The sequence below is a fragment of the Rhizobium sp. BK602 genome (assembly GCF_014195095.1).
In the GTDB taxonomy this organism is placed as follows: Bacteria; Pseudomonadota; Alphaproteobacteria; order Rhizobiales; family Rhizobiaceae; genus Rhizobium.
Map to the genome: position 1 here is coordinate 515,425 of NZ_JACIBC010000003.1, position 57,040 is coordinate 572,464.

Sequence of the window (57,040 nt, forward strand, 5' to 3'; positions counted from 1 at the left end):
CGAGCGGCTGAGCGAGCCGGTCGCCCGCCATGTCAGATAATCGGCGAGATCGAAGAAATGATCGGCGGCGGCGAAGGATTGCGGCAGGTTCCGCTTCAGCCAGAGGAGTTTCGGCGTCTCCATCTCCGGCGAGATGCGCCCGCCGACATAGCGCAGCACCTCATGATCGCCGGCATTGATCTCCGCCGCCTCGCCGGCGGCGCGATGATCCATCCATACAATGATGTTGCGGGCGGGATCGCCGGAAGGGCCGACCGCGACGGGCGAACCATCGGCCTTGACGGCAACCAGCGAGCAAGTCGCATCGAAGCCGACGCCCGCCACCTCGGAGGCACTGATGCCCGCCTCGGCAACGGCCTCGCGGACGCTGCCGCAGACCGCCTGCCATATCTGCTCGCTCGACTGCTCGACGACATGTCCGGCCTCGTGCCAGATGGTGATCGGCCGCTTTGCCGAGCCCCGCAGCCTGCCGGCACCGTCGAAGACGCCTGCCCTTGCGCTGCCGGTGCCCACATCGATGCCAACGAAATAAGCGGTCATGGTCACAAATCCGTGCTGAGCGGCAGGATGACGAGGTCGCGGATCGTGATGTTGCGCGGCCTCGAGAGCATGAAGATCACCGCCTCGGCGACCTCCGTCGCCTCCATCAATCCACCAGCCGCGATGGCTTCGTCAAGCTTTGCCTGCGGCCAGTCGCTGATGAGCGCGGTCACCACCGGCCCCGGCGCCACGGCGCCGACACGGATGCCATGCTTGGCGACCTGACGGCGCACCGTGTGGGTAAACGCCTGTATGGCATGCTTGGAAGCCGTATAGATCGGCTCCCAGACGACCGGCACCAGCCCGGCAATGGAGCTGGTCATGATGATATCTCCGGTCTTCCGCTCCACCATATGCGGCAGTACGGCCCGCACGGAACGGAAGGCGGCGTTAATGTTGAGGTTCAGCATCCGGTCCCAGGCGTCGGGATCGCCTTCGGCCACTTCCCCGCCGATATAGGCGCCGGCATTGGCATGAAAGATATCCAGCTTGCCGAACGTGTCGAGGATCTGCGGCAGCATCGTCGCCACGCTTGCCGGATTGGTGAGGTCGATAACGACAGGAAAGGCGCGCGGGCCCAGTTCCGCCGCCAGTTCCTTCAGCCTGTCCTCGGCCCTGTCGATGAGCGCGACACTCGCGCCCTCGTTCAGCAATGCCTTGGCGCATTCAAGCCCGATGCCGGAGGCGGCGCCGGTGATCGCCGCGACTTTACCGGAAAAATCCTGTCTCATGAGGGTCCTACTTTTTAGAGCAATTCCAGGAAAAGTGCGTCAGCGGTTTTCCGTCCGGAATTGCGTCAAAACAATGGGATAGAGCGGCTCAGGGCTTCCGTGAAATGCTGAGCCGCTCTGGGTATCAGGCCCGCCCGTGCGAAGCGCGGGAGCGGCGAGCGACGGAATCGACGATGACGGCGATGGCAAGGACCGCACCGGTGATCATGTAGCGAAGGGCCGACGACAGATCCAACATGGTGAGCCCGCTGGCGATCGACTGAATGACGATGATGCCGAGCAGCGAGGAATAGGCGCTGCCGCGTCCGCCGAAGAGGCTGGTCCCGCCAATCACGGCGGCGGCGATCGCATTCAGATTGACATCGCCGGTGCCGGCCTGCTGGCTTGCCGAGGCAAGGCGCGCGGCGGCCATCACGCCCCCGAGTGCCGCAAACATCGCGCAGAGAACGAAGGCGCTGGTATAGATGCGCCGGACATTGATGCCGGCGCGCCGCGCCGCCTCGCGATTGCCGCCAACGGCTGCCATCGACCGACCCCATTGGGTGCGGGTCAGCGCATAGTTCATGACGATGACGAGCACCACGAAGAGCGCGAACATCCAGGGAATGCCGCGATCCTGATTGAGGTAGAAAGCGACAAACACCAGGGCTGCGGTCAGCGCGAGCGAACGGATGACGAGGCCGCTCAGCGAGCGGGCCGACAGGTTGGCTTTCCGGCGGCGCTCGGCGGCGCGATAGCCCGTCCACAGCATCGCAATGCCCGGAAGCAGCGCGAAAAGATAGGCGAGCGGCTTGGGGATGACCAATAGCTGACCGAAGTTCACGACCGCCGAACCATAGGGCAGGTTGATGGAACCGGTAGCGCCGAGCAGATAGAGCTGCATGCCGAGCACCGCGAGCAGGCCCGCCAGCGTCGACACGAAGCTCGGCATGCCCAGCCGGTTGAAAAGCAAGGCATAGAGCGATCCGATCACGCCGCCGACGATGAGCGCCGCGAGGATGGCTGCCGCGACCGGCCAGCCCTCGTTGACCCAGAGCATGCCGACCATGGCCGAGGCGAAACCGCTGATGGAGCCGACGGAAAGATCGATTTCGCCGACCATCAGCACGCAGACGATACCGAGCGAGATCACGCCGACGGTCGAGGCGTCGAAAAGCAGGTTGGCGAGATTGTTGCTCGATAGAAAGGTCGGGTTGAGCGTGCCGAAGACGGTCCAGATGATGACCAGGCCGACGACCACCGGCAGCGATCCGAGATCGCCGGAGCGCACTTTGTCGATCGACGAGCGGATCGTCGCCGCAAGCCCGGCATCGTGATTGACACGAACATCGCTGCGGTCGAGCAGCGTCACGGCTTGTTTTGTATTGCCTGTCATATCCGACCCTCCTGCCCGCTGTCCTGCTGCGCCTGACGGCGGCTGGCGCGGCGGGAAACGGCATTTTCCGTCGCACCGGTAATGGCGCTGACGAGTTCCTGGTTCGATGCATCCGGGTAGAAGATGCCATTGTTGCGGCCAAGCCGGAGCACGACGATACGATCTGCCACAGCCCGGACATCCTCCATATTATGGCTGATCATCACCACGCCGAGGCCGCGGTCGCGCACCCGCTCGATGAGGTTCAGCACCTCGGCCGTCTGGGCGACACCGAGCGCGGCCGTCGGCTCGTCTAGCAGGATGATCTTCGGCTCGAGCAGCAGCGAACGCGCAATCGCCACCGTCTGCCGTTGTCCGCCCGACAGCGAAGCGATCGGAATGCGCACGCTCGGGATGCGGGCCGAAAGCTCGTTCAGCAGCGTCCAGGCGCGAACCTCCATCGCCGTCTCGTCAAGCTGCAGCGGGCTCAATTCGCGTCCCAGAAAGATGTTGGCGACCACATCGAGATTCTCGCAAAGGGCAAGGTCCTGGAAGACGGTCGCGATCCCGAGAGACAGCGCGGCGCTTGGATCGCCGAGCGTCACCTTGTCGCCACGGAAGGTAATGGTTCCCGAGCTCGGCTGATGCACCCCGGCCAGAACCTTGACGAGCGTCGACTTGCCGGCGCCGTTGTCGCCGACGAGTGCCACGACTTCGCCGGCATGCACGTCGAGATCGATATCGGTGAGCGCCGAGACGGCACCGAAATGTTTGGAAATGCCCTTGAGGCTGAGGATGAGCTCGCCTGTCGGGCTTGGGTGGTCGCTGGCGCCGGTCATGTGTCGCGAGCCTTTCGTTGATTTGGCCTGTTTCCCTGGCGATCTCCCGGCCGCCGCGCTGGACGGCCGGGATTTGGTCTGGGAGGTATTACTTGATGATGCCGAGCGTCTTGCAGCCTTCGGCATAGCGGTCACCGCACAGTTGCTCCGCAGTCTGGATCGGCTTGCCGTTGACCTGCTTGTCGATGATCTCGGCCTTAAGGTTTTCCGCCGTCACCAGCGCCGGCGTGAAGAGTTGCGTCGGCGTGTCAAAGAGCTTGGTATCGGCCTTCGGCGTTTCGCCCGACAGCAATTGAATGGCAACATTCGCCGCTGCTGCCGCCACGATCTCGCTCGGCTTGGAGATGGTGTTGTACTGATCGCCGGCGATGATGAGCTGCAGGCCGGCAATCGTCGCGTCGTTGCCGGTCACGGGCGGAACCGGGTCCACACCGGCCGCCTTGAAGGCCGCGACGGCGGCACCGCCCGTGCCGTCATTGGCCGCGACGACACCGACGATCTTCTTGCCGAAGCGGGTGATCTGGCCGCTTGCCCATTGCTGCGCCTTCGGCGGCGCCCATTCCGGCGTGTCGAATTCGGCCAGCACCGGATAGCCGCCGTCGGCAAGACCGGCATGGATGCCCTTCTTGATGAGACCGGCGGCCGCATCGGTCGGAGAACCGTTGATTTCGAGAAGACCGCCATCACCGGCCTTCACGCCTTTCGCCTTCAAATGATCGACAAGCGACTTGGCGATCGCCTTGCCGATTTCCTCGTTGTTGAAGGAAACATAATAGTCCGCGGCGGCGGAGGGGATCGGCCGGTCATAGGCGATGACCTTGACGCCCTGGCTCTGGGCAAGCTTGACGAGCGATGCCGCCGCCGTCGAATCGACCGGATCGAGCACGATTGCCTTGGCACCCTGCGAGATCGCCGAATTGAACTGCTGCTGCTGGCGCGAGGCATCGCCATTGGCATTCTGATAGATCACCTTGCAGCCAGCGCAGAGCTTCTTCATCTCTGCCTGGAAGCCCGGATAATCATGCTCTTCATAGCGGGTCGAGCTCTGGTCGGGCATGAGGAAGGCAACGGTCGCATCCGTCACCTTCGCCGACTGCGCGAAGGCGGATGCTCCGCTCAGAAGACCCGCGGCAAGCGCTGCCGCACCCGCCAGTTTCCATGCAAATTTGCTCATTGGAATTTCTCCGTTCCAAATGTAAAGGTTTCGATCAGGTTCCCGGTTCGTCGCTCGAGCCCGGGTCCCCGCATGAGCCTGGCCTCGGCGGGCTTTCCAGCCTTCGCCAGCCGGCTTTTTCGAGACAAGACATCCCCTCGTGCGGCCGTCAGCCGCCCGTTTCGCCTTGCCCAAATTGTTGTCCGTTCCTCCCTGTCCTCCCCTTCTTAGGCGGCCTCCACCGCTCCCATGTTTTGCGCCAGCAACGCCCTGAACCGCGAGGGCGCCATGCCCTTCTGCTCCAGAAAACGGCGATTGAAATTCGAGATATTGTTGAAGCCCGTCGCAAAGCAGATGTCGGTGATCGACATGTCCGACTGGCTCATCAGCAGATGGCAGGCAAAGTTGACGCGCAGACGATTGACATATTGTACCAACGCCATGCCGGTATGCCGACGAAAACTGCGGGAAAACGAGCTGGGGCTCTGCCCGGTGAGCGCTGCCAGATCCCCTTCGCTGAACGGCTCGGTCAGATGCGCATTGATATAGGCAAGCGCCTTGTTGACGCCGGCCGACATGAAGCCGGAGGGATCGGGATGATAGAGCGCGCTCGCAAGCGTGCGCGTGCCCTGCGCCGAACTCAGCGCATTCAGCACATTCATGAAGAGCTCGATACGGCGGATACCCTGCGCCTCCACGAGTTCGCCCAGGATCGGCCCGACGATCGCGGCGGTCTCGGGCGTGAAGAGCGCGCCGCGCCGGCTCATTTCCAGGATACCGGCGCAGGCGGAAAGTTCTGGAAATATCTTGGTAGCGTCCGCAAGGAAGAATTCGGAAAACTGCAACACGCGGCAGCGCAGCGGCAGGCAGGTGCCCGGCGGCACGTCGCTGACCCAGTTGTGCGGCAGGTTCGGTCCCGTCAGGATCAGATTTCCCGGCTCGAATTCGCCGATGAAATCACCGACGAAATATTGGCCCGTCGTGGCGACCACATGATGGATCTCGTATTCGGGATGAAAATGCCAGCGAACCGTGCGGTAGGGATAACCATGCTCCCAGGCCTTGAAGGACTCGCCGCTGCCAATGGCAACCACTTCCAAATCGGGGCTCATCCTGCATACCTCCCTTCGCCTTCGATCATTGTCTCGTCGCACCTCCTCCCAGAGACACGGAACGATCCGATAAAGCGACGTTACGCGCGGATGTCGTCAGCCGCTACTACGCCATGCACCAAGAACTGATACTTTTTTGACATCCGGCAAGAGCTTCCAATACTCGAAGGGCCTTCGACGGACATTCGTCGGCCGATGGAAATCCGGCCTCGCGCGTCATTTCGGCGACTGACATTGCTGCCATCGCTTATGGGCGGGAATCTCTCATCGTGAAAGGAGGAACGGCGGGCCGAGCGCCAGGATAGCGTCTCGAGGAAATCCCGCCCATCGAAGTTGGGGTGTCGACGGGCGGGAGTCGTTGTTGTCCGTACCGATCGATACCAGGCAACAGCAACCGCTGCGAGACTGTCCTATAGCCCATTGAACTTCAATGCGGGATGACGATCGGCAGGGGACGGCGATCCGCTTTCCTGCGTATTCGGTATAAACTTTGCGCGCCTTGAACAAAGTACGGCATCCGGCATCGATGCCTGCCAACCGCCTCTACAGGCTGTCGCCTCTCCCCATTTTGGCCGTGTTCGACGGCATCTCGCCAAACGATTGGTGATAGAGCGCCGCAAAACGGCCCATATGGGAAAATCCCCAACTTCGCGCCACGTCGGCAACCGACTGACAGCACTTCGGGTCCGTCAGGGCTTTGCGGGCACCTTCCAGGCGGATCGCCCGGAGGTAGTTCAGTGGCGTGGTGTTCTTGAACTGCTGAAAGGCGGCCTGCAGCGCTCTCACGCTCGTACCAGCTTCCTGCGCGATATCGGCAATTCCCATCGGCGAGGAAACATTGGCGTGCATATATTCGATCGCCCGCTTCAGGCGCTTTGGAATCGCCGGAGAAACCGGTCTTTCCAGCCGCGCCGAATAGTTGTTGGGAACGCTCTCGAGCAACGCGATCATCATCGCCTGCATCAACCGCTCGACAAAGGCCGATGAGGGCCGATCCGCCTCCGCGACATTCAGAGAATTCCAAACGAGATGGCCGAGTGCCGCTATCCGCGCGCCGGATACCGTTGCCAGGTCGATCGCATGGTCGAAATCGATACGGCCAACGACGGGTGCGTCCAGCAATTCGCTCAACTGCTGGATCATGGCGGATTTCTCGAAGGCCATGCCGATATGGCTGCGATCCTCATGAAGCGTCAACCGCTCGAAGCGGGACATATCGGCGAGAAGCGCCGTTGCCGGCTTCGAAACGAGTTGCTTGCGGCCCGTATCCACTTCCATCACTCCGGACGACGGCAGGTAAAGCGCGTAGGCGTCCGGCGCCCGCGAAAGCGTCACCTTCATTCCGGAATGACATTTCCCATTCCAGACATCGCAGCGCCCGACGGCGAAATGACGATCCTCCACGGAGATCAAGGCATCCGGCTGCAATGGCTCCACGAGCGCGGGCGACAGGGTCTTGGCATAATGCTCCGACATCGCATCGGGGCTGGCCTGCACAATCTTGAAATCAGATTGAGTGACGTACCTCATTTACGCTCCTGAACAGGCGATCTCCGAAAGCACGCATGGTGCGCCTTCAGCCTCTAAAAAGCAGATCCGCGATTGCTATAATCCCACCAACGATATCAGCACGCATACCGCATGCAACACGCCGCAACGTATTTTCTATCCAAGACACAATAGTATTGTCCACAATAAGGCGCGATCTTCCAAAATTCCCTCGGCCATACTTTAGTAAAAAGAAGAATGAAGCTTCAATCATTCTCCGTGACATTCGAAAAAGCGGTGAAATGACATCATATTCATTCATAATATGAAAGTATTACCTATTTGAAGCATAAAGTTACTTTAAGTTGTGCGTATATCCACGCACCAAAACCAGCAGCATTGGCTGGGCACCGTATTGACGAACCGATAGCCAGATACTCCGAAGAGGCGCGCTCCTCCTCGCGATCCCTTTGACAAGGCGCCTGCTCGACAGAGCCTCTTGACGGAATGTTATCGATAACATAGCCTCACCTCATCGAAGCTTTGGGAGGAGCGAGATGGACGACGGGAAGCTGCTCGAATTTTGCGATATCACCAAGGAATTCGGTGGAACGCGTGCCCTGTCGAACGTCTCGCTGGATCTCAAATCCGGAGAGATCCTGGCGCTGCTCGGCGAGAACGGCGCGGGAAAATCGACGCTCATCAAGACGCTCGCGGGCATCTATCGGCCGGATGGCGGCCAGATCCTGTTTCGCGGCAAGCCCTATCATCACCGCCCGCCACAGCCGAACCAGCGCCAGCCGGTCGCCTTCATCCATCAGGATCTCGGGCTGATCGAATGGATGACCGTCGGTGAAAATGTGGGCCTGGCGCAGGGCTATTCGCTGCGCGGCCGCCTGATCGACTGGCGGGCGACCGAGCGGCGCACCGCCGAGGCCCTGAAACTGGTCGGCTGCGATTTCGATCCGTCGACCCGCGTACAGGAGTTGACTCGCACCGAAAAATCCCTGGTGGCGATCGCCCGCGCGCTGGCCGTGGAGGCCGATGTGCTCGTGCTTGACGAGCCTACGGCAAGCTTGCCCGCCGATGAAGTCGAGAAGCTGTTCGCCGCCATCCGCCCGCTGAAGGAGCGCGGCGTCGCGATGATCTACGTCTCGCATCGCCTGGACGAAATCTTCCGGATCGCCGACCGCGTCGCGGTGCTGCGCGACGGACAGCTCGTCGGTCAGAAGCCGGTTTCCGACACCACATCCGACGAACTTATCCGCATGATCGTCGGTCGCAAGGCCGACCAGCTTTTCGTCAAGGCCGAGCGTAGCGCCGGTCCGGCCATCGTTTCGGTCAAGGAGCTGTCCTGCCGCGGTGCCGGTCCCGTCTCCTTCGACATCCGCCAAGGGGAGCTTCTCGGCCTCGTCGGCCTGCGGGGCGCCGGCCAGGAGCTGATCGGACGGGCGCTCTTCGGCTGCGAGCCATCGAGCGGCTCGGTCCGGCTGAACGGTGCCGAGCCGGATCTTTCCAGTCCCGTCGCCGCCATGGCGTCCGGCATCGGCCTCATCGCCAGGGACCGGACGGAGGAGTCGGTCGCCATGTCGCTGAGCCTCAGGGAAAACACATTCCTCAATCCCGGCGCATCCGGCCGCAACCTGCTCTCGTTTCTATCGCCGAAGCGCGAGGCCGAGATGGCCTATGCACTGGGCGGCCGCGTCGGCCTCAGGCCCAATGACCAGGCACTGGCGATCGAGGCCCTGTCGGGCGGCAACCAACAGAAGGTGGTCGTCGGCCGCTGGCTGACAACGGGTCGCAAACTGCTGATCGCCGAAGATCCCACCGCCGGCGTCGATGTCGGCGCCAAGGCGGACATCTACCGGCTGATCGCCGAGGCGGTGGAAGGAGGGCTCGCTGTCCTCGTCGTGTCCACCGACTTCGAGGAGATCGCCCATATCTGCCATCGTGCCCTGGTGTTCTCGCGCGGCCGGATCGTGCGGGAACTGAGTGGCGCCGCACTGACGACACCGGCGGTCATCGCCGCCGCGTCCGCATCCGAAGCCGCCTAAATCGGAGAAGAACCCCCATGCAATCGATCGAATCCAATGCGCTCGAACCCACCCGATCCGAGCTGGCGGGAATGAGCTTCGGCCAGAAGATCCAGCGGCTTCTGCCGGTCTACGGGCTCGTCATCCTGACCGCCCTGCTGATCCTCTTATTTTCCATCCTGCTACCGCAGACCTTCCCGACGCTGCTCAATCTGCGTTCGATCGTCTCGGACAAGACGATCATCGCCATCCTGTCGCTGGCGGCGATGATCCCGATGGCCGCCGGGCGCATCGACCTGACGATCGGCTACGGGATCGTGCTCTGGCACGTGCTGGCCATCAGCCTGCAGACCATGTTCGGCCTGCCCTGGCCGGTCGCCGTTCTGATCGTGCTGCTGCTCGGCGCGCTTACCGGCTTCCTGAACGGGCTGCTGGTCGAAATCGCCAAGATCGACAGCTTCATCGCCACCCTCGGCACCGGCACCGTGCTTTACGCCATAGCACTCTGGCATACCGGCGGCCGGCAGGTAGTCGGCATGCTGCCGCAGGGCTTCTATGCCCTCAACGGAACCATGGTCTTCGGCCTGCCGATCACCGGGCTCTATGTCCTGGCCCTGGCCTTCGTGATGTGGGTCATCCTCGAATACACGCCGATCGGCCGCTACATCTATGCCATCGGCGCCAATCCGAAGGCCGCCGCCCTGAACGGCATCCCGGTGCGCCGTTTCGTCATCGGTGCTTTCGTGACCTCGGGCACGCTTGCCGCCGTCGCCGGCGTCCTGCTCGCCTCGAAGCTGCGCATCGGCCAGGCGAGCGTCGGCCTGGAATATCTTCTGCCGGCGCTCGTCGGCGCCTTCCTCGGCTCCACCACCATCAAGCCCGGCCGCGTCAATGTCTGGGGCACGATGATCGGTGTCATCATCCTGGCGGTCGGCATTGCCGGCATCCAGCAGATCGGCGGTTCGTTCTACGTGGAGCCGCTGTTCAACGGCGTCACCCTGCTGGTGGCCATCGGCATCGCCGGCTACGCCCAGCGCCGCCGCAGCCACACCGGGAGGATGGCACCGGCGCAGAAGCCGCAACTACCCGCCAAGACCACAGAATAACTGAAGATCATATTGCTTTGATTTCCAAAGGGAGGAGACAGACAATGAAACGCAGATATTTCCTGCAGGCAACCACCGGCTTGCTGATGCTATGCACCACCCAGGCCTTCGCCGATCCGCTGGCCGACGCCAAGGCCGTCGTCGACAAATATGCCTCGGCGGTCAAGCAATGGGACGGCCCGACCACCGGTCCCAAGGCACAGGCGGGCAAGACCATCGTGGTTCTCGCCGGCGATCTCAAGAACGGCGGCATTCTCGGCGTCAGCAACGGCGTCGAGGAAGCGGCCAAGGCGATCGGCTGGCAAGTCAAGGTGCTCGATGGCGCCGGTTCGATCGGGGGAAGAACCGCGGCCTTCGGCCAGGCGATCGCGCTCAAGCCGGACGGCATCATCATCGATGGCTTCGACGCGGTCGAACAGGCACCCGCCCTGGAACAGGCGAAGGAGGCAAAGATCCCGCTGGTCGCCTGGCACGCCGGCCCGGTCATCGGCCCGGACGACAAGAGCGGCCTGTTCGCAAATGTCAGCACCGATGCGATGGAAGTGTCGAAGGCCGCGGCCGACTGGGCCTTTGTCGACGCCAAGGGCAAGCCGGGTGTCATCATCTTCACGGATTCGACCTATGCCATCGCCATCGCCAAGGCCGACAAGATGAAGGCCGAGATCGAGCGGCTTGGCGGCAAGGTGCTCGAATATGTCGATACGCCCATCGCCGAGACATCGCAGCGCATGCCGCAGCTCACCACGTCGCTCCTGCAGAAATACGGCGATAGCTGGACGCATTCGCTTGCCATCAACGACCTCTATTTCGACTTCATGGGCCCGTCTCTCGCGTCGGCCGGCAAGGGCGGCACCGACGCGCCGATCAACGTCGCCGCCGGCGACGGCTCGCAATCCGCCTATGAGCGCATTCGCGCCGGCCAATTCCAGAAGGTCACGGTCGCCGAACCGCTGAACCTGCAGGGCTGGCAGCTCGTGGACGAGCTCAACCGCGCCTTTGCGGGCGAAAAATGGTCGGGCTATCTGTCGCCGCTGCATGTGGTGACGGCCGACAATGTCGAATTCGACGGCGGTCCGCAGAACACCTTCGATCCCGGCAACGGCTATAAGGATCAGTACAAGAAGATTTGGGGCAAGTGACCCCCGGTCTCATGGAAAAGAAAGAAGCGCGGCCCATGGGCCGCGCTTTGCTTTTGACGGCAATCATCGATCAGCGACTGCTGTCGCGAACAATCAGCTCCGGCGATATCCGGACGTTTTCCGCAGCCTGATTGTCGAGAATATCCAGGATCAGCCGCGCCGTCTTCTCCCCGATCTCGCGAGCGAAGGCGTTGATCGTCGTCAGCGTCGGCACGCAGACCTCACCGATCTCGTAATTGCCAAAGCCGCCGATCGCGAACCGCTCCGGCACCGCGACACCGAGCCGGCGACATTCCGTCAGCGCGCCGTAGGCGGCGAGATCGGAGACGCAGACGATGGCTTCCGTATCCGGATAATTCTCGATCAATCGCGCCATCGCATTGGCGCCCTCGCGCATCGAAATCGGCGGCGCGCCGGCGGCAATCAGGCGGGATGCGTCCAGCCCATGCGCCTGCATCGCGGCAATGAAGCCTAAACGCCGTTCGCTGCCGCGCGTGTCGCGCCCGACATCGCCACCGATGAAGGCGATACGGCGATGGCCCGCGCCGACGAAATGGTCCACCATCTGGCGCACGGCATCCGCGTTGGAGAACCCCACGTAATGGTCGATCGGCTCGCCGGGAATATCCCAGGTTTCGATCACCGGTATATTGACCGTTTCCAGCAGGCGCCGGGCGCGCGGCGTATGCCTGCCGCCGGTGACGACGATCGCCTGCGGCTTGCGGCGCAGAAGCTGCTCGATGAGCCGCTCCTCCTCCTCGATGTTATAGTTGGTATAGCCCAACAGAATCTGCATGTTGCGCGCGGCAAGCGTATCGGTAAGCCCGCCGACGGTATCCGCGAAATTGGCGTTGTTGATCGACGGGATCGTAACGGCGACAAAATCGGATTTCTGCGAGCGCAGGTTGGATGCCGTGCTGTCGAAGACATAACCGAGATCCTCGGCGGCCTTGAGAATGGCCTCCCTGGTATCGGCACTGACCAGGCTGTCGGCCTTGAACGCGCGCGACACCGTCATCGGGGAAACTCCCATGACGCGGGCAATGTCAGCCATGGTCGGCGGCTTGCGGATATTGCTCATCGACAGCCTATGTTATCGTTACCACGAAACTAATATGCGTCGCCTCCGGATGGCAAGTGCATGCCCTTCGCTTATCTTGGGACGAGACGGCGAGCCTGGCCCAATCGGATAGCGGTCGCGGCAAGCGGCTTAAAGCGTGAATTCATTCGCGAGCGTCACATGATGATGGATACGCCCTTCGAAGAAGCGGGACAGCACGGCTTCCGTCGCGGCACGGGCCTCGGCACGCGCGGGGCTCGCGAGTGCCGCCTCGACGGCCGCAAGATCGGGGTAGTTGATGGCGAGGATCATGGGATATTCCGGAGCGCCCTCGTCCCGGCTCTCCGCGAAAGACACGCGGACGTCGAGGGCGCCTGGAAACTGCTTCCACTTCGGCAGGATCGTCTGCATCACGGCAGCGCGGAATGCCTCGGTCTCGCCATCCCTCACCTTCCCCTCGAACAAGGCATAGCGTGTTATCATCCGGCGATCTCCTTGTCCGGTCCCTTGAAAAACTCCATCAGCGCCGCCTGATCCTCGCCGCCGAGGCCGGCCGCCGTCAGCATGCGATGGACCTCCGCACAAACCGCCGTCAGCGGCATGGCAGTGTTGGTGCGCCGGGCAAGATCCTGCGCGCCATTCAGATCCTTGACCATGTTGTCGATCCGGCCGGTGCGGCGATAATCCTTGGCCACGTAGCGCGGCATGTATTCCTGCAAGAGCGCGCTGTCGGCACGCCCGCCCTTCAGCGCCTGCGGGATCTTGGCGGCATCCACACCGGCATCGAGCGCCAGTTGCGTCGCTTCCGCCACGGCGAGGAAATTCAGCGCGCACAGCACCTGGTTGATCAGCTTCGTGGTCTGTCCCGCGCCTGACGGCCCCATATGCGTATAGTTCGAGGCGACATGCTTCAGCACCTGATGCGCATCGGCGACATCCTGTTCGCGGCCGCCGGCCATCAGCGTCAATTGGCCGATCAGCGCCTTGGGCGCGCCTCCGGACAGCGGGCTATCCACCCAGCGCAAGCCCTTTTCCGCCGCATCGGCGGCGAGCGCCTTCGTCGCATCCGGGTCGATGGAGGACATGTCGATGATCAGCGCTCCGGCCCTGGCGCCCTCAGCGACACCACCGGCGTTGAACACGGCGGCACGGACGATCTGCGGAGAATTCAGGCTGAGAATGACATAGTCCGACACGGACGCTGCCTGCGCCGCGCTGGCGGCGGCAGTCGCGCCTTTTTCCACCAGCACCGCCACCTTTTCCTTGTCGAGGTCGAAGACCGTCAGATGGTTGCCGGTCTCCACCAGCCGTGCGCCGATGGCGCCGCCCATGGCGCCGGCGCCGATCAGTGCCACTTTGTTGCTCATGGCTCATCCTCCTCCCAGTTGAGCATCGATTGATCGGCCGATCGATATCGGCCGCCGTGCACGCCTTAAAGCGACGCGGTGATGCCTCCGTCGACATAAAGCACATGACCGTTGACGAAGGAGGATGCATCGGAGGCCAGGAAGATGCAGGCACCGACCAGTTCCTCGACACGTCCCCAGCGCCCGGCCGGCGTACGCTTTTCCAGCCATGCCGAGAAATCGGCGTCGGCGACGAGCGCCGCGTTCAGCGGCGTATCGAAATAGCCCGGCGCAATGGCGTTGCACTGCAGCCCGTACTTGGCCCAATCCGTTGCCATGCCCTTGGTGAGATTGCCGACGGCCCCCTTGGTCGCGGTATAGGGCGCGATCGAGGGCCGCGCCAATGCGGTCTGGACGCTGGCGATGTTGATGATCTTGCCGGCGCCGCGCTTGATCATATGGCGGGCGGCGGCCTGTCCGACGTTGAACACGCTGGATATGTTGGTCCGAAGCAGCCGCTCGAAAGCATCGGCGGGGAACTCCTCCAGCGGCGAGCGGAACTGCATGCCGGCATTGTTGACCAGGACATCGATGGCGCCGGTCTCGGCTTCGAACGTGTCTATCGCCTTTCGAGCCGCCTCATGATCCGTCGCATCGAAGGGCAGGACATGAACCTTACCGGCAAAGGAAGCCGCAGCCTTGGAAAGCTTTTCGGCATCGCGGCCATTGAGCACCAGCTCGGCGCCCGCATCCGCCAATCCCTTGGCAAGCGCAAGCCCGATGCCCTGGGACGAACCCGTCACGAGGGCGCGCCGCCCTTTCAGATCGAAGAGGCCAAGAGACATCGTTTCCTCCGTTTTTTATCTCGACAAGCATTGTTCTCCCTGTTTATGTTATCGATAACATTCGATGTCAAGGGAGCAGACAAAAAGATGGACAAGCCCATAATCCTTCAGATCGGACCCTATCCGCAATGGGATCAGGAACCTCTGGACGCGGCATTCCACGTTCACCGCTATTTCGAATCGACGGACAAGACGGCGCTTCTGGCCGATGTCGGCCCATCGGTGCGGGCGATCGCCACGCGCGGCGAGCTTGGCGCTAATCGCGCCATGATCGAGGCCTGCCCCAAGCTGGAGGTGATCTCGGTCTATGGCGTCGGTTTCGACGCGGTCGATCTCGCAGCCTGCCGCGAACGCGGTATCCGCGTGACGAACACGCCCGACGTGCTCACCAATGATGTCGCCGATCTCGGCATCGCCATGATGCTCTGCCAGTCGCGCGGCATGCTCGGCGCCGAAACATGGGTGCGCGACGGAAGCTGGGCGAGCAAGGGCCTCTATCCGCTGAAGCGCCGCGTCTGGGGACGTCGCGCCGGCGTGCTCGGCCTCGGACGCATCGGCTTCGAGGTCGCCAAGCGCCTGAAGGGCTTCGACATGCAGATCGCCTATTCCGACGTCGAGGCGAAGAGCTACGCGACGGACATGGAATTCGTGGCCGATCCGGTGAAGCTGGCGGAGCAGTCCGATTTCCTGTTCGTGACGCTGGCAGCCTCGGCCGCGACCCGTCACATCGTCGGAAAAGAAGTGATCGAAGCGCTCGGACCGGAAGGCATGCTGATCAACATATCCCGCGCCTCCAACATCGACGAAGACGCGCTGCTGGATGCGTTGGAAACAGGCAAGCTCGGCTCGGCGGCGCTCGACGTCTTCGAAGGCGAGCCGAAACTCAACGAGCGCTTTCTGACGCTGGACAATGTTCTTTTGCAGCCCCACCACGCCTCGGGTACTATCGAGACCCGCAAGGCCATGGGACAGCTCGTCCGTGACAATCTCGCCGCCCATTTTGCCGGCCAGCCGTTGCTGACACCCGTTCTTTAGAGCGTATCCGCGCTTCACGGAACCGCTGAAACGCTCTAACCTGTTGTTTTTACGCAAATCTGGACGGGAAACCGCTGCACACTTTTCCTGGATTTGCTCTAAGGAGAAAGACATGAAAGCCATCGTCGCTCACGCCGCCAAGGACTTGCGGATCGAGGACTATCCGGAGGAGGAGCCGGGTGCGGGAGAGGTCAAGCTGAAGCTCGCCACCGGCGGCGTCTGCGGCAGCGACCTGCATTACTACAACCACGGCGGCTTCGGCGCCGTCCGCCTGAAGCAGCCGATGATCCTCGGCCATGAGGTCAGCGCAACGGTTACGGCACTTGGCCCTGGCGTCGAAGGGCTCGAGATCGGCCAGCTCGTCGCCGTTTCCCCCTCGCGTCCCTGCCGGACCTGCCGCTACTGCCAGCAGGGCCTGCACAATCAGTGCCTGAACATGCGCTTCTACGGCAGCGCCATGCCCTTCCCGCATATTCAGGGCGCATTCCGCGAAACGCTGGTGGCCGATGCGATCCAGTGCGTTCCCGCCGACGGCCTGACGGCCGGCGAAGCGGCCATGGCCGAACCGCTGGCCGTCACCCTGCACGCGACGAAACGCGCCGGCGAGCTGCTCGGCAAGCGCGTCCTCGTGACCGGCTGCGGACCGATCGGCGTGCTGTCTATTCTCGCCGCGCGCCGCGCCGGGGCCGTGGAAATCGTCGCGACCGATCTGTCGGATTTCACGCTTTCCCTTGCAAAACAGGCTGGCGCGGACAGGGTTATCAATACGAAGGAAGACCCGGAGGCGCTCGCCGCCTATTCGGCCGACAAGGGCACTTTCGACGTCCTCTATGAATGCTCGGGCGCCGCTCCTGCCCTCGTCGGCGGCATCGCCGCGCTGCGGCCGCGCGGCATCATCGTGCAGCTGGGTATCGGTGGCGACATGACACTGCCCATGCTGGCCATCACCGCCAAGGAACTGGACCTGCGCGGCTCGTTCCGCTTCCATGAGGAATTCGCCTTCGGCGTCGACCTGATGCGCAAGAGCCTGATCGACGTAAAGCCGCTGATCACCCATTCCGTGCCGCTGAATGACGCCATCAGTGCCTTCGAGATTGCCTCGGATCGCAGCCGGGCGATGAAGGCGCAGATCGTCTTCGCCTGACGCACCAAATAAAAGGGCCTGCCGGCAAGGATGATCTGCCGGCAGGCCCTACTCGCGAATGACCAGGCTTTTCAGTCCAGATCCGCGCCGATCGCCTTCAGCGCGACAAGAGCAACCGCCTCGTCCTGCTCTCCCGAGCCGGACCCGACGCCGATTGCGCCGACAAGCACGCCGGAGATGCGGATGGGAAGCCCGCCTCGCAGCCCCGTCGCCTCGCCTTGGGTGGCGGCCGCCAGCAGAAGCTTGGCATGCTCGGGAACGGAATGGCTCGGCGCGCCGATGGATGCCGCCGTGCGCGCCTTGGCAAGCGCGCTTTTCAGCGACAGGAAGCGTGATCCGCGCATGCGGAAAGACGCCAGCGTTACGCCGCTCGCATCGACAATGACGATGCATTGCGGCTGCCCCATAGCGGTGGCCTCGCCGATCGCCGCGTTCAGCAGCGTCATCACGCCCTCGTCGCTCAAGACACTCGACGCCACAACATGGCTCATGCATTATCCTCCCGCTTGCGGACGCATCCGATTATGTTATCGATAACAGAATGCAACATTATGGGAGGTAATGTCAAAATGTCGTTCTTCGAAATCGTGGACCCGGCTTTCGGTCGGTTCGTCCTCGGCAACGCTCCCGTAAAGCAGATCGCCACCGGCTTCGACTGGGTGGAAGGACCTGTCTGGTTCGGCGATCAGAACTGCCTGCTGTTTTCCGATATCCCCAACAACCGCATCATGCGCTGGATACCCGGCCTAGGCACCAGCATCTTCCGCGAGCCGTCGAATTTCTCCAACGGTCACACACGCGACCGGCAGGGCCGCCTCATAAGCTGCGAACATGGCGGACGGCGCGTCACGCGCACGGAATATGACGGCACCATCACCGTCATCGCCGACAGCTATCAGGGCAAGCGGCTGAATTCGCCCAACGACGTCATCGTCGCCTCGGATGGCGCCATCTGGTTCACCGACCCGCATTACGGCATTGCTACCGACTATGAAGGCCATAGGAGCGAGCAGGAACTGCCCTGCAACGTCTATCGGGTCGATCCCACCGGCTCGATCTCGGCCGTTCTCACCGATTTCAACTGCCCGAACGGGCTCGCCTTTAGCCCGGACGAAAAGAAGCTCTATGTCGCCGATACCGGCCGCATGCACAGCAGCGATCCGCAGCACATCCGCGTCTTCAATGTCGGCGAAAACTGGCGGCTGACTGGCGGCGAGGTCTTTCATGTGATCTCGCCGGGCTGCGCCGACGGAATGCGGCTCGACAGCGACGGCAATCTCTGGTCCTCGGCGCGCGACGGCGTCCATTGCATCGCGCCGGACGGCCATCTGATGGGCAAGCTGCTAGTTCCCGAAACCGTATCCAACCTCTGCTTCGGCGGACGCGGCAAGCACAAGCTTTTCATCACCGCGACCACGAGCGTCTACGCGATCTCGCTCAACAGAAGCGGCGCACTTTGAGGCTTGGCCGGTCGGACCGGCCTTGCCTCATCGCACCACATGGAAAATCTCAGACGCAGCAATAGCGGCCCGACAGAGCGTGAATATGATCCACGCCGATGCCGCAGCAGCCGCCGATGATGCTGGCGCCGGAGGCGGCCCAGCGGCCGGCCCACTGGCCGTAGCTGTCGGGATCGAGATCGTTGCGGATTTCGGTCAGCGTCGCGTTCGCCTCTTCGTCGTCCTGCTGCGAGGGGAAAGCATTGGCATAGACGCCGACCTGAATATTCGCGCCCAGGGCAGAGAAAGTCGCGCGCGCCGTCTCGATGGCCGCTTCCATGACTTCCGGCATGCTGCAATTGAAAAGCATGGCCTCGGCGCCGAAGGAGGCGACCAGCTCAGCGGCGGCCTTGACCGTCTCGTTCGAGCGCAGCAGCGGCTCCGGCATGTCCGAAGGGGCGAGATCGTCACGCAGGGTGAAGGAGACCCAGAGAGGCTTGCCGGTCGAAAGCGTCGCCTCGCGGGCGGCCCGCGCTTCGGCAAGGCTGCTCTGGGTTTCGGCCAGCCACAGATCCACGTAAGGCGCCATGCCGCTAACCAGCGTGTCGAGATAGTGCCCTGCCCGCTTGGGGTCGAAAAGATCCGGCTGATACGAGCCGAACACCGGCGGCAGCGAGCCGGCAACCAAAATCGTGCGGTCCTTGGAAGCATCGGCGGCTTCGCGGGCGATGCGCCCGGCGCGCGCCGCCAGCATGGCGCCATCGGCCTCGAAGCGCTCGTCGCCGATATGGAACGGCACCACGGCATAGCTGTTGGTGGTGATGACGTCGGCGCCGGCCTCGATATAATTGTCATGCACCTGACGAACGAATTCGGGAGCCTCCATCAAAGCCAGGGCCGACCATTCCGGCTGCCGGAAAGGCGCGCCGATCCGTTCGAGCTCGCGGCCCGTGCCGCCGTCGAGAATAAGTCCGCGCTTTGTCATTGCCTCACTCCTTGGATTTCCATGTTTCTTGTTGCCGGCTGCATTCAAAGCGCCGGGTTGTCTAACCTGCGCCTGGCAATCGCCGCGTCCAGCCAACCCGGACGCATCTCGGGCACGGAGGCGATCAGCTTTTCCGTATAGGGATCGAAAGGCGGCGCCAGAACTTCGCTTTTGCGGCCATAGCGCACTAAATTGCCGTCCAGCATGACGGCGACCGTATCGGCGATGGCACGCACAATGGCGAGATCATGCGTGATGAAGAGATAGGACGTGCCGCTTTCCTGCTGCAGCCGCGTCAGCAGCCCGAGAATGCCCTCGGCCACCAGCGGATCGAGTGCCGAGGTCGGCTCGTCACAGATGATCAATTTGGGCTCTGCCGCAAGAGCGCGCGCAATGCAGATGCGCTGCTTCTGGCCGCCGGACAGTTCCGAGGGATAGCGGCCGCGCATGGTCTTGGCGAGTTCGACATGGTCGAGCAGCGCCGTCACACGCCTGTCGAGCTCAGGCCCGCGTAAGCCGAAATAGAAAGCCAGAGGTCGGGCCAGGATCGCCTCGACCGTCTGGCGCGGATTGAGCGCCAGATCGGGGATCTGGTTGACGATCTGGATGTCGCGCAGGATCTCCCGCGAACGGGAGCCAAGATCACCCGGCAGTACCTGCCCATCGAAATGCAGGCTGCCCTTGGCGGCCGGCAGCAGGCCCGTGACGACCCGCGCCAGCGTCGATTTACCCGAGCCGGATTCACCGACGACCGCCAATGTCTCGCCGCGGCCGATCTCAAGGGTGATACCCTTGAGCACAGTCGTGCCGGCCGTATAGCCGGCCTCGACATCGGTGATGCTCAGCAGCGGCTCAGCAGCGATTGGCGACGCCTCGGCCGGCTTTTCGGACTGCCGCATCGACACGAGCTGCCGCGTATAATCCTGCTGCGGGGCGTTGAAGATGCGGTCGACAGAGCCGTGTTCCACCATCCGGCCGTGCCGCAGCACCAGAATCTCGTCGGCCACCTGCGCCACGACGGCCAAGTCATGCGAAATATAGAGCGCCGACGTTCCCGTCTTCTCGATCGCCTGCTTGATGGCGGCGAGAACCTCGATCTGTGTGGTTACGTCGAGCGCGGTCGTCGGCTCGTCGAAGACGATCAATTCCGGATGCGGGCACAGCGCCATGGCCGTCATCGCCCGCTGCAACTGGCCGCCCGATGCCTGATGCGGATAGCGGTCGCCGAAATTCTGCGGATCGGGCAACCCAAGCAGGGCAAACAGCTCCTTAGCCCGCGCCACCGCATCGCGGCGGCTCATCAGGCCATGCCAGAGCGTGGCCTCGATCACCTGGTCGATCAGCGGATGGGCCGGGTTGAAGGCCGCCGCCGCCGACTGGGCGACATAGGTGACGGCGGCGCCGCGCAGGCGTCGGGAGTCGCTGCCGCGCAACGCCAATATGTCGATGCCGTTGAGCTCGGCGCGGCCGCCGGTGATACGCAGGCCGTCGCGGCTATAGCCGAGCGAGGCAAGGCCGATCGTGGATTTGCCCGCACCGGATTCGCCGATCAGCCCGAGAACCCGCCCCTTTTGCAGCGTCAACGATACCTTCTCGACGATGGTCTGTTCGCCGGCCTTGATTTCCAGATCGGTGATCTTGAGAAGCGTCTCAGCCATCGCGCCGCATGCCTTTCAGGCTGGTCGTCTTCTGGAGCATCCAGTCCACCACGAGATTGACCGAGATGACGAGAATGGCGATCGCCGCACCGGGGATAAGGGCGGCGAAAACACCGAACACCAGTCCATCCTTGTTCTCCTTGACGAGACTGCCCCAATCGGCGATCGGCGGCTGCACGCCGAGGCCAAGGAAAGAAAGCGTCGACAGGAAGAGAATGGCGAAAGCGAAGCGCAGGCCGAATTCGGCAAGCAATGGCGACAGCGCATTCGGCAGGATTTCCCGGAAGATAATCCATCCCCATCCCTCGCCGCGAAGCCGCGCTACCTCGACATAATCCAGGGTGACGAGATCGCTGGCAAGCGCCCGGCTGACGCGGAAAACCCGCGTCGCATCGAGCATGGCCATTACCAGGACGAGCACGATCATGGTTTTCGGCAAAACGGCAAGCACGACCAGCGCCAGGATCAAGGTCGGGATCGCCATGGCCAAATCGTTGAGGCGCGACAGCACCTGATCGACGAAACCGCGGCGCACGGCGGCGTAGAATCCGAGCGAGACCCCGATGACGAAGGCAAGGAGGGTCGCAAGGGCGGCGATGACGAAGGTAATGCGCGCGCCCCAGAGCAGGCGCGAGAACAGATCGCGGCCGATATTGTCCGTGCCGAGGAAGGCGCCGGCGGACGGCGTATCCCAGACGCCGCCGACCACTTGCGAGACCGGATGCGGCGCGATCCATGGCGCCAGCAGCGCCAGGACGAGAAAGATCACGACGCCGGCAAAACCGAATACGGCAAGAGGCGTCAGGCGCGGCAGATTTCTCATCGCGGATGCCTCAGTCTGGGATTGGCAAGGATGGAAACCATGTCGGCGACGATGTTCAGCAGGATATAGACGGCCGCGAAGATCAGGCCGGCGGCCTGCACAACCGGCACGTCACGCTTGGCGACGTGATCGACGAGATATTGTCCCATGCCGGGATAGACGAAGATCACCTCGACCACGACGACGCCGACGATGAGATAGGCGAGATTGAGCGCCACCACGTTGACGATCGGCGACAGCGCATTCGGCAGCGCATGCTTCCAGACGATGCGCCAGCCGGGCAGACCCTTCAGGAAGGCCGTTTCGATATAGGGAGAGGCCATGACGTTCAGAAGCGCCGCGCGCGTCATGCGCATCATATGACCGACAACCGCGAGAACGAGCGTCAGGCAGGGAAGCAGCATGGTGATGAGGCGTTGCCCCAACGGCATGGCATCGGAGACGGTGGCGCTGCTCGGAAGCCAGAAATGACTGACCGAGAAATAGGCGATCAGCAGATAGCCGGCGAAGAATTCGGGCAGCGATATGGCACTGAGCGTGACGATGCCGATCGTCCTGTCGATCCAGGTCCCGGCATAAAGCACGCACAGAATGCCGAGCAGGATAGACAGGGGCACGGCAACGACCGCGGCCATCGCTGCCAGATAAAGCGTGTTCTTCAGTCGCGGTGCGATGCTCTTGGCAATATCCTGGCGATTGCTGTAGCTGCGCCCGAAATCACCATGCAGAGCCCCGCCCAGCCATTCGACATAGCGTTGCGGCGCGGGCTTCTCGAGGCCGAGCTCCTTGCGGATGCTGGCAACGGCTTCGGGCGTAGCCTGCTGGCCGAGCATGGCGGTCGCGACATCGCCGGGCAGGATCTGCGTGCCGGCGAAGATGACGAGCGAAACCGCCCATAAGAGCACGAGACCGAGCGCCAGACGCTTGACGAGCAGGCGCAGCAGATAGGCGCCGGCGGATTTGCGCGCCGACGCTTTCGAGGCTTGCGCATCAAGCTGGATTTCCTCAGCCAGAGGCTGGTTGCTCATCTGTCCATCCCGAAACATTCCACGCATGGCCGCTATCGCGAATGAGCGGCAGGCGCAACGCTTTAGCGGCCTTCACCTGAAAAAAGAGCCCCCGGATGACGATCCGGGGACATTAACTTTGCCTGGCAGGATGGTTATGCCTTGAGCCATGCGCGCTCGGCGATGCGGTAACCACTGAGATCGCCGCCGCCCGGCACCGGAACATAGCCGCCGACCTTGTCGCTGGCGGCCGCCAGATTGTCGACGAAAAGCGGGATGATCTCGCCGCCCTCGTCCACCAGCTTCAGCTGCAGGTCGTGATAGATCTGCTTGCGCTTGGTCTCGTCCAGCTCGACGCGGGCCGCCGCCAGCAGCTTGTCGAAGGCTTCGTCACGCCAGGCAGTCTCGTTCCATGGTGCATCCGACTGGAGAATGAGCGACAGCATGGCGTCTGCCGTCGGGCGCACCGACCAGTTGGAGGCGACGAACGGCTTCTTCAGCCATACCTCGTCCCAATATCCGTCGGAGGGAACGCGGTCGACATCGATGGTGATGCCGGCCTTGGCGGCGGAAGCCTGATAAAGCTGCGCCGCGTCGACCGAGCCGGGGAAGCCGTTGTCGGAAGCGCTGAGCTGGATGCCGCCGGGCGAACCCGCCTTCTTGAAGTGGAAGGCCGCCTTTTCGGGGTCGTAGGGCCGCTGCGGAATATCCTTGGCGAAATAGGGGTTCCAGGAGGCGATCGGATTGTCGTTGCCGATGGCGCCGGTACCGACGAGCAGGCTCTTCTGCAACTCCTCGCGGTCGATCGCATATTTCAGCGCCAGCCGCAGGTCGAGATTGTTGTAAGGAGCCGTGTCGACGCGCATCGGGAAGCAGAACATCGTGTTTTCCTGCGAGCGCAGGATCTGCACGCCCGGACGAGCGGTCAGGCGGCTGACGGCACGCGGCTCGACGCGGTTGATGATGTGCACCTGGCCACTCAGCAGCGCCGCCATGCGGGCCGTGGCGTCGCTCATGGCGATGGTTTCGACGGAATCGACGAAGGCACGGTCCGAAGCCCAGTAATTCGGATTGCGCTTGGTGAGCGCACGAACGCCCGGCTGGAAGTCTTCGAGGATGAAGGCGCCGGTGCCGACGCCCTTGTCGAAATCGCTGCCGTCGGGACCGATGCCGAGATGATAATCGACCAGAGCGGCCGGAAAATCGGCGTTACCGGCGCTCAACGTGACCGTGACCTCATGCGTATCGGTCGCCTTGATGTCGGTAACCGCCAAAAGCTGGCCCTTGCCGCCGGAATTGCTCTTTTCGCCGCGATGATGATTGAGCGAATAGACGACGTCCTGCGCGGTCAGTTCCTTGCCGTTGTGGAACTGGATGCCCTTCTTCAGCTTGAAGACCCACTTGCTGCCGTCAGGCGTCGCCGGTTCCCAGCTTTCGGCAAGCGCGCCGATCAGCTTGCCATCCGGGCCGAGCTCGACGACGGTGTTGAAGAGCTGGAATCCGACCGTGTACATATAGGCTTCGGTGTAGAAGGCTGGATCGAGCCGGTCCGAGCTGGAGGCCGTATCGAGACCGAGTACGAGATGCCCGCCCCTGACCGGCGTTTCCGCCTGCGCCGCGGCGCTGCCGGGAAGCAGAAGCCCGCCGGCCGAAAGCGTCGCCGACAGGGCGCCCGCGGTTTGCAGGAACCGGCGCCGTGTCGGCTGCAGGATGTTCGAAATCGTCTTTTCTCCCGGCATTACAATCTGTTCCTCTTCATCTTGTGGCTTCCGGCGTCGCATTGGGCGGCCGCGCGGCACATGTCCTATGGTATCGGCTCATATCAGGCGCGCAAATTCTTGCCAAAAATCAACGTCACGGGGAAAAACAAAATACAGAACCGCTCCCCTGCCGCGACAGATGGCAATACGCGTCATGCAAGAAGCTTCACGGCCGCCAGCGACAGCGCAACGACACCGTTTGCGATGCAGCGCTCGTCGGGCTGGTAGTCGGAATTGTGGACCCGGTCGTTGCGGCCTTCCTGGGAGGAGCCGACGCCGAACTGGAAGGCCGGAACCTTCGCGCCCACCAGGGCGAAATCTTCCGCGCCGAGACCCGCCTCACGCTCCAGGACGACATCGCCATAGTGCTCGCGGATCGCCGCCATGGTGGTCGTCAGAAGATGCTCGTCATTGATCAGCGAGGGTACGCCGCGCACATAGTTGATCTCGCAGCGAACGCGCATGGATGCCTCCAGCCCTTCGCAGACCCGCCGCATCGCCGCCTCGATCACATCGCGCGATTCCGCATCCTGGCACCGAACCGTCCCCATGATGGCAACGGAGTCGGGAATGATATTGTGGGTATTGCCGCCATGGATGGAACCGACGGTCAGCACCGCCGGGCGCATGGGGTCGACCTCGCGCGAAACGATCGCCTGCAACTGGGTGATCAGATGCGCCGTGGCGACGACGGGGTCGATCGCCGCATGCGGGCGCGCTGCATGGCCGGATTTGGCATGGATCGTGATGTCGAACTCGTCGGAGGAGCCGTTCGATATGCCCCGGATGAAGCTGAACGTCCCGACCGGCTCGTCCGGATAGTTGTGGAAACCGAGCGCATAGTCGACCCCCTCGAGCACGCCGTCGGCGATCATGGCCGCCGCGCCGCTTTCCTGGGTTTCCTCGGCCGGCTGGAACATCAGTTTCACATTGCCGCTGAGGCGCGGAGCAATCTCCTTCAGGATCGCGCCGACACCGATCAGCGTTGCCGTGTGCAAATCGTGGCCGCAGGCGTGCATCTTGCCTTCGATGCGGCTGGCGAACGGCAGGCCGGTCTGCTCCTGCATCGGCAAGGCATCCATGTCGGCCCGAATGAGCAAGGTCGGCCCCGGACGACCACCCTTGATGAAGCCGACGACGCCGGTGCGGCCGATGCCGGTCTGATGCTCGATGCCGAGACCGGCGAGCTCGCGAGCGACCACGCCGCTCGTCCTGATAACATCGAAACCTGTTTCGGGATGGGCGTGGATGTCACGGCGGACCTCGATCAAATGCTGCTCTTGCCGCGATGACAGCTCCTGGACGAGAGCGTTGAGATCATTGACGTGCGAATTCATCTGACTTGTGTCCCCGTAAATCCTAAGGAGAAGAACGCTTCGGCCGATAGGCGCCTCGAGCAATCTGCGGAAATTGGCCCTTGCGACGATTGGCGCCGGGCGACCGGCAGATGAAGGTCTTCACCTGGGGAGGCAATCAAATCTCGTCGGGGGAAATAGCAAGGCCAAGATGCGCAAATACCGGCCCCCTCCCCATTTTTTTCTGAGTTTGCCGGAGAAAATAATCAAAGATATTGTCGGTCGCCGGCGGCAAGCCAGGCGCTGGGGGTGATCCTCGGTCCATGGGATGGAGCGAGAGCGGTCGCCACAAAGGCTCTGCGCACCTGCTGGTGCGGGAATCCCGCTTGTCGCACGCCGAAGCACGCGACAAGCATCTGGACGCTAGGCTTCAGCGAAAGCGGCCATCAGCGGCCGCATGATTGATATCGCAGCCCGTCGTCACGGACGGCAGCCATGTCGTAGCAGGCCCGGCGCATGGCGGCTGGGCGAAAGCCCGCAACCGTGGCCGCGTTCGAACCTGCCTGCAAGCCGATGTTCATCTCGGGCGCGTTGCGCGATCCCGCGGTCGTCTTCAGCTTGCGCGCCGCCTCCTGCAGCAGGGCGGCCATGCCGGCATGGGAGATGCGATCGGCGCGCATCAGCTGGCGGATCAATGGATCATTGAGAACGTCGGCAATCGTCAATTCTTTATGGGTCATGGCTATCTCCTTGTTCATGCCCCATGCAATACCCCCTCTCCATAGCGGCGCGATGTCAAAAGCCTGACAAAAACAAGGCAATCGGTTCGTTTTTGTTACAGTTTATCGCAAACGGCCCGATCGGCGATACATTCCCCCCATCGCGCGAACCTATGACGCGGAACGAACCCGCCCCTCACCCCGAGCAACATAATTTAACAAAACAGAACAAAACCAGACAACCGCTGCGCGTAGTATCGGAGTTCCCGGAGGTCCTATCTGGGTCAATCATATTCGTCCTCAACAGCCGATCAGTCGATGTATTCAGACCCCGCAACAGATGACCAGCGCATTGCATACCATGCCGATCTCCTGAGCCAACTTGCCCACCCGCGTCGGCTGCAAGCCTGTACATTGCTGTTGGCCGGGGAAGAGGACGTCAACAACCTCGCCAGAAGGATCGGCATATCGCAGCCGGCCCTCAGCCGGCACCTGACGCGTCTTCATCTAGCGGGAATGGTCAAGTTTCGCCGTCACGCACAGTTCAGATACTATTCGTGCGATCATCCCGGCGTGATCGAAATCCTGAAAGTCCTGACGGAAATCTACGATCTCGATCCGATAGAACCCGCTGCCCAAACCGCGGCAGGGCTCGGCGATTGACCCCGCCAGTCACCTGACTGGAAAAGGCCGCGTGCAATCGATGCACGCGGCCTTTTCCGTTTTCCGACCTGCGCGGCCGCGGGATCTATTGCATATCCGCGAGCAGGGCATCGGCGCCCTTGCGGATGCCAACCTTCGAACCTTCCAGCCGCGAGAAGGTCGCGCCGACATTCATCGCATTGGGATATTGCTTGGTGACATAGGCCGCCAGCAGGCGATTGCTCGGCGCATCGTAGATTTCAACTGCGTAGCTCACCGAGCCCGCCATCGTACCTTCGCGGCCGCGAACCGCCTGAACGGCGTTGATCGCGCCGCCGCCAACATCGATATGCGAGAACGGCCCAAGCACCGGAGTTGTATCCTTGGCGCCCGTCAAGGTCAGGTGCAGTCTGAGCGTGCCTGGGCTCGGAGCGTTGACGATCGCGAAGCGCGTTCTCAGCTTCTGCGTGAACTGGTCCTGCATATAGGCGGCCAGCAGGGATTTGTCGTCATCCGCGATCTTCACGAACTGGTTGTCCGAACCACTATAGACGGTGACGGGGTCAACGATGATCTTGTTGTACTGCCGCCAGTCTACATGTCCCTTATAGCGATAGGGTGTGCGGCCGGTCTCATCCTGCGTGTTCGGCTGCAGCTGCGGTGCCGACGCCAGGCCGGAATAGACGGTGGGGTCCGCGGTCGTGCAACCGGCAACGGACGAGCATAGGGCGATCAGCGCGACGCTGACGATAGATGTTCTTGGCAAGAATCTGGCTCCTGGAAAAATGCGGCGGGGTGCTGCGGCCAGTTCTATTGAAACGCCGTATTGCGGTGTTTTCTTTCATGTTCGGAAATGTTCGCGCCTGTGACAGCTTATGAAAAGCGCGCGCCGAGGCCCCGGCAATCGCTTCATTGCCGGGACGCGGGACTTGCCAATGGAACGAAGGATCAGCCTGCCGAGGGCGACGTCTTCGGCGCGCCGGAAAGATGCCCCGTCGCCTCATCCTGCACCGGCGGCAAGGTGATCTCGACGACCAGGCCATGCGGCTCGCGATCCAGCAGCCTGAGCGTGCCGTTATGCCCCTTGCGAACGATGCCCTCGGCCGTGGGAAGGCCGAGACCGAAACCGCCGCCCGCCCCCGTGGTCCGGGCCTTGTCGGCCTTGAAGAAGGGTTCGAGAACCCGCACCTTGAGCTTGTCGGACAGACCGGGACCATTGTCGCTGACCCTGATCAGGACGCCGGCATCGCTGGTGCTTTGCAGCTCGATCTCGATACGCGTCGCGTAGCGGGAAGCATTCTCGACAACGTTGGTCACCGCGCGCGTGAGAGCCTGGGGCTTGCACATGCAGATCAGCCGACGAGGCCCGGAAAAGCTGACATCGATGCCGGTGTCGGAAAAATCGCTCGCTATGGTTTGCAGCAGGCTCGAAATATCCACCTTGCGGGACGGCACGCGGTGGGAGGCATTGGTGAGGAAAGCCAGGCTCTCGTCGATCATCGAGCTCAGCGTGGTGATATCGGCCAGCATCTGGCGCTGCAGTTCCGGCTGTTCGCAGCGCTCCGCGCGCATCCGAAGCCGTGTCAACGGCGTCCTGAGATCGTGGCTAATGGAACTCAGCATTCTTGTGCGGCTGTCGACCATTTCGAGGATGCGGCTTCGCATGACGTTCAGCGAGGCGGCAAGGCTGCGCATTTCCCATGCACCATCGGCAACGAAAGGCTTCTCCAGGCTGTCGTCCATGCTCGCCCGCTCTGCGGCCAGGGCAAAGCGCGTCACCGGCCTGGTGATCAGCCAGCTGCTGAAATAGGCGAGCAGCGCCAACGGAATGACGATCTTCAATATGCCGCTCGCCACCGCCGGGAAAAGCCACAGGGTACGCGAGAACACGGGCATGTGAAAAACGAGTGCCCGCTCCGCATCGACCCTCAGCACCAGAAAATCCGGAGGCGACCCACTCTCAAAAAATTGTTGGAGCGTTTGAGCAAAGCTGCTTTCAAGCCGTGCCCGCACGGCTTTCAAAACATCGTCGGCGGCGCTCGGATCGATCGCACCCTGCGCCGGCATCTGGGCGGCGGACGCTCGCTCCACCGAAATTCCGAGCTTCGCGGCAGTTTTCAGCACGGCGTCCTCCTCCTCGGAAGAGCGGGCGCGCCGATACTCATCCAGAATCATCTCGACACGCCCGGCAAACAGGCCGATCTGAAGACCCTTGTCATGCCGCCCATAGATGAACGGCTCGGACAGCGTCGCGACCACCGAGACGAGAATGATCAGAAAGGTCGCCAACACGAGTATCTGCGTGCGGATCGAGGCGGTGCGCAGGCTTGTCACGTCTCTCGCTCCACCTTGGAGGCGAACAAATACCCTCCCAGGCGCACGGTCTTGATGAAGCTCGGCTCCTTGAGATTTGGCTCGATCTTCTGCCGGACGCGGCTGATATGGGCATCGATGCTGCGCTCGACCGGTCCCGCCGAGCCCGCATGCGTCATGGACAAAAGCTGTTCGCGGGTCAGCACCTTGTTCGGATTACAGCAAAAGGCGAGCAGAAGGTCGAACTCCGCCGTCGTCATGGAAACTTCGGCACCATCGGCGTCGAAGAGCTGCCGGCTCTTCGGATCGATGCGCCACCCGGCAAAGGTCATCGGCGCAAGGCTCTCATCCGGCTGCTGGGATAAGGAGGCCCGCCGCAGGATGCTCTTGATGCGAGCGAGCAGTTCGCGAGAATTGAAAGGCTTGGTGACATAATCGTCCGCCCCCAGCTCCAGGCCGAGAATGCGGTCGAGATCTTCCCTGAGCGCCGTCAGCATCAGGATGGGGATCGAACGCGACGCCCGAAGCCGACGGCAAATGCTGAAGCCATCTTCACCGGGCAGCATCGCGTCCAGAATGATAAGATCGAACTTGTGGCGCATCAGCAGGCGATCCATTTCACCACCGCTTGCGGCCGACATGGCCTCGAAGCCGTTGCTCTTCACCAGTTCGACCAGCATATGCGCTATGTCGGCATCGTCCTCGACGATCAGAATATGGGATTGGTCGAACATTGCCATTTCGCAGGCCACTGCCTTCGTTTGAGTACCCGTCGCACGATCCATCGCGCGCGACATTATCTCATCTGGGTGCCTATATGTCACGCGACGGCTTCCGAGCATTACGCAGCACGCAAGCTTCCAGATCGATGATGGGCAGGCCGCACAGGGTCAAGAGCCTGGCATTGGTTGGATGTGACACGATCGTAATCCGAAGATTGAGGTCCCCCGGAATATCAAAGATGCGTGTAACGCTGTGTTCGATAATGTTGAGATATGTTGCGGCATACAGCCATCGCCGCGAGCCCGATGGCACGCTGACGATAGCAGCCTCTCGCACCGACCTAGATGAAACTCGCCTCGAACAGCTCGCGCGTATAGGCGTCATGCGTGACGCCGGCCTGCAGGTCTGCCTTGGTCAGCTCGTCCACGAAAATACCGCCCTTCATGATCAGGACGCGGTCGCACATATGGGCGATGACGGCCAGATCATGGCTGACGAGAACATAGGTCAGCGAACGTTCGTCGCGCTGGTCAGCCAAAAGGTTGAGAATCTCAGCCTGGACCGAAACGTCGAGCGCCGAGGTCGGCTCGTCGAGCAGCAGGATCGGCGGTTCCAGGATCAGGGCGCGGGCGATGGCCACGCGCTGCCGCTGGCCGCCGGAAAGCTCGTGCGGGTAACGGTTGGCGAAAGCCGGCGGCAGGCCGACCTGGCGCAAGGCTTTTTCGACCTTTGTCCAGACATCGCCATGTCCCATGGCCCGCAATGGCTCGGCAAGCGCCGTGCCGATGCGGTGACGCGGATGCAGCGATCCATAAGGGTCCTGAAACACCATCTGGGCCTGGCGCAATTCATCGCGCGTGCGGACCTTGCCGACAGCTTTGCCAGCGAGGCCAATGTCGCCGGACCAGCCCTTCTCCATGCCGGCTAGGCAGCGCAACACAGTCGACTTGCCACATCCGGACTCGCCGACAATGCCCAGGGTCTCGCCCTTGCCAACATCGAAGCTGACACGCCGGACGACATGGTTTTCCGTCTTGCCGGAGGTGAAGACGACATCAAGATCACGAACGCTAATCATCGGCTGGTCTCCAGATCGAGCTTGGCCCTGTCGAGCACCGTCAGGCGGCGCACCGGCTTATGCGGATCGGGAAGCGCGGACATCAGGCCGCGCGTATAGGGATGCTGGGCATCTTCCAGACGCGTCAGGGTCTCGACGATACGGCCGGAATACATGACGATGATGCGTTCGCAGAAGGCCGCGACCATGCGGATATCGTGGCTGATCAGCAGCAGGCCTGAATCGTTTTCACGCACCAGCTCGTCGAGCAGGGTGAGGACATCCTTGCGAACGCTGACGTCGAGCGCCGAGGTCGGCTCGTCGGCAATCACAAGCTTCGGCTTCGCAAGAAGCATCATCGCGATCATGACGCGCTGGCCCATGCCGCCCGAGATCTGGTGCGGATAGAGCGTCATGACGCGCTCCGGATCGTTGATGCGGACGCGCTCGAGCATGGCGCGCGCCGCATCCCTCGCCTTGCTGCCGCGCAGGCCCAGATGCAGCCGCGCCGCCTCGGCGATCTGCTTGCCGACGGTCAGGACCGGATTGAGGGAATAGCGCGGGTCCTGCATGATCAGCGCGATGTCCTTGCCGCGCAGGCCGCCCATCTGCCGCTCTGACTTGTCGAGCAGGGAAGTCCCACTCAGGTCGAGCCGCTCGGCGGTAACGCTCGCGCTCGGCGGCAGCAGGCGCATGATCGCGCGCCCAGTGGTGGACTTGCCGGAGCCGGACTCGCCGACGATGCCGACGCGCTCGCGCCCGACATCGAAGCTGACATTCGAAACCGCTGCGACCGAATTGCGGCCGAAGCGGACATTCAGCCCCTTTACGGAAAGGACGGGATGGAGATCACGATCTTGCATGGCGAGGGTCCAGAATATCGCGCAGCGCATCGCCGGCAATGTTGAAGGCGAGGCTTGCCAGGAGGATAGCAATGCCGGGCATGACGGCGACCCACCAGAAATCCAACATGTATTTGCGTCCGTTGGAGATCATTGCGCCCCATTCCGGCGCCGGCGGCTGGGCACCAAGGCCGAGAAAGCCGAGCGAGGCGGCCGTCAGGATGATGCCCGCCATATTGAGCGTCAGGCGCACGATGACGGAAGGAACGCACATGGGCGCGATATAGAAGAACAGGATGCGCAATTTCGATGCGCCGTAGAGCCGGGCGGCCGCGACATAATCGGTATTGCGCACCACGAGCGCTTCGGCGCGTGCCAGCCGCGCGATCGGCGGCCAGGCCGTCAGCGAAATGGCAATGATTGCCGTCGTGAGGCCGGCGCCGAGTGCTGCGGCAAAGGCCAGCGCCAGGATCAGCGACGGGAAGGACAGCACGATGTCGGTGGCGCGCATCAGAACGGCATCGATGCGGCCGCCGAAGAAGCCGGCGACCACGCCGATGACGAGCCCGATCGGCCCGACGATCACCGAAATCGACAGCACCGTCTGGATGGTGATGCGCGTGCCGAAGATCAGCCGGCTCAGGATATCGCGGCCGAATTCATCGGTGCCGGCCAGATGCGCGAGGCTCGGCGGCTTCAGCGCGTCGGAAAGCACCTGGACGTTCGGATCGTAGGGCGCAAGCACCGGCGCGAAGATCGCGATCAGGCACAGCAGACCGAGGATGACGAAGCCCGTCAGGCCAAGCGGCTCTTGGGCGAGCTTGCCGCCGGCGCGCTTCAGCGACGTCGCGACGCGGCTGATCAGGTTCGGCGGGCGGACCGCCATTTCCGCATGGATCGCATCGCTCATCGGGCGGCCTCCCTGGTGCGCGGATCGAAGACGGCATAGGCGATATCCGCCAGGAAATTCAGGAGCATGAAGAAGAATCCAACGATGATGGTCGCGGCGAGGATGGCATTCATGTCGCCGATCATCAGGGCATTCGTCATGTACTGGCCGATACCCGGCCAGGAAAAGACGATTTCGGTCACCACAGCACCTTCGAGCAGCCCGCCATAGGAAATGGCGAGAATGGTGATCAGCTGCACCGCGATGTTGGGAAGGACGTGGCCGATGATGGTGCGCGCCGGGCTGACGCCCTTGGCGCGCGCCGCGATCACATAATCCTGGCTGAGCTGCTCCAGCGTGAAGCTGCGGGTCATGCGCGTGATATAGGCGACCGCCGCATAGGCGAGAATGAAGGCGGGCAGGATGATGTGGCCGAGCGCGTTCCAGAAGATGTCCGTCTCGCCCTGCAGAAGGCTGTCCACCAGCAGCAGGCCGGTCTGCGGCGTGACGATGCCTTCATAATAGACATCGACCCGGCCGGGGCCGCCAACCCAGTTCAGGCCGGCATAGAAAACGACGAGACCGACGATCCCGAACCAGAAGACCGGGATGGAGTGGCCGACGAGGGCGATGATGCGGGCGATCTTGTCGATAAGACTGTCGCGAAACAGCGCCGCGACGAGCCCCAGCGGCACGCCGACGAAGGTCGAGATGATGACAGCGAACGTCGCGAGCTCGAAGGTCGCGGGAAAGGCCTGGGCGAGGTCGGCGGAGACGGGGTTTCCCGTCAGGATCGCCGTGCCGAAATCACCATGCGCCAAGCCCTTCAGATAGATGAAGAACTGTTCGTAAACGGGAAGATCCAATCCGAGCCGCTGGCGCATCGCCGCATAGGCGGCGGGATCGGCCAGCTCACCGACGATCGCCCCCACCGGATCGGCCGGCAGAACGCGGCCGATCACGAAGGTGACACATAGGAGAATGAACAGGCTGACGATCAGATGCACGATGCGTCTGCCCAGTTCGGCTGCGGATAGTTCCTTCATGATCGGCTGCTTTCGATTGCTTATTCGGCCTCAGCCTTGGTCACGTTTTCAAGCCGGGTCATCTGGTTGGGATGCCCGAAGTAGCCCTTGACCCTGCCGGAGAGAACGAGGGGCTCGAAGCGTTCGAACAGCGGCAGAAGCGCCGGCTTCAGATCGACGAACTTCTGCTGCATCTGGGCATAGAGTTCCGCCCGCTTCTTGGCATCGGGCTCCACCGCGGTCTTTTCCGACAAAGCGGTCAGCTCGGGGATATCCCAGGCCGAGCGCCATGCGAAATTGCCGGCATTGTTGGCCTCGAGCCGGTTGTCCGGATTGTTGGCGAAATCGTCCATCGAGCCGAGCACGTTCGGCATCAGCGAACTCGTCTGCGGCAGCAGAAGATCGAAGTTGCGCGCACGGTGGGCGGCGATGATTTCGGAGCCGTTGCCTTGCTGGATCTCGACCTTGATGCCGATCTGACCGAGCGAGGCCTGGATGGCGGTGGCCAGATCGATGCGCGGTGTCTGCGAAATCGTCTTCAGCGTCAGCGAAAAGCCGTCCTTATATCCCGCTTCGGCCAGCAACTGCTTTGCCTTGTCGACGTCGAGGTGCCAGTCCGGGTTCGGGATGGCATAGTCGAAGTTCTCCGGAACGGGAATATTCCTTGCCCGGCCATAGGGACCCATGATGGTCTTTTCGATGCCCTTGTAGTCGATGCCGTAGGCGATGGCTTCGCGGACCTTCGGATTGGAAAGATATTGGTTGCCGGCATTCATGGCGAGCACGTAGAAACCGCCCGTTGGCACGCGCTGGATGACGAAGTTGCTCTTGGTCTCGAACGTCTCGAGATCGGACTTGGACAGCGCATTGCCGATGTCGATATCGCCGCGGTCGAGCATCAGCCGCTCGACCTGGCTTTCGGGAACATGGCGAACGATGACGCGGCGCATTTTCGGTGCGCCGCCGACATAGGCCTTGTTGGCATCCAGGATGACGATCTCGTTCGGGGTCCACTTGTTCAAGGTGAAAGGACCCGAACCGGCCGAATGGGTGCGCAGCCAGGCATTGCCGGAATCGCCGTCGACAATGTGCTTCTGCACCTCGACGCTGTCGACGATGCTCGAAACGCCGAGCGCAAGCCGATAGAGCAGCCCCTCGGCCGTCACCTTGTCCGTCAGGTCGATGCGCACTGTCTTGGCGTCGACCGCATGCAGCTGATTGGCGATCGTGTCGGTGGAATAGCCGATGCGCTTGAAATAGGATGAGCCGGACTGATTGAGCTTCAGCAACCGCGTAATGGAGAAGACCACGTCGTTGGCCGTGACCGGATTGCCCGAGACGAAGGCGGCATCCCGCAATTTCAGCGTCAGCGACTTGCCGTCATCCGTCCAGCTCTCGGCAAGCTGCGGCACGATCTTGCCGTCCGCCGTCGTTGCAACAAGACGATCGTAAAGGTTTGCGAGGATTTCGAGCGCCTTGGGCTCGGTGGCCTGCTGCGGGTCCAGAGACAACACCTGCGCAAGCGACGTGCCGATCACCAATTGATCCTTAGGCGTGGCGGCCTGAAGCTGCGGCGCCGTCCATGTCAGCATGCCGATCGCAACGCCAACGAACATAGCCTTCGAAAAGTGCTTCATTATGGCTCCTCCCTGGATTACTATAGAATACGTATGATGTCGTCCGTATGTCGTATTATGATTTATCGGAGATCGACATGCTTGGCAAGACCTGGGTAAGTGGCTCGATATAAATGGGCTGGGGGACAAAAGAATGACAACCGTCAATCGGGGCAGACAAAGACTCGCGCAACAAGTCATCGACCAATTGCGCGGCCAGATCGAAACCGGCAAGCTGCGCACCGGCGACCAGCTGCCCACCGAACCCCAGCTCGAGGCCACCTTCGGCGTCAGCCGCACCGTCGTGCGCGAGGCGATCGCCGACCTTAGGGCTGCCGGCCTCGTCAAACCGATCCAGGGCAAGGGCGTGTTTGTCGCCGACCTGACGGAACGCCCCGGCCTATCGCTGACGCCGGTGGAAATCAAAAGCATCCCGGAAACGCTGGAATTGCTGGAGTTCCGAATGGCCGCCGAAGGCGAAGCCGCAGCAATCGCCGCCTATCGCCGCACCGCCGAGCAGGAAGCCGCCATCCGCGCCGCCAACCGGAAAATGGCCGCGCTGATCGAGCTCGGCCAGTCCACGGTCGATGCCGATTACGAATTCCACATGGCAATCGCCGCCGCCACAAACAATCGATTCTATGTCGACGTCCTCCGGCATTTCGGGGCGCGCACTATACCGCGCGGCCAGTTTCCGAATCTGCCCGAAGCCAACGACCCCGCCTATCTCGCCAAGGTCCATGCCGAGCACGGGGAGATCCTGGCGGCCATCGCCGATCAGGATCCCGAACGCGCCCGCCAGGCGATGCGGGCGCACATGCTTGCCAGCCAAAGGCGCTATCGCATGCTCGCCGAGCAGCAATAGCTCTCGACACGTCATGAAATTCATATTATGTCATATGACATCTATCAATCTCATGGGAGAGACCCTCGGTGTATGCAGGAACACAGGTCGGCGCGCGGGACGACGACGATTACCGCGTCTTCGCGCAATTGGGGCTGAAGCGCATTTGCGCTGACCCGCCCGGAAAGCCCGAAAGCTGGACACTGTCCGATCTTCAGCGCTTTCGCGACAAGGTCGAGAGCTTTGGCCTCATCCTGGACATGATCCAGCTCCCCCTGCCTTCCAATCCGATCGAGCAGGCTTCCTATCCCGACATTCTGCTCGCCGGTCCCGATCGCGACCGGCAGATCGATGCCGTCTGCAAGCTGATCGAGGATGTTGCCGCAGCCGGCATTCCGGCCGCAAAATACAATCTCAACCTGATCGGCATTCCCCGCACTCCCGATGAACTGGGTCGCGGCGGTTCGCTGAATGCAAGCTTCCGCTGGGACAAGGCGGACCATGACGCCGCACCCGGCCTGGCGGGCGTCTTGTCCGAGGACGAGAACTGGGAACGGATCGACTATTTCCTCGAACGTGTCGTTCCCGTGGCCGAGAGCAACCGTGTCCGCCTCGCCTGCCATCCGCACGACCCCTACACGCCGCCGGGCTATCGCGGCGTCACCCGCGTCCTCGGCTCGGTCGAGGGCCTGAAGAAATTCGTGCTGATGCGCGAAAGCCCCTATCACGGCCTCAATTTCTGCCAGGGCTCGATCGGCGAGATGCTCGACAATCCGCGCGAGGAAATCGACGATATCATCCGCTGGTTCGGCACGCGCGGCAAAATCTTCAATGTCCACTTCCGCAACATCCGTGGCGGCAAGCTTTCCTTCATGGAAACCTTCCCGGACGAAGGCGACATGGACATGGTTCGATCCGCCAGGATCTACAAGGAAGTCGGCTATCAATACATGCTGATGCCCGATCATGTGCCGACCATCAGCGGCCGCGATCCGACCGGCGTCGCCTTCGCCTTCTGCTACGGCTACATCGCCGCTCTCGTTCAGTCGCTTGAAAACGCCTGAGAACCATTGCCCATACCGATCGATAACAGGATTCCAAGATGAACCCGATTGAACTCAAAAAGGCTGTTGGCAGCGGTCTGCTGTCCTTTCCCGTCACCCATTTCGACAGCGAATTGAAATTCGACGAGGCGAAATATCGCCGCCACGTCGAATGGCTGGCCGGCTATGATGCGGCGGCCCTCTTCGCCGCCGGCGGCACTGGCGAATTCTTCTCGCTCAACCCGGCCGAAGTCCCACAGGTCGTGCGCGCCGCCAAGGCATCGGCCGGCAATACGCCGATCATCTCCGGCACCGGCTACGGCACCTCCATCGCCGTCGAGATCGCCAAGGCGGCCGAAAAGGCCGGCGCCGACGGCCTGCTGCTGCTGCCGCCCTATCTGATGTTTGCCGAACAGGAGGGCTTGATCGCCCATGTGAAGGCAGTCTGCCAGTCCGTCGGCATCGGCGTCATCGTCTATAACCGCGACAACGCGGTCCTGAACGCCGACAGCATCGCGCGGCTTGCCGACGAATGCCCGAACCTCATCGGCTTCAAGGACGGTGTCGGCGATGTCGACAAGGTGATCGAGATCACCACCAAGCTCCAGGACCGCCTGGTCTATGTCGGCGGCATGCCGACGCACGAAGTCTACGCCCAGGCTTACTTCGCCGCCGGCGTCACCACCTATTCCTCCGCCGTCTTCAACTTCATACCGGCGCTCGCGCAGCGCTTCTACGGCGCGCTGCGGACCGGCGATCAGGCAACCGTCGACGAAATCCTCAAGGGCTTCTTCTTCCCCTTCGTTGCGCTACGCAATCGCAAGAAGGGTTATGCCGTCTCGATCATCAAGGCCGGCCTGCAGGTGCTCGGACAAGATCCGGGGCCTGTGCGCCCGCCGCTGACCGACCTGACAACGGAGGAGCTGGCTGCGCTCGAAAAGATCATCAAGGCAGCCAAGGCCGCATAAATTACAATCGAATGGACATATGATCGCCGGCAAAACCGGCGATCAATCTTTTCAGGAGGGGAATATTCATGGCCAGACTATCATTTGGAATTTTTGCCTCGATGGTCGCCGCCTCGGCGATGCTGATGGCGACCGACAGCGCGCTTGCCAGGACCTTCGTCTATGTTTCGGCGGCGACGGACGGAAAGATCGACAGCTTCAACATGGATGAGAAGGCCGGCACGCTGACGCCGGTCGCGACCTTCGATGCCGGCAAGATGGTCATGCCGATGACCGTCAGCCCGGACAAGAAGCATCTCTATGCCGTCATCCGCTCCCAGCCCTATCGGGTGCTGACGCTGGCCATCGACCCCGAGACCGGAAAGCTCTCGCAAGAAGCGGTCGCGGCGCTGCCCGACAGCATGCCCTATGTCTCCACCGATCTGACGGGCCGTCTCCTCTTCACCTCGTCCTACGGCGGCAACAAGATCGCCGTGCTGCCCATCGGCGCGGACGGTCTCGTAAAGGATGGCGCGCGCCAGGTGATCCTCACCGGCCGAAATGCGCATTCGATCGTCGGCGACCGGAGCGGCAAATTCGTCTTCGCCACCAATCTCGGCTCTGACGCGGTGCTGCAGTTCGTCCTCAATCCTCAAACGGGCATGCTGGAGGCGAACGACCCGCCGCAGGTCGCCACCAAGCCGGGCTTCGGGCCTCGCCACATCATCGTCTCTCCGGACAACAAATCGGTCTACGTGCTGACCGAGCTGACCGGGCATGTGATCCACTATGCTCTCGACCCTGCCAAGGGCACGCTGAGCGAGATCGAAAGCGTCGCGTCGGTTCCGGGTGACGCCGGGCTTTCTCCGGGCATCGCGCCGCCCCCGCCCCCACCGTTCAACGCCACCGCGCCGGTCGCAGCCCCCGCGGATGACGGCAAGCCCAAGGTCTGGGCGGCCGATATCGGCATCACCCCGAACGGCAAGTTCCTCTATACGACCGAACGCACGACCAGCAAGATCGCCCTTTTCCAGGTGGAAGACGGGACCGGCAAGCTGAGCTACGTGACCAATTATTCGACCGAGAAGCAGCCCCGCGGCATCCGCATCGATCCGTCGGGCCATTTCCTCGTCGCTTCCGGCGAAAAATCCGACAAGATCGCCGTCTATGCCATCGACCAGGTAAACGGCGCGCTGACGCCGATCGAACGCTATCCGGTCGATGCCGGCGCCAACTGGGTGGAGATCGTCACCCTGCCGTAACGGCGAGACGGACGGTCTATAGCATGTAACAAAACCAGCCACTCCGTCTCCTCGCAGGACGGAGCGGCTTTCTTGCGAAACGGCGGAGGCGAGACGATGAAAATCTCGTCTCGGCCAGTATTCCCTAACAGAAGACGTGGGCAGCATCCGGATCGAATTCGAGATGAACGCTGTCGCCGCGGCTCAACCCGGAAATTGCCTCGTGCCCAAACGGCAAGCGCACCGAAAGCGCCTCGCCGGCCGCCGTCTGTGTTGCCACATGCACATTGTTGCCGAGGAAAGTGATGTCGCTGACCGTCGCACTCAGGCCGTTGCCCACGCCATTGCTACGTCCCAGCCGAATGCGCTCCGGCCGCAGCATCAGCGCCGCCTTGCCGCCAGAGGCCGCCCGACCATGCACGGGAATCTGCTCGAACACCGAGTTGCCACCGAGCGAGATCGTCGCCTGGCCATTGTCCGACGACAACAGATCGCAGGAGATGAAATCGCTGTCGCCGATGAACTCGGCAACGAAGCGCGTGCGCGGATTGGCGTAAAGTTCCGGGCCGGTGCCGATCTGATCGATGACGCCCTTGGAGAAGACGGCGATGCGATCCGACAGGCGCAGCGCCTCTTCCTGATCGTGGGTCACATAGAGGATCGTCACTTCCGTCTGCTGATGGATGCGCCTGATCTCGTGCTGGATTTCCTCACGCAATTTCTTGTCGAGCGCCGACAGCGGCTCGTCCATCAGAAGCACCGGCGGATCGTAGGCCAGCGCCCTGGCAAGCGCGACGCGCTGCTGCTGGCCGCCCGACATCTGCGCCGGCTTGCGATCCTCGAAACCTTCAAGGCGGACAAGCCGGAGCATGTCCTTGACCTTGGCGTCAACCTCGGCCTTCGACTTGCGCCGCACCTTGAGCGGAAAGGCAATGTTCTCGCCGACGGTCAGATGCGGGAACAGGGTGTAGCGCTGGAAGACCATGCCGATATTGCGCTTGTGCGAAGGCGTCGACAGCAGGGTCTGGCCGTCGAGCGTGATGTCGCCCCTGGTTGGATTTTCGAAGCCTGCCAAAATATAGAGCGTCGTGCTCTTGCCCGAACCGGAGGGGCCGAGAAAGGTCAGGAATTCGCCGCGTCGAACCTCGAGATTGACATCGTGAACGGCGACCACCGGGCCATATTCCTTGCGGATACCTTTGATCTTCAGGAAGGGTTCGCTCATGATTTCAGTACCTTGCGTGCGATTGCGACGAGCGCCATCAAAATGATCGTCAAGAGGATGAGAAGCGACGAGGCCGCGGCAACGACCGGGGTCAGGTCTTGCCGCAGCGTCGCCCATACTTTCACCGGCAATGTCTGCAGCGTCGGGCTCGCCATGAAGATCGCCACCACCACCTCGTCCCAGGAGGTCAGGAACGAAAAGACGGCGGCGGAAAACAGGCCGTGGCTGATTGCCGGCAGCGTCACCCGGATCTTGGCTTCAAGCGGCGAGGCGCCGCACAGCACAGCGGCATCCTCGATGGACTTGTCGAAGCCTTCCAGCGCATTGGAGATCGACAGAATGGAGAACGGCAGCGCCAGAACGAGATGGGAGATGACGAAGCCGACCGTGGTTCCGCCGAGCCCGATCCGCAGAAAGAAGGCATAGAGCGCAACGGCGAGCACAACGACCGGCAGGATCATCGGCGTCAGGAACAAGGCCTTCAGCGCGTCCCGGAACATGAAGGTGCCGCGCACCAGCCCGAATGAGGTCACCAGGCCGAGCAGCACCGAAAGAACCGTGACGATCGAGGCGATCCGGAAGCTCGTCCAGGCAGAGGCGAGCCACTGCGGATCGGCGAAAAGCTCGGCGTACCATTTCAGCGTCCAGCCCGGCGGCGGGAAGATCAGCCATTGCGACGACCCGAAGGACAGCGCCGCGATGAAGAGAATGGGCAGCAGCAGGAAGGCCGCGGTCAGGAGCGTGATCGCCAGAAGCACATATTTCCACCAGCCGAGACGGTCGAAATTGAGCAGCATATCAACGCCCTCCCGTGTTCTGCACGCCGAACAGCCGCAACTGAAGGGCATAGAGGGAGAGCGTCACGACAAGGAGAACCAGGGCTGCGGCTCCGCCCATGCCCCAATTGACGAGCGACTGCACGAATTGCGCCACCAGTTCGGCGAGCATCATGTTCGCTGTGCCGCCGAGAAGCGACGGGGTGACATAATAGCCAAGGGACATCACGAAGACCATCAGCGCGCCGGCCGCCATGCCCGGCGCGGCAAGCGGCAGCAGGACGCGGGTCAGGCACTGCCAGCGGTTCGCTCCACAAAGCGCGGCCGCCTGCAGGACCGCCGGGTCGATCTTCCGGATCACGCCGTAGAGCGGCAGGATGATGAAGGGTAGCATGATATAGGTCATGCCGATGGTGACGCCGGTCAGATTATTGACCAGCGGCAGCGGCCGGTCGATCAGCCCCACGGCCATCAGCATCTTGTTGATGACGCCGGTGCGCTGCAGCAGCACCATCCAGGCATAGGTGCGCGCCAGCAGATTGGTCCACATCGACAGCAGCAGGATCGCAAAGATCACAGAGGCGAGGCGCGTCGGCATGATCGCGAGCGTCCAGGCAACGGGAAAGCCGATCAGAAGCGAGATGACGGTGACGACCCCGGAAACGATGAAGGTATTGGCGAAGATTCTGAGATAGGTCGCCGACCCCAGCAACTCGGCGTAGTTGCCAAGTCCTGGAGCTGGCTCCATGACACTGCGCAACAGGAGAGCCACGACGGGAACGACGAAGAAGATCCCGACAAAGATCAGGGCCGGCATGACGCCGCCAAAACCGTTGGGCCCGGCGGCCCGCGACGCGGGCGCCGCTTCGCCGGCTGCATCCATAAATGTCGACATGGCACTCCTTTCCCGCCATCGGCGCGGATGAATGGCCGTCCCCCTCGCGGGCGCCGGCCCTCCCCTGCCGTTCCGCGGACGATCAGCCCGCGGAACGCCTTAGGATATCCCTAGGCCTATTCGGCCTGCCAGGCATACCACCGCTTGCCGATGGCATCACGGTTTTCCGCCCAGTAGTTCATGTCGGCATTGACCTGGCTGGCAGTCTGCTGGTCTGGCAAGGTCTTCGCGGTAGCCGGGTCCATCAGCTTGACGGAGTCGACATTGATCGGCGCATAACCGGTCGCCTTCGCCATATCGGCCTGCGGCTGGGCGGAGGTTGCCAGCGCGATGAACTTCATCGCCGCCTCCAGATTGGGCGCGCCCTTGGGCACGACGAGAGTATCGGCTGCCGTGATGTTCTGGCTCCAGGAGGTCTCCGTCTTGACGCCGCTCGCGGCAAGCGCCGTCATACGGCCGTTCCACAGGCTTCCGAACGGCGCTTCGGCCGATGCAAGAAGCTGCTGCGACTGCGCGCCGCCCGACCACCAGATGATATCCGACTTGATGGTGTTGAGCTTCTTGAAGGCGCGGTCCAGATCGAGCGGGTAGAGCTTGTCGGCCGGAACGCCGTCGGCCAGCAGCGCCGCCTCGATCACGCCCGGCGCCGACCATTTATAGAAGGTGCGCTTGCCGGGGAATTTCGCGGTGTCGAACAAATCGGCCCAGGTCTTCGGGCAGGCGCCGACGGCATCGGCATTACAGCCGATCACGAAGGAATAATAGAAGCTGCCGACCGAATAGTCCGTCACGAAACGAGGATCGAGCTTGGACTTGTCGATGACGGAGAAGTCCAGTTTTTCCAACAGGCCGCTCTTGCCCGCCTGGGCGGCATAGTCGCCCTCGACGTCGACGACGTCCCAGGTCACCTGACCCGCCTCGACCATGGCCTTCAGCTTGCCGTAATCGGTGGGGCCGTCCTGCGCGACGGCGATGCCGGTCTTCTCGGTAAACGGGTTTACCCAGGCGGCTTTCTGCGCATCCTGCGTCGTTCCTCCCCAGCTGGTAAAGACGATCGTCTCGGCCCTGGCGGCCCCGGACACTGCCATTAGCGCGGCAAAGGCCGCGAGTGCAATTCTTGCTTTCATGTTCCCTTGTCCTTGTTTTTAATGTCTTACAGGCATGCCTTATGCGGCGGGCGGACTGATCCCCCGAGGAGAGAAGCTCGCCGGCTTCATAATCTTGTTCTCGGCCACCTCGATCAGGTCGCGGATTTTCGGCAGGAAGGCCTGCCATTGCGGATCGGCGGCCAGCCTCTGGCGCCGCGCCTCGCGATCGTCGAGGCTCGCAAAGGCCCATATGTGGACGATCTCGTTGATGGTCCCGATCTCGGAAAAGAAATAGCCGATCAGATTGCCGAGATGGGCTTTCTGGATGGCGATGCCCTCTTCCTCGACGACCTTCAGATATTGCGGGATCGTGCCGTTCTTCAGTCGATAGGTGCGGATCTCGTAGAACATCGGCCTCACCTCATCACGAAGGGATCGGGGATCGGGTCATCCGATGTCCTGAGCCAGATGGTCTTGGTGCGGGTATAATCGAGCGCCGCCGCCAGACCGCCTTCCCTGCCGTGGCCGGACAGGCCGAAACCGCCAAAAGGCGCGATCGGCGATACGGCGCGGTAGGTGTTGACCCAGACGATACCGGCCCGGATACCCTTCATCAGGCGGTGGGCGCGCGTCAGGTTCTGGGTGAAGACGCCGGAGGCAAGGCCGTAACGGGTATCATTGGCAAGCGCCAGCGCTTCGGCCTCAGTCTCGAACGAGACGACCGACAGAACCGGACCGAAGAATTCCTCGGCAAGCGAGGGCGAGGCGGCATCGTCGCAATCGAGGATCGTCGGCAGGAAGTAATAGCCCTCTCCATCCGGCCTGCTGCCGCCGGTTACCAGGCGGGCGCCGCTCTGAACGGATCGTTCGACCAATGCCGCGACATGATCCTGCTGGCGTTTCGTCGCCAGCGGTCCGACTTCGGTCGCCATGTCCAGCGGCGAGCCGATGCGGATCGCCTCAGCCTTCGTCTTCAGCAGCGCCAGGAACTTGTCCTTCACGCTCCGCTCGACGATCAGCCGCGAGCCGGCGACGCAGCTCTGTCCAGTCGCAGCAAAGATACCGGCCACCTGCGCATTGGCGGCACTGTCGAGATCGGCATCGGCAAAGACGATGAAGGGCGACTTGCCGCCGAGCTCGAGCGAAGTGGAGGCCAGATTTTCGGCCGAATTGCGTACCACATGGCGCGCCGTTTCCGGCCCGCCGGTAAAGGCGATATGGGCAACCTTCGGATGCCGGCTGAGGGCAGAGCCGCAAGCCGGGCCGAAACCGGTGATGATATTGACGACGCCGGCCGGAAAGCCGGCCTCGTGCACAAGGCGGGCAAATTCCAGAAGTGGTGCCGGACCATCCTCGGACGCCTTGACGACCATGGTGCAGCCGGCCGCCAGAGCCGGGCCGATCTTGACGGCGGAGAGAAACAACTGGCTGTTCCAGGGCACGACCATGGCGACGACGCCGATCGGTTCGCGCCGTAGCCAGACATCCATGTCCGGCTTGTCGATCGGGAGATAGGCCCCTTCGATCTTGTCGGCGAGGCCGGCATAATAGCGATAATAATCGGCGACATAGGCGATCTGCGCCGAGGTCTCACGGATGATCTTGCCGGTGTCGCGGGTCTCAAGCTCCGCCAGTTTCTGCGCATTGGCCGCGACCAGATCCGCAAGCCTGTAGAGGAGCTTGCCGCGCTGGGTAGCCGTCAGCTTCGCCCATGGGCCGTCATAAAGCGCCCTCTCCGCCGCCTCGACGGCGCGATCGACATCCCTCTCGCGCGCTTCCGGCATCTCGGCCCAGACCTTGCCGGTCGCCGGATCGACGCTCGCAAACCGGGCCTCTCCGTCTACGAATTCACCGTCGATATAGGACTGGAAGCGTTGCATGGGGTTTACTCCGCAAATGCCGGCATGACCTCGGCGATAAAGCGCTCGAGCGACGCCTTCTTGCGCTCGAAGGACATGCCGGTGTCGATCCAGAAGGAATATTCGTCATAGCCCATGGCTTCATAGGTCTTGAGGCGCGAAATAACGGTCTCGGCATTGCCGACGACGTTGTTGCTGCGCATGACCGCGTCGGAGAGCATGGGGTTTGCCCGGATCTCCTCCTCCGGTATCCGCTCGATCAGACCCTGCTTGACGGGCTTCTCGTTCTTGAACCAGGCAAAGAAGTAATTGTAATAGACGCTCAGCTCGTGCGCGGCCTGCGCGATATCGTCTTCCGACGAGCCGACATAGGTATGGCGCAGCAGCATGATCTTCGGCCGGTCGATCTGCGGGTTCTTGGCACAGGCATCATTGAAGCGGCCCATCAGTGCCTCGACCTCGTCATCGCCCTGCCAGAGCGGCGTCACCTGGACATTGCAGCCGTTGGCGACGGCGAATTCATGCGAATTCGGATCGCGCGCGGCCACCCAGATCGGCGGGTTCGGCTGCTGCAGCGGCTTCGGCGCCGAGGTGGTGACCGGGAACTTGAAGAACTCACCGTCATGGGCGTAATCGCCCTTCCATATGCCCTTGACCGCGGGGATCAGCTCGCGCATCCGCTGGCCGGCACCCCAGGCATCGAGGCCCGGCAGCAGGCGTTCATATTCGAAGGAATAGGCGCCGCGCGCGATGCCGATATCGAGCCTGCCGTCGCAGATGATATCGGTCATGGCTGCTTCACCGGCAAGCTTGATCGGATGCCAGAAGGGCGCGATCACCGTCCCCGTCCCGAGCCTTGCCCGCGAGGTGCGGCGCGCGAGATCGGCGATCGTCACGAAGGGATTGGGCGCGATGGTGAAGTCCATGCCATGATGCTCGCCCGTCCAGATCGCATGCATGCCGCCCTTGTCGGCGATCTCGCACAGCGCGACGAACTCGTCATAGAGGCTCTTGTGGCTCTGGCTCGCGTCGAGGCGCTCCATGTGGACGAAAAGAGAGAATTTCATGTGCGTGCCACCTTCGCTGGAACCGAGCGGACGGTGCCGACCGTCTCGTCACCGAAATAAACGCCGAAATTGCCGAGCTGGCTCTCGGCCGCGAAACGCGCGACGATATCGGCCGTCGAACTCGTCTTGAAGCGTGCCTTGGACAGCGCGTCGGGCTTCAGGAAGCGCCCGTTGCGGGGTTCGCCATCCGAAGCGAAGGCGCGATAGACGATATGCTGCTTGCCGTCGCTCTTGCCTTCATAGACGGAGTAGAGGAAGCCGATGGTCACCGAAAGGCCGGTCAGCTGCTCCAGATAATCGCAGAGAATATCGGTCGGGCTGCCCTCCCTGCCGTCGCAATCCGGCAGGGCCAGCACCTCGTCGCCGAGCAGCAGGATCTCGCCGTCGCGCTCGAGCACGGCGCCCAGCTCGATATTGCCTTCCGCCGCAGCCGAAACCGCCTTGCTGGCGAGGATCGGCGTGAAGTAACCGCCGCGCGCATAGCCGAGCCCATTGAGGCCGCTATTGCCGAACGAGGTGATGCGCCCCATCAGGATCACATGGTCGCCGGCTTCGATGACCTGCTCCATGGCGCATTCGAACCAGGCGGCGACCTCGGAAAATATCGGACTGCCGGCCTCGCCCGGCTCCCATTTGACCGCGGAAAACCGGTCCTCGACCGGCCGCGCGAAGGTATTGGAGACATCCTTCTGCGTTTCCGACAGCACGTTGATCGCAAAGGAAGCGGCGCCCGTCATCGTCGCGAAGTTGCGCGACGTCTTCGCCAGGCAGACCAGCAGCAAAGGCGGATCGAGCGACACGGAGGTAAAGGAGTTCGCGGTGAAACCGATCGGCGCGCCGGCCTGATCCCGTGCCGTCACGACCGTCACGCCGGTTGGAAACGCGCCGAAAGCATCGCGCAATGCCCGCGCGTCCGCAGTCTGTGTCGTCATCTTGCGTCCTCCCCGCACGATAGCCACTCGGCCAGCAATTCGTTGACGACGGCAGGCGCCGTCAGATTGACCATATGACGATGACCCTCGACGATCCTGGCCCAGCCCTTGGGCGTAATCGCGGCCATCTGCCGCGCCATCTGCGGTGTCGAGTTGGGATCGTCCGATCCGGTCAGGAACAGGGCCGGCACACGAACATCCGGCCATCGGTCGGCATAGGTCTCGTCACCGCCGGCAAAGGCTGCGTAAGCCGTCGCATAGCCCTGCTGGTCCACAAGGCTCAGCCAGTTGCGCGTCAACTCGCGCGCGACGGCGCTTTGCGCATCATCGCCAAACCATCTGAGAAGCGGCCCTTCCTTGTCGACGCCGGTCAGCGGGATCGCTGCCGCGCGAGCCAGGACCGCCGCCTTGGCGTCGGGATCGCGGCGATAGACACCGTTCAGATAGGCGACGCGCCGGATACGCGCACCGAAGGTAGCCGCGGCACCTCCCGCCACAAGCGCACCCATGGAATGACCGGCGACATTTACCTTATCGAGGTTCATTTCCTCCAGAAAGCCACCAAACCACGCGACAAAAGCCTCAAGACCGCTGCCGGCGGGCAATGCCCTGCTTTCGCCGTGGCCAGGCATGTCGACGGCGATGACCCGATGGGCCGGCGCGAAGGCCGCGATTTGCGGTGCCCAGGCCTCCAGCCGCATGCCGACACCATGGATGAGCACCAGCGGCTCGCCGCTGCCGGTTTCATGATAGGCCGTGCCGGCCGCCGTCCGCTTGCGGGGCAATCCCCCACCCGCGGCCTTGTCGACATTAACCTCTACGATGGTGTCCACATTCGACATCCCGGCACCCAACCTCTTCAGACGCCCGCCGGATTGGAGACGTCCTGCCCCAGGTCCTTGAGATCCTGATAGCGATCGCCGATCCGATGATGCGGCCTGCCGCCGACGGAGGCGCCGAGCGCCACGACGATTTCGTCAGCGGCGGGAGCATCCGGAATAGCCGTCTGGATCGTCAGGTAATGCGAACGGCGCCCCTCGTCATTCTTATCCATCAGCGGGATCAGGATCGGCGCATTGGCCGGACCGCGCGTGTTGCTGAAGGCCAGATAGGACTTGGCACCGACCGCATGGCGATAATGATTGCCGAAACGGAGCGTGTGGATGAGCGCGGAGGCATGCTCGATCTCGCCGTCGAGACCGACGACCGCCGCCTTGCCATAGGCCTCCACCGCCTCACCGGAACCGACCGCCTCGATGATCATCTTGGTCAGCAGTTCGCCCAGAACCGGCGCGACCGCATGGATTTCCGGCTTCAGGTTCTCGACGAAGCCGCGGCCCGCCCAGGGATTTCTAACGATCGCCAATGCGGAGAACAGCTTCAGCGGAACCGGAGCCGCCTTCCCCCCTTCGATCAGCGTCGTTTCGATCTGCAACAGGGTCTTTCGGATGTGAAGGGTCATCGATCAGCTCGCTTTTAAGATTATGTATGATGGTATGCCATAATATTAAGCTGTCAAGCCGCTTTCTGCGGATCACGAAAACTCCTCGGACTACCGCACTAAATACTTGTTATAACAAAAGGTTATCGCCCCAACGGCGATTACGACCCAGATCAGGCACGGCCATGCCGCTCGCTCGCATTCATCAGGAATGCGGTCGTCAAATCCGACGCTCGGTACATAGACCGGCAAAGCCACGCACGAGTGAACATATGAATGCGAATGAATAGACATCATCGACGATCATGGAATACCCCATATTATATTATTTATTATGGCATACCATCACATCGAAGGGAGTGGGGTGTCAAGCTTGCGTGATCCCCCACATCCCGTGGCATCGGCCGCGAAAAGCATCGCGGTCGGCGACCTCAATCGATATTGTCGCAACAAAAAGCCGACCGGAGAGCCTTCTCCGGTCGGCTGACGATGGCATTGATGCAGGCTGGTCTAGTCGCGTCTCCGCAGCACGCCGTAGACGATATTGCGGTTCTTCCCGAAGAACACGCTGGCCTCGTAGTCCTGCCCCTCGGTGCTGGCGTGGATGATGTTCCACATGTCGGCCTCGGAACGAAGCAGCAGCGCCCAGTTCATGAAGGTTTCGATGTAGCCGTCGACCAGGATGGGATAGGAATAGTTGGCAAACAGGAAGACGCCACCCGGCTTCAGCATTTCCAGGCAACGCTGCGTCAGCTTGATGGCGACCTTGTCGACCAGGTAGTCATACAGGCCCGAGGCGTAGACGAGATCGAACTGGCCGGGGCGCGAACGCCGGGTCAGCAGATCGCGGACGGAACCGTTGATGGCTTCGACCGCCGTTCCCTGGAAGTCGCGGGCAATCGTCCCGATGCTGATCGGATCCTGATCGAGAGCAACCCAGCGCTTGAGCGCCTTTTCGCGCAGCGCCACCGAATGGGCCGCCTCGCGCAGATGCCCGGCCGCCACGCTCAGGACTTCCGTTTCCGGTCCCCGCGCCGCCGCCACTTCGTCCACATGGCGCGCCAGAATGTCCCGGCGGTCCCAGTTGGCGAGCGAGGACGGCGCCGTGCTGGTATATTCGAACAGCGCCCGACCGCGTTCGGAAGCCTTCGCCACGTCGCCGAGGATGCTTTCGTGCCGATAGATGAAGTCGAGCAACGTCGCGTCGCCCGAATAGCCTCTCGGCTTGTCGACGGACCACTTGGTCAGCGGGTCTTCCTGGAAAAACGCGGAAACAGGATGGTTCTGCACGATCGGCACCAGTTCCTGCCACACGCGTGGGTGTAGCGAATGGCGGGTTTCATGCAGCGAACGCGTCACCCGGTCGATGATCTCGGTCGGGTTGTAGTCCTTTTCGAATTGCTGGCGGGCGAGTTCGAGCAACAGGGCGATCTGCCCCTTGCCGACGATCAGCTGCTCTTCAAAACCATCGCTCTTGGGTAGCTCCAGTTCGTTCGCGATTGCCGCCGGGGTAATCAGGCTATGGCCATCGAAATCCATCTTTCGTTGGTTCATGCTAGTTATCCTCTACTTAATATGAGTAAATTATAAGATACCGTTTATCGGAAGCGAGCACATCTGCAACAGCTCGTCATTCCAATGATTTCTATCATAATCTGAAACTTTTGATTAACCATAGAATTTCTTTAACATGCTTAACGGCGGGCATTTTCGACTTGATTTTAACAGGATTTAAAATGCCCCCGCCTATGGTCGCGGAAAAATCGCCGGTCGTACCGCATCTTCTCAGTTCAGGGATGGGTCAGCGACCGCACAAGTGTATCAATACAGTCCACAGGGAAGATGCAGCTGAACTTTCTCGCGGGGCGTAGTACGATCGGATGGAACAGTGCATGAAGCGCATGTTTGCCAATACGGTGGAGTTCGATTTCGATAGAAAGTTGCAGAGGCCCTCACCGGCCGAGCTTCGCGATCTCTATCGAAACGATGACGAGGCCGCCCGGGTGGAAGCGACACGGCGCGGGCTGTGGATCGCTGTCATCGTCTATGTATTGTATTCGGCGACCGACCTTTTGCTGATCCCGGACGTTGCGGCCTATACGATCATGGCCCGATTGACGGTGGGTATCGTTGCGCTCGCCGTGTTCGAGACACAATTGCATCTGGATACGGGCATCAAATGGCTCGACCGTACCAGCGCCATGGCGCTGATCTCGGGATATGCTGTCTGGATCTTTCCGGCGCTCAGGACGGTCCATACGGAAAGCCTGTCCTATTACATGATATTCGGCGCCATTTTCATGATGGGCGCCAATCTGTTCTTCAGCTTCCGGTTCGTTCTGTCGGTGATCTCGTCCAGCGTGATCCTCGCCACCTTCCTGCTGTCCCTGTTCGCTTTCTGGCCGACCGATATCTACGCGCTTGCCTTCAGCGCATTCTACGTCTCCTGTTTCGTCTTCACATCCTATGTGAACTGGAAGCTGAACCGCGAGCGCTACCATGTCTTCCTCAATGCGCTTGAAGCGCAGATTCAGCAGCGCGAAGCCACGGAGCGGGGCGAAGCCCTGCTGAGAATGTCCAACACCGATTACCTCACCGGCCTGGAAAATCGCCGCGCCGTCGATCAGCGGCTGCGGAATTACTGGAAGGAATGGCAGGTCAACGGCCGGGGCTTTGCCGCCATCCTGGTCGATGTCGACTTCTTCAAGAAGTACAATGACTTTTACGGCCACCAGGAAGGCGACCGCTGCCTGATCCATATAGCCACGACGATCAAGGAAGCGATCGAACCGCTTGGCGGCTCGATCGGCCGTTATGGCGGTGAGGAATTCATTGTGCTGGCGCAGTTCGACATGAAGGAGCGTGTCGCCTTCCTGGCCGAACGCATCCGCAGCACCGTCGAACAGCTAAGCCTGCTGCATGAGGAGCGCCGGGATGGCACGTCGATCGTGACGGTCAGTGTCGGCGCGGCCTTCACCCGCGAACAAAGTGGCGCAAAACTCGAAAAGATCATCCACGAGGCCGATCGCGCCCTATACGGCGCCAAGGCAAGCGGCCGCAATTGCACGCGCCTGTTCGACCCCAACGATCCCAATAGCAGCGATGAAAGCGAAAACATCGCGGCGCTATTGAAGATCGCCATCAACCAGAATCTCGTCTCGCTGGTCTACCAGCCGATCGAGGAGATGACATCGAAGCGGCGCGACGCGGTCGAAGCATTGATGCGCCTGCGGACGCTCGATGGCAGCGTGATCCCGCCGAGCCTCTTCATTCCGATCGCCGAGCGCACCGGCATGATCATCGAACTCGGCCGCTGGGTGATACGCACCACCTGCCACGACCTGCTGGCGGACAACCATGTCCAGAGCGCCAGCATCAATGTCTCGCCGATCCAGCTCAAAATGCCGGGCTTTGCGGCGAGCGTGGCGGCGATCCTTTACGAGACGGGCGTCTCCGGCAGCCGGCTGGCCTTCGAGATCACCGAGGGCCTGGAAATGGAGATGCATTCCGACGTCTTGAGATGCATCAACGACCTGAAAACGCTCGGGATCAGGATCTGGCTCGATGATTTCGGCACAGGCTTTGCCGGCCTGTCCTGGCTGCGCCTCATCGATTTCGACATGGTGAAGATCGATCGCTCCTTCCTGCACGGCAGCTCGACCCCGCGCGGCAAGGCCATGCTGCAGGATATTGTCGGCCTCATCCGCAACCGTGGCCCGAAGATCCTCGTCGAGGGCGTCGAGACAGAAAAGCAACTCGCGCTGCTGCGCGAATTCAACATCGACTATGCGCAAGGCTACCACGTCGGACGCCCGTCATCGGCCCAGACCTACCGCGACGCCACAAACATCGCCCGCCCCTCGGCCGCGCCGACACCGTCGGCATGACGAAATGTCCGCGGCCTCAGGCAGCGGGCGGATTTCTCTCTCGTCCGGCCTGTCGAACGACGATCAGAACTTGACGCTTGCCGTCAGGACCGCGCTGAAGGGTTCGCCAATCTGGTTGCCGAGATTGGTCGTGCCGATCGACGAGGTGTAATAGGTCTTGTTGAAGATGTTCTTGAGATTGAGCTGCAGCGTCAGCGGCCGTTCCATCTGGAATGTATAGGCCGCAAAGGCATCCGCCACGACATAGCCCGGCAGAAAATAAGCATTGTTGTTCATGCCGGCGCGCTTGCCGGCGCCGCGCAGACCCGCCCCCACCTTCAGCGTGTTGCCGTTGCCGCCGAGCTCACCGAAATCATAGGTGAAGAACAGCGAACCGGTATGGCGGGCAACATTGACGAGTTGTTTGCCGGCATAGTCCGGATCGTCAAGGACCTTGGCATCCGTGAAGCCATAGCTGGCAATCATGCTGAGTTCGTCGGTGATCTCTCCGGCGATGTCCACCTCGATACCGCGGGCCCGCACCAGGCCGGCGGTTTTGACATAGGTGTCGCCATCGATCACTTCCGAATAGGCAACATTCTTCTTGTCGCTGGTATAGAGCGCGATATTGGCGGTCAGGCCATCGGTGATCTCGAACTTGCTGCCGATCTCATAGGAGACGCCCTCTTCCGGCGGAAGATTACCATAATAGCTGGCGATCGACGATTGCGGCCGGAAGGTCTTGGCGACATTGGCATAGAAGGAGACATCAGGCGTCAGCTTGTAGACGATGCCGCCGCGCGGCACCCATTTGCCGCCATTGCTGTCGGTATTGGTAATAAACGGACGCCCCTTGCCGGCCGTCAGATCGTAATATTGATAGCGCGCACCGCCGACCAGAATCCATTGGTCGGTGAGATAGAGCGAATCCTGCACATAGGCGGACGCAGTGGAGAGGATCTCCTTCTGGTCGCTGTCGGCCTTCGAGACCGTCGTGCAGGCCGGCATGTTGCCGTAGACCGGATTGTAGATGTTGAAATTAACCGATTGCCCACAGCGGATCAGATCGGTTCGCAGCGTATTGGCGTAATCATAGGACGCGCCGAACAGCAATTCATTGCGCAGACCGCCGATCTCGACATCGCCGGTCAGGTCGGCGCGGACGGCGTGATTGTAGATCGTCGAGTCCTGCGTCGCGTCGGCGCGGCGCGTCAGATTGCCGGTCTTGGCATTGTAGGCCATGACGCGCGCCTGATTGTCGGAATATTCGTTGTAGCTGTAGCTGTAGCCGAAATTGAGCGTCCAGTCCTCATTGAACTCGTGCTTGATATTCACCGAGGCCATGTCCGAGCTGCCCTTGGAAATATTGTAGGGCTCATCGAAACGGATCTTCGGATCGACATTGACGGCATGGCCGGTATTCAGATCGAAGATCGTGCCGCGATCGAAGGGAACGCTATAATCCTCGTGCATATAGGACAGGGTGACCTCGGTATCCTCGCCGGTCCAGGAGAGCGAGGGCGAAATGATCCAGTCCTTCGTCTTGCCGAAATTGCGCCAGTAATCGACATTCTTGTATTCGCCGATCATGCGGTAGGCGAAATCCGTGCCTTCGATCGGGCCGGTAAAATCGATACCCGTCGAGCCGCCGCCGAAGCTGGACGCCGTGCCGTAGATCTCGCCGCTGAAGACCTGCTGCGGCTTCTTGGTGACGACATTGATCATGCCGCCGGGATCGAGAATGCCATAGAGCGTCGACGCCGGTCCCTTCAGCACCTCCACCCGCTCGGTGGTGGCGTTGAAGCTTCTCGGCAGCGCCGTCTTCAGGCCGTCGGTCAGAATGGAGCCGTCGCGATTGTCGCCGAAGCCGCGGCGGATGATGGAATCCTGCGTGCCGCCGAGCGTATTCGTCTGGCTGATGCCGCTGATATTGGACAGCGCATCGTCGAGCAATTGCGCCTTCTGATCCTTCAGCACGTCCTGGCTGACGACATTGACGGCCTGCGGAATGTCGAGCAGCGGCGTGTCGCTGCGCGTCGCCGTCGTCGTGGAAATGGGCTGGTATCCGCGGGTCGCCCCGTCCTGGCCGCCGCTCTTGACCGTGATGGGCTTCAGCACCGTACCATTGGCTGCAGGATCGGCGGTCTCGTTCGCGGCTGCCTCCGCCTCCTTCGGCTTTACCGCCGCGTCCTGCGCCATGGCCGGATAGGCTGCACAGGCGCTCAATATCAGGATGGCCGTCCGCACATGATGGATCGCCGCGCCAGCGACCGCCGTTTTGCCCTGCTTCATTCTGCCCCCATATCCTCGCGGATATCATTCAATTTTAATGTCCGATGCGAAATCCCGCTGGGTTGCGGGTTGGGCGGCTTATGGTTTTCATGAATGTAGTAGTCAACTTTTAATCAACCAATTTCTGCCGTTCATGCCGCCCCAATGCCTTTGAAAGGGGAAAAGAGCATTGCCGACCACCCCGGCACTCCCGCCAGAAATACAGATTTTTCAACGTGATAAAGCACCATCTACATTATCGGCCCCATGCACCGGTCTGCTCCCGTCCTCCATTTCCAAGATAGGCGGGCAAACAATCCGGGAATTTACAACAGGGAAAATTTGACTACTACACTCAGGAATATTCTTGCTCAAAACGGAAGATCCACGCGAAAAAGCTGATGCGCATAGGACGGAAAGACAGACCGGAGCCACAGGGGGCCACCACGGCCACCCCGCTATCCGTCGAGGACATCGCCGCCGGTTATGGCCGCCGGCTGATCCTCGACGGCATCTCGCTTTCCGTTCCCGAGGCAAGCATGACCGCTCTCCTGGGGCCGAACGGCTCCGGCAAGTCGACGTTGCTTTCCGTCATGGCGCGGCTGCTGACGCCGGCCGGTGGGACGGTCAGCCTGGACGGCAAGGCGCTCCAGGCCATGCCGACGCGGGACGTCGCGCGGAAACTGGGCCTTCTGCCGCAAAGCCCGCTGCTGCCGGAGGGACTGAGCGTCTACGATCTCGTCTCGCGCGGGCGTTACCCGCATCAGGGCTTTCTCCGGCAATGGACCGAGGCCGACGAAGCGGCGGTCGAGCACGCGCTGACGGTGACCGATACGCTCCAATTCGCCACCCTGCCCGTCGATAGTCTTTCCGGCGGCCAGCGCCAGCGCTGCTGGATCGCCATGGCGCTGGCGCAGGAAACGCCGATCATCCTGCTCGACGAGCCCACCACCTTTCTCGACCTGCATTATCAGGTGGAAGTGCTCGACCTGCTGCGGCAGCTCACCCGCGACCATGGCCGCACCATCGTCACCGTGCTGCACGATCTCAATTTCGCCTTGCAATATGCCGACCGCCTGATCTTCCTGAAGGACGGCGCGATTGCCGGCGTCGCCGAGCATCCCGGCGATTGCAGCGCCGAACTCATCCGCGAGGTCTTCGATACGGAGGTCGTCCGGCTGGCTCACCCCGAAACCGGCATGCCGCTTTTCCTTCCCTCGACGAAGCGCGGCAAGAGGCAGGGATGAGCGCGGTTCAACTTTCGGGCCAGGCCGCGCCATGGCGGGCGCGCCCCGCGCGCAGTCTTTTCGCCATGGCGCTGTTGATGGCCGCCATTCTGGTGCTGGCCTCGATCCATGCCGGCATCGGCGCGCGTCCGGTGGCGCCGGCAACGCTCATCAAGGCTGTCTTTGCCTTCGACAGCCACAATTTCGAGCACCAGATCCTGATCAAGCTGCGGCTTGCCCGTCTGGCGGCGGCGCTTCTGGTCGGCTCGGCGCTCGGCGTTGCCGGGCTGCTGCTGCAATCGCTGCTGCGCAACCCGCTGGGAGAGCCGCATATCCTCGGCCTCAATGCCGGTGCCAGCCTCGCCGCGGTGCTGACCAGCGGCCTGCCCTTTCTCGCCGGCGGCCTTGCCCGTCCGCTGGTCGCGGCCCTCGGCGCCGGCCTGCTCTTCGCCCTCGTCATGGCGCTGGCCTCGGCCGGCCGATCCGGGCTCACCATGCTCAAGGTCACATTCTGCGGCATAGCGCTTTCGGCGCTTGCGTCTTCCCTGACCTCCGCGATCCTGATCCTCGATGAAGAGACGCTGCAGGAGATGCGGCTATG

The 57,040-nt window shown here is 62.0% G+C and carries 53 protein-coding genes (2 of these 53 running past the window's edge); 14 read left to right on the forward strand and 39 right to left on the reverse strand.

The genetic code is table 11. From position 1 onward, the window contains the following. The 7 genes from FHX11_RS12750 to FHX11_RS12780 form a co-directional block, all read right to left on the reverse strand. Nucleotides 1-540, reverse strand: the 5' portion of a protein-coding gene (locus tag FHX11_RS12750; RefSeq protein ID WP_184357992.1) for an FGGY-family carbohydrate kinase. Its footprint begins 1,092 nt before the window's first position; 540 of the gene's 1,632 nt are visible here — the first part of the coding sequence; the start codon lies at nt 538-540; the stop codon falls past the left edge of the window. 2 nt (nt 541-542) lie between these two features. After that, complete coding sequence (locus tag FHX11_RS12755) at nt 543-1,271, reverse strand: SDR family oxidoreductase (protein WP_184357993.1); 729 nt, start codon at nt 1,269-1,271, stop codon at nt 543-545. 124 nt (nt 1,272-1,395) lie between these two features. Then, the gene (locus tag FHX11_RS12760) at nt 1,396-2,646 is read right to left on the reverse strand and encodes a sugar ABC transporter permease (protein WP_184357994.1); all 1,251 of its coding nucleotides are present in this window, start codon (nt 2,644-2,646) and stop codon (nt 1,396-1,398) included. Continuing rightward, on the reverse strand, nt 2,643-3,464 hold the full coding sequence (locus FHX11_RS12765; RefSeq protein ID WP_184357995.1) for an ATP-binding cassette domain-containing protein: 822 nt from the start codon (nt 3,462-3,464) through the stop codon (nt 2,643-2,645). Before FHX11_RS12765 ends, FHX11_RS12760 begins: the two co-directional genes overlap by 4 nt. 88 nt (nt 3,465-3,552) lie before the next feature. After that, a complete protein-coding gene (locus tag FHX11_RS12770) occupies nt 3,553-4,638 on the reverse strand; it encodes a sugar ABC transporter substrate-binding protein (protein ID WP_184357996.1) in 1,086 nt (361 codons plus the stop codon). 206 nt (nt 4,639-4,844) lie between these two features. Next, complete coding sequence (locus tag FHX11_RS12775) at nt 4,845-5,729, reverse strand: AraC family transcriptional regulator (RefSeq protein WP_184357997.1); 885 nt, start codon at nt 5,727-5,729, stop codon at nt 4,845-4,847. A gap of 543 nt (nt 5,730-6,272) precedes the next feature. Then, the gene (locus tag FHX11_RS12780) at nt 6,273-7,259 is read right to left on the reverse strand and encodes an AraC family transcriptional regulator (protein ID WP_184357998.1); all 987 of its coding nucleotides are present in this window, start codon (nt 7,257-7,259) and stop codon (nt 6,273-6,275) included. Between the two features lie 515 nt (nt 7,260-7,774). Here FHX11_RS12780 and FHX11_RS12785 point away from each other — a divergent pair. From FHX11_RS12785 to FHX11_RS12795, 3 genes are read left to right on the forward strand one after another with little or no spacing between them, the layout of a single operon-like run. Then, nucleotides 7,775-9,271: a sugar ABC transporter ATP-binding protein gene (locus tag FHX11_RS12785; RefSeq protein WP_184357999.1), complete on the forward strand. Its 1,497-nt coding sequence runs from the start codon at nt 7,775-7,777 to the stop codon at nt 9,269-9,271. A gap of 17 nt (nt 9,272-9,288) precedes the next feature. Continuing rightward, nucleotides 9,289-10,356 (forward strand): ABC transporter permease, encoded by a 1,068-nt coding sequence (locus tag FHX11_RS12790; RefSeq protein ID WP_184358000.1) that lies wholly within the window; start codon nt 9,289-9,291, stop codon nt 10,354-10,356. A gap of 44 nt (nt 10,357-10,400) precedes the next feature. Next, nucleotides 10,401-11,495, forward strand: coding sequence for a substrate-binding domain-containing protein (locus FHX11_RS12795; protein WP_184358001.1), 1,095 nt, complete (start codon nt 10,401-10,403; stop codon nt 11,493-11,495). 70 nt (nt 11,496-11,565) lie between these two features. Here FHX11_RS12795 and FHX11_RS12800 read toward each other — a convergent pair whose 3' ends face one another. From FHX11_RS12800 to FHX11_RS12815, 4 genes are all read right to left on the reverse strand, one after another. After that, entirely contained in the window at nt 11,566-12,576 is a 1,011-nt protein-coding gene (locus tag FHX11_RS12800) for a LacI family DNA-binding transcriptional regulator (RefSeq protein ID WP_184358002.1), read from the reverse strand. A 129-nt stretch (nt 12,577-12,705) separates the two neighbouring features. After that, nucleotides 12,706-13,038, reverse strand: coding sequence for a hypothetical protein (locus tag FHX11_RS12805; RefSeq protein WP_184358003.1), 333 nt, complete (start codon nt 13,036-13,038; stop codon nt 12,706-12,708). Then, nucleotides 13,035-13,922, reverse strand: a complete 888-nt coding sequence (locus FHX11_RS12810) for an NAD(P)-dependent oxidoreductase (protein ID WP_184358004.1) — start codon at nt 13,920-13,922, stop codon at nt 13,035-13,037. The genes FHX11_RS12805 and FHX11_RS12810 overlap by 4 nt, the downstream gene beginning before the upstream one ends. A 65-nt stretch (nt 13,923-13,987) precedes the next feature. Next, entirely contained in the window at nt 13,988-14,746 is a 759-nt protein-coding gene (locus tag FHX11_RS12815) for an SDR family oxidoreductase (RefSeq protein WP_184358005.1), read from the reverse strand. 87 nt (nt 14,747-14,833) lie between these two features. Here FHX11_RS12815 and FHX11_RS12820 point away from each other — a divergent pair, with 87 nt between their 5' ends. After that, nucleotides 14,834-15,781, forward strand: a complete 948-nt coding sequence (locus FHX11_RS12820; protein WP_184358006.1) for a 2-hydroxyacid dehydrogenase — start codon at nt 14,834-14,836, stop codon at nt 15,779-15,781. 112 nt (nt 15,782-15,893) lie between these two features. Continuing rightward, complete coding sequence (locus FHX11_RS12825; protein WP_184358007.1) at nt 15,894-16,925, forward strand: L-idonate 5-dehydrogenase; 1,032 nt, start codon at nt 15,894-15,896, stop codon at nt 16,923-16,925. Between the two features lie 71 nt (nt 16,926-16,996). Here the strand turns inward: FHX11_RS12825 and FHX11_RS12830 are convergent, their stop codons facing one another. Then, nucleotides 16,997-17,416, reverse strand: coding sequence for a heme-binding protein (locus FHX11_RS12830; protein WP_184358008.1), 420 nt, complete (start codon nt 17,414-17,416; stop codon nt 16,997-16,999). Nucleotides 17,417-17,494: 78 nt separating this feature from the next. On the opposite strand from FHX11_RS12830, the gene FHX11_RS12835 reads away from it, so the two are divergent. After that, on the forward strand, nt 17,495-18,385 hold the full coding sequence (locus FHX11_RS12835) for an SMP-30/gluconolactonase/LRE family protein (protein WP_184358009.1): 891 nt from the start codon (nt 17,495-17,497) through the stop codon (nt 18,383-18,385). A 49-nt stretch (nt 18,386-18,434) separates the two neighbouring features. Here the strand turns inward: FHX11_RS12835 and FHX11_RS12840 are convergent, their stop codons facing one another. From FHX11_RS12840 to FHX11_RS12870, 7 genes are all read right to left on the reverse strand, one after another. Beyond that, nucleotides 18,435-19,349: a homocysteine S-methyltransferase family protein gene (locus FHX11_RS12840; RefSeq protein ID WP_184358010.1), complete on the reverse strand. Its 915-nt coding sequence runs from the start codon at nt 19,347-19,349 to the stop codon at nt 18,435-18,437. 44 nt (nt 19,350-19,393) lie between these two features. Further along, complete coding sequence (locus tag FHX11_RS12845; protein ID WP_184358011.1) at nt 19,394-21,007, reverse strand: ABC transporter ATP-binding protein; 1,614 nt, start codon at nt 21,005-21,007, stop codon at nt 19,394-19,396. Next, nucleotides 21,000-21,830, reverse strand: a complete 831-nt coding sequence (locus FHX11_RS12850; protein ID WP_184358012.1) for an ABC transporter permease — start codon at nt 21,828-21,830, stop codon at nt 21,000-21,002. The genes FHX11_RS12845 and FHX11_RS12850 overlap by 8 nt, the downstream gene beginning before the upstream one ends. Continuing rightward, nucleotides 21,827-22,858, reverse strand: a complete 1,032-nt coding sequence (locus tag FHX11_RS12855; RefSeq protein WP_184358013.1) for an ABC transporter permease — start codon at nt 22,856-22,858, stop codon at nt 21,827-21,829. The genes FHX11_RS12850 and FHX11_RS12855 overlap by 4 nt, the downstream gene beginning before the upstream one ends. 134 nt (nt 22,859-22,992) lie before the next feature. Beyond that, nucleotides 22,993-24,576, reverse strand: a complete 1,584-nt coding sequence (locus tag FHX11_RS12860) for an ABC transporter substrate-binding protein (RefSeq protein ID WP_184358014.1) — start codon at nt 24,574-24,576, stop codon at nt 22,993-22,995. Between the two features lie 173 nt (nt 24,577-24,749). Then, entirely contained in the window at nt 24,750-25,934 is a 1,185-nt protein-coding gene (locus FHX11_RS12865) for a M20 family metallopeptidase (RefSeq protein WP_184358015.1), read from the reverse strand. Nucleotides 25,935-26,338: 404 nt separating this feature from the next. Further along, the gene (locus FHX11_RS12870) at nt 26,339-26,632 is read right to left on the reverse strand and encodes a hypothetical protein (RefSeq protein ID WP_184358220.1); all 294 of its coding nucleotides are present in this window, start codon (nt 26,630-26,632) and stop codon (nt 26,339-26,341) included. A 297-nt stretch (nt 26,633-26,929) separates the two neighbouring features. Here FHX11_RS12870 and FHX11_RS12875 point away from each other — a divergent pair, with 297 nt between their 5' ends. Next, complete coding sequence (locus tag FHX11_RS12875) at nt 26,930-27,274, forward strand: metalloregulator ArsR/SmtB family transcription factor (RefSeq protein WP_184358016.1); 345 nt, start codon at nt 26,930-26,932, stop codon at nt 27,272-27,274. Nucleotides 27,275-27,359: 85 nt separating this feature from the next. On the opposite strand, the gene FHX11_RS12880 is transcribed toward FHX11_RS12875, so the two are convergent. The 8 genes from FHX11_RS12880 to FHX11_RS12915 form a co-directional block, all read right to left on the reverse strand. Continuing rightward, the gene (locus FHX11_RS12880; RefSeq protein WP_184358017.1) at nt 27,360-28,019 is read right to left on the reverse strand and encodes a DUF3313 domain-containing protein; all 660 of its coding nucleotides are present in this window, start codon (nt 28,017-28,019) and stop codon (nt 27,360-27,362) included. 182 nt (nt 28,020-28,201) lie between these two features. Further along, nucleotides 28,202-29,587, reverse strand: a complete 1,386-nt coding sequence (locus FHX11_RS12885) for a HAMP domain-containing sensor histidine kinase (RefSeq protein ID WP_184358018.1) — start codon at nt 29,585-29,587, stop codon at nt 28,202-28,204. Next, nucleotides 29,584-30,306 (reverse strand): response regulator transcription factor, encoded by a 723-nt coding sequence (locus tag FHX11_RS12890; protein ID WP_184358019.1) that lies wholly within the window; start codon nt 30,304-30,306, stop codon nt 29,584-29,586. The genes FHX11_RS12885 and FHX11_RS12890 overlap by 4 nt, the downstream gene beginning before the upstream one ends. Nucleotides 30,307-30,629: 323 nt before the next feature. Further along, complete coding sequence (locus tag FHX11_RS12895) at nt 30,630-31,367, reverse strand: ABC transporter ATP-binding protein (RefSeq protein ID WP_184358020.1); 738 nt, start codon at nt 31,365-31,367, stop codon at nt 30,630-30,632. After that, complete coding sequence (locus tag FHX11_RS12900) at nt 31,364-32,209, reverse strand: ABC transporter ATP-binding protein (RefSeq protein WP_184358021.1); 846 nt, start codon at nt 32,207-32,209, stop codon at nt 31,364-31,366. The genes FHX11_RS12895 and FHX11_RS12900 overlap by 4 nt, the downstream gene beginning before the upstream one ends. Further along, nucleotides 32,196-33,098, reverse strand: a complete 903-nt coding sequence (locus FHX11_RS12905; RefSeq protein WP_184358022.1) for an ABC transporter permease — start codon at nt 33,096-33,098, stop codon at nt 32,196-32,198. The genes FHX11_RS12900 and FHX11_RS12905 overlap by 14 nt, the downstream gene beginning before the upstream one ends. Then, entirely contained in the window at nt 33,095-34,123 is a 1,029-nt protein-coding gene (locus FHX11_RS12910; RefSeq protein ID WP_184358023.1) for an ABC transporter permease, read from the reverse strand. The genes FHX11_RS12905 and FHX11_RS12910 overlap by 4 nt, the downstream gene beginning before the upstream one ends. A gap of 20 nt (nt 34,124-34,143) precedes the next feature. Continuing rightward, on the reverse strand, nt 34,144-35,739 hold the full coding sequence (locus FHX11_RS12915) for an ABC transporter substrate-binding protein (RefSeq protein ID WP_184358024.1): 1,596 nt from the start codon (nt 35,737-35,739) through the stop codon (nt 34,144-34,146). 133 nt (nt 35,740-35,872) lie between these two features. On the opposite strand from FHX11_RS12915, the gene FHX11_RS12920 reads away from it, so the two are divergent. From FHX11_RS12920 to FHX11_RS12935, 4 genes are all read left to right on the forward strand, one after another. Further along, on the forward strand, nt 35,873-36,583 hold the full coding sequence (locus FHX11_RS12920; RefSeq protein WP_184358025.1) for a FadR/GntR family transcriptional regulator: 711 nt from the start codon (nt 35,873-35,875) through the stop codon (nt 36,581-36,583). A gap of 68 nt (nt 36,584-36,651) precedes the next feature. After that, the gene (locus tag FHX11_RS12925) at nt 36,652-37,626 is read left to right on the forward strand and encodes a mannonate dehydratase (protein ID WP_184358026.1); all 975 of its coding nucleotides are present in this window, start codon (nt 36,652-36,654) and stop codon (nt 37,624-37,626) included. Between the two features lie 38 nt (nt 37,627-37,664). After that, a complete protein-coding gene (gene kdgD, locus FHX11_RS12930; protein WP_184358027.1) occupies nt 37,665-38,573 on the forward strand; it encodes a 5-dehydro-4-deoxyglucarate dehydratase in 909 nt (302 codons plus the stop codon). A gap of 68 nt (nt 38,574-38,641) precedes the next feature. Next, complete coding sequence (locus FHX11_RS12935) at nt 38,642-39,814, forward strand: beta-propeller fold lactonase family protein (protein WP_184358028.1); 1,173 nt, start codon at nt 38,642-38,644, stop codon at nt 39,812-39,814. A 124-nt stretch (nt 39,815-39,938) separates the two neighbouring features. On the opposite strand, the gene FHX11_RS12940 is transcribed toward FHX11_RS12935, so the two are convergent. The 11 genes from FHX11_RS12940 to FHX11_RS12990 form a co-directional block, all read right to left on the reverse strand. Next, nucleotides 39,939-41,018 carry an ABC transporter ATP-binding protein gene (locus FHX11_RS12940; RefSeq protein ID WP_184358029.1) on the reverse strand — a complete coding sequence of 360 codons (1,080 nt, stop codon included), beginning with the start codon at nt 41,016-41,018 and terminating at the stop codon, nt 39,939-39,941. Continuing rightward, a complete protein-coding gene (locus tag FHX11_RS12945) occupies nt 41,015-41,815 on the reverse strand; it encodes an ABC transporter permease (RefSeq protein WP_184358030.1) in 801 nt (266 codons plus the stop codon). The genes FHX11_RS12940 and FHX11_RS12945 overlap by 4 nt, the downstream gene beginning before the upstream one ends. Before the next feature lies 1 nt (nt 41,816). Continuing rightward, nucleotides 41,817-42,689, reverse strand: a complete 873-nt coding sequence (locus FHX11_RS12950; protein WP_184358031.1) for an ABC transporter permease — start codon at nt 42,687-42,689, stop codon at nt 41,817-41,819. Between the two features lie 116 nt (nt 42,690-42,805). Next, a complete protein-coding gene (locus FHX11_RS12955; RefSeq protein ID WP_184358032.1) occupies nt 42,806-43,816 on the reverse strand; it encodes an ABC transporter substrate-binding protein in 1,011 nt (336 codons plus the stop codon). Nucleotides 43,817-43,855: 39 nt separating this feature from the next. Continuing rightward, the gene (locus FHX11_RS12960; protein WP_184358033.1) at nt 43,856-44,188 is read right to left on the reverse strand and encodes an NIPSNAP family protein; all 333 of its coding nucleotides are present in this window, start codon (nt 44,186-44,188) and stop codon (nt 43,856-43,858) included. A 5-nt stretch (nt 44,189-44,193) separates the two neighbouring features. After that, nucleotides 44,194-45,657 (reverse strand): aldehyde dehydrogenase, encoded by a 1,464-nt coding sequence (locus FHX11_RS12965; RefSeq protein WP_184358034.1) that lies wholly within the window; start codon nt 45,655-45,657, stop codon nt 44,194-44,196. A 5-nt stretch (nt 45,658-45,662) separates the two neighbouring features. Next, on the reverse strand, nt 45,663-46,703 hold the full coding sequence (locus FHX11_RS12970) for an LLM class flavin-dependent oxidoreductase (RefSeq protein WP_184358035.1): 1,041 nt from the start codon (nt 46,701-46,703) through the stop codon (nt 45,663-45,665). Beyond that, nucleotides 46,700-47,635, reverse strand: a complete 936-nt coding sequence (locus FHX11_RS12975; protein WP_184358036.1) for a flavin reductase family protein — start codon at nt 47,633-47,635, stop codon at nt 46,700-46,702. Before FHX11_RS12975 ends, FHX11_RS12970 begins: the two co-directional genes overlap by 4 nt. Continuing rightward, nucleotides 47,632-48,477, reverse strand: a complete 846-nt coding sequence (locus FHX11_RS12980; RefSeq protein ID WP_184358037.1) for an alpha/beta hydrolase — start codon at nt 48,475-48,477, stop codon at nt 47,632-47,634. The genes FHX11_RS12975 and FHX11_RS12980 overlap by 4 nt, the downstream gene beginning before the upstream one ends. A 17-nt stretch (nt 48,478-48,494) precedes the next feature. Beyond that, nucleotides 48,495-49,097 carry an amino acid synthesis family protein gene (locus tag FHX11_RS12985; protein ID WP_184358038.1) on the reverse strand — a complete coding sequence of 201 codons (603 nt, stop codon included), beginning with the start codon at nt 49,095-49,097 and terminating at the stop codon, nt 48,495-48,497. Between the two features lie 489 nt (nt 49,098-49,586). Next, the gene (locus tag FHX11_RS12990) at nt 49,587-50,630 is read right to left on the reverse strand and encodes a class I SAM-dependent methyltransferase (RefSeq protein WP_184358039.1); all 1,044 of its coding nucleotides are present in this window, start codon (nt 50,628-50,630) and stop codon (nt 49,587-49,589) included. 347 nt (nt 50,631-50,977) lie between these two features. On the opposite strand from FHX11_RS12990, the gene FHX11_RS12995 reads away from it, so the two are divergent. Next, entirely contained in the window at nt 50,978-52,963 is a 1,986-nt protein-coding gene (locus FHX11_RS12995) for an EAL domain-containing protein (protein ID WP_246780990.1), read from the forward strand. A gap of 63 nt (nt 52,964-53,026) precedes the next feature. On the opposite strand, the gene FHX11_RS13000 is transcribed toward FHX11_RS12995, so the two are convergent. Then, the gene (locus FHX11_RS13000) at nt 53,027-55,234 is read right to left on the reverse strand and encodes a TonB-dependent siderophore receptor (protein ID WP_184358041.1); all 2,208 of its coding nucleotides are present in this window, start codon (nt 55,232-55,234) and stop codon (nt 53,027-53,029) included. A 380-nt stretch (nt 55,235-55,614) separates the two neighbouring features. Here FHX11_RS13000 and FHX11_RS13005 point away from each other — a divergent pair, with 380 nt between their 5' ends. Continuing rightward, nucleotides 55,615-56,460 carry an ABC transporter ATP-binding protein gene (locus tag FHX11_RS13005; RefSeq protein ID WP_184358042.1) on the forward strand — a complete coding sequence of 282 codons (846 nt, stop codon included), beginning with the start codon at nt 55,615-55,617 and terminating at the stop codon, nt 56,458-56,460. Further along, a protein-coding gene (locus FHX11_RS13010) for an iron ABC transporter permease (protein ID WP_184358043.1) crosses the window boundary here: on the forward strand, nt 56,457-57,040 show its 5' portion. The gene runs 451 nt beyond the window's last position; only the first 584 of its 1,035 coding nucleotides appear in the window; its start codon is at nt 56,457-56,459; its stop codon lies off the right edge, out of view. The genes FHX11_RS13005 and FHX11_RS13010 overlap by 4 nt, the downstream gene beginning before the upstream one ends.

Excerpts from the sequence above, each read along its gene's own strand:
- FHX11_RS12755 (WP_184357993.1), bottom strand. The coding sequence starts at position 1,271 with ATGAGACAGGATTTTTCCGGTAAAGTCGCGGCGATCACCGGCGCCGCC.
- FHX11_RS12760 (WP_184357994.1), bottom strand. The coding sequence starts at position 2,646 with ATGACAGGCAATACAAAACAAGCCGTGACGCTGCTCGACCGCAGCGAT.
- FHX11_RS12765 (WP_184357995.1), bottom strand. The coding sequence starts at position 3,464 with ATGACCGGCGCCAGCGACCACCCAAGCCCGACAGGCGAGCTCATCCTC.
- FHX11_RS12770 (WP_184357996.1), bottom strand. The coding sequence starts at position 4,638 with ATGAGCAAATTTGCATGGAAACTGGCGGGTGCGGCAGCGCTTGCCGCG.
- FHX11_RS12775 (WP_184357997.1), bottom strand. The coding sequence starts at position 5,729 with ATGAGCCCCGATTTGGAAGTGGTTGCCATTGGCAGCGGCGAGTCCTTC.
- FHX11_RS12780 (WP_184357998.1), bottom strand. The coding sequence starts at position 7,259 with ATGAGGTACGTCACTCAATCTGATTTCAAGATTGTGCAGGCCAGCCCC.
- FHX11_RS12785 (WP_184357999.1), top strand. The coding sequence starts at position 7,775 with ATGGACGACGGGAAGCTGCTCGAATTTTGCGATATCACCAAGGAATTC.
- FHX11_RS12790 (WP_184358000.1), top strand. The coding sequence starts at position 9,289 with ATGCAATCGATCGAATCCAATGCGCTCGAACCCACCCGATCCGAGCTG.
- FHX11_RS12795 (WP_184358001.1), top strand. The coding sequence starts at position 10,401 with ATGAAACGCAGATATTTCCTGCAGGCAACCACCGGCTTGCTGATGCTA.
- FHX11_RS12800 (WP_184358002.1), bottom strand. The coding sequence starts at position 12,576 with ATGAGCAATATCCGCAAGCCGCCGACCATGGCTGACATTGCCCGCGTC.
- FHX11_RS12805 (WP_184358003.1), bottom strand. The coding sequence starts at position 13,038 with ATGATAACACGCTATGCCTTGTTCGAGGGGAAGGTGAGGGATGGCGAG.
- FHX11_RS12810 (WP_184358004.1), bottom strand. The coding sequence starts at position 13,922 with ATGAGCAACAAAGTGGCACTGATCGGCGCCGGCGCCATGGGCGGCGCC.
- FHX11_RS12815 (WP_184358005.1), bottom strand. The coding sequence starts at position 14,746 with ATGTCTCTTGGCCTCTTCGATCTGAAAGGGCGGCGCGCCCTCGTGACG.
- FHX11_RS12820 (WP_184358006.1), top strand. The coding sequence starts at position 14,834 with ATGGACAAGCCCATAATCCTTCAGATCGGACCCTATCCGCAATGGGAT.
- FHX11_RS12825 (WP_184358007.1), top strand. The coding sequence starts at position 15,894 with ATGAAAGCCATCGTCGCTCACGCCGCCAAGGACTTGCGGATCGAGGAC.
- FHX11_RS12830 (WP_184358008.1), bottom strand. The coding sequence starts at position 17,416 with ATGAGCCATGTTGTGGCGTCGAGTGTCTTGAGCGACGAGGGCGTGATG.
- FHX11_RS12835 (WP_184358009.1), top strand. The coding sequence starts at position 17,495 with ATGTCGTTCTTCGAAATCGTGGACCCGGCTTTCGGTCGGTTCGTCCTC.
- FHX11_RS12840 (WP_184358010.1), bottom strand. The coding sequence starts at position 19,349 with ATGACAAAGCGCGGACTTATTCTCGACGGCGGCACGGGCCGCGAGCTC.
- FHX11_RS12845 (WP_184358011.1), bottom strand. The coding sequence starts at position 21,007 with ATGGCTGAGACGCTTCTCAAGATCACCGATCTGGAAATCAAGGCCGGC.
- FHX11_RS12850 (WP_184358012.1), bottom strand. The coding sequence starts at position 21,830 with ATGAGAAATCTGCCGCGCCTGACGCCTCTTGCCGTATTCGGTTTTGCC.
- FHX11_RS12855 (WP_184358013.1), bottom strand. The coding sequence starts at position 22,858 with ATGAGCAACCAGCCTCTGGCTGAGGAAATCCAGCTTGATGCGCAAGCC.
- FHX11_RS12860 (WP_184358014.1), bottom strand. The coding sequence starts at position 24,576 with ATGCCGGGAGAAAAGACGATTTCGAACATCCTGCAGCCGACACGGCGC.
- FHX11_RS12865 (WP_184358015.1), bottom strand. The coding sequence starts at position 25,934 with ATGAATTCGCACGTCAATGATCTCAACGCTCTCGTCCAGGAGCTGTCA.
- FHX11_RS12870 (WP_184358220.1), bottom strand. The coding sequence starts at position 26,632 with ATGACCCATAAAGAATTGACGATTGCCGACGTTCTCAATGATCCATTG.
- FHX11_RS12875 (WP_184358016.1), top strand. The coding sequence starts at position 26,930 with ATGTATTCAGACCCCGCAACAGATGACCAGCGCATTGCATACCATGCC.
- FHX11_RS12890 (WP_184358019.1), bottom strand. The coding sequence starts at position 30,306 with ATGGCAATGTTCGACCAATCCCATATTCTGATCGTCGAGGACGATGCC.
- FHX11_RS12895 (WP_184358020.1), bottom strand. The coding sequence starts at position 31,367 with ATGATTAGCGTTCGTGATCTTGATGTCGTCTTCACCTCCGGCAAGACG.
- FHX11_RS12900 (WP_184358021.1), bottom strand. The coding sequence starts at position 32,209 with ATGCAAGATCGTGATCTCCATCCCGTCCTTTCCGTAAAGGGGCTGAAT.
- FHX11_RS12905 (WP_184358022.1), bottom strand. The coding sequence starts at position 33,098 with ATGAGCGATGCGATCCATGCGGAAATGGCGGTCCGCCCGCCGAACCTG.
- FHX11_RS12910 (WP_184358023.1), bottom strand. The coding sequence starts at position 34,123 with ATGAAGGAACTATCCGCAGCCGAACTGGGCAGACGCATCGTGCATCTG.
- FHX11_RS12915 (WP_184358024.1), bottom strand. The coding sequence starts at position 35,739 with ATGAAGCACTTTTCGAAGGCTATGTTCGTTGGCGTTGCGATCGGCATG.
- FHX11_RS12920 (WP_184358025.1), top strand. The coding sequence starts at position 35,873 with ATGACAACCGTCAATCGGGGCAGACAAAGACTCGCGCAACAAGTCATC.
- kdgD (WP_184358027.1), top strand. The coding sequence starts at position 37,665 with ATGAACCCGATTGAACTCAAAAAGGCTGTTGGCAGCGGTCTGCTGTCC.
- FHX11_RS12935 (WP_184358028.1), top strand. The coding sequence starts at position 38,642 with ATGGCCAGACTATCATTTGGAATTTTTGCCTCGATGGTCGCCGCCTCG.
- FHX11_RS12940 (WP_184358029.1), bottom strand. The coding sequence starts at position 41,018 with ATGAGCGAACCCTTCCTGAAGATCAAAGGTATCCGCAAGGAATATGGC.
- FHX11_RS12945 (WP_184358030.1), bottom strand. The coding sequence starts at position 41,815 with ATGCTGCTCAATTTCGACCGTCTCGGCTGGTGGAAATATGTGCTTCTG.
- FHX11_RS12950 (WP_184358031.1), bottom strand. The coding sequence starts at position 42,689 with ATGTCGACATTTATGGATGCAGCCGGCGAAGCGGCGCCCGCGTCGCGG.
- FHX11_RS12955 (WP_184358032.1), bottom strand. The coding sequence starts at position 43,816 with ATGAAAGCAAGAATTGCACTCGCGGCCTTTGCCGCGCTAATGGCAGTG.
- FHX11_RS12960 (WP_184358033.1), bottom strand. The coding sequence starts at position 44,188 with ATGTTCTACGAGATCCGCACCTATCGACTGAAGAACGGCACGATCCCG.
- FHX11_RS12965 (WP_184358034.1), bottom strand. The coding sequence starts at position 45,657 with ATGCAACGCTTCCAGTCCTATATCGACGGTGAATTCGTAGACGGAGAG.
- FHX11_RS12970 (WP_184358035.1), bottom strand. The coding sequence starts at position 46,703 with ATGAAATTCTCTCTTTTCGTCCACATGGAGCGCCTCGACGCGAGCCAG.
- FHX11_RS12975 (WP_184358036.1), bottom strand. The coding sequence starts at position 47,635 with ATGACGACACAGACTGCGGACGCGCGGGCATTGCGCGATGCTTTCGGC.
- FHX11_RS12980 (WP_184358037.1), bottom strand. The coding sequence starts at position 48,477 with ATGTCGAATGTGGACACCATCGTAGAGGTTAATGTCGACAAGGCCGCG.
- FHX11_RS12985 (WP_184358038.1), bottom strand. The coding sequence starts at position 49,097 with ATGACCCTTCACATCCGAAAGACCCTGTTGCAGATCGAAACGACGCTG.
- FHX11_RS12990 (WP_184358039.1), bottom strand. The coding sequence starts at position 50,630 with ATGAACCAACGAAAGATGGATTTCGATGGCCATAGCCTGATTACCCCG.
- FHX11_RS12995 (WP_246780990.1), top strand. The coding sequence starts at position 50,978 with ATGTTTGCCAATACGGTGGAGTTCGATTTCGATAGAAAGTTGCAGAGG.
- FHX11_RS13000 (WP_184358041.1), bottom strand. The coding sequence starts at position 55,234 with ATGAAGCAGGGCAAAACGGCGGTCGCTGGCGCGGCGATCCATCATGTG.
- FHX11_RS13005 (WP_184358042.1), top strand. The coding sequence starts at position 55,615 with ATGCGCATAGGACGGAAAGACAGACCGGAGCCACAGGGGGCCACCACG.